The 57311-nt window shown below is 65.7% G+C and carries 53 protein-coding genes and 3 pseudogenes (2 of these 56 only partly in view); 30 read left to right on the top strand and 26 right to left on the bottom strand.

Annotated features, from left to right (window positions below; translation table 11 throughout):
• Positions 1-1249 carry the 3' end of a SwmB domain-containing protein gene (locus VEIS_RS21440; RefSeq protein WP_011812119.1) on the top strand. 7142 nt of this gene lie to the left of the window's left edge, so 1249 of the gene's 8391 nt are visible here — the last part of the coding sequence; the start codon falls outside the window, past its left edge; its stop codon occupies positions 1247-1249.
• A gap of 398 nt (positions 1250-1647) precedes the next feature.
• Here the strand turns inward: VEIS_RS21440 and VEIS_RS21435 are convergent, their stop codons facing one another.
• The 10 genes from VEIS_RS21435 to motA all read right to left on the bottom strand — a co-directional run bounded on the left by VEIS_RS21435 (position 1648) and on the right by motA (position 11899).
• Positions 1648-2922: an amidohydrolase family protein gene (locus VEIS_RS21435; protein ID WP_011812118.1), complete on the bottom strand. Its 1275-nt coding sequence runs from the start codon at positions 2920-2922 to the stop codon at positions 1648-1650.
• Positions 2923-3104: 182 nt separating this feature from the next.
• Positions 3105-4022, bottom strand: coding sequence for an ABC transporter permease (locus VEIS_RS21430; protein ID WP_011812117.1), 918 nt, complete (start codon positions 4020-4022; stop codon positions 3105-3107).
• Positions 4023-4028: 6 nt separating this feature from the next.
• Positions 4029-5108 carry an ABC transporter permease gene (locus VEIS_RS21425; protein WP_011812116.1) on the bottom strand — a complete coding sequence of 360 codons (1080 nt, stop codon included), beginning with the start codon at positions 5106-5108 and terminating at the stop codon, positions 4029-4031.
• On the bottom strand, positions 5105-6808 hold the full coding sequence (locus VEIS_RS21420) for an ABC transporter ATP-binding protein (RefSeq protein ID WP_011812115.1): 1704 nt from the start codon (positions 6806-6808) through the stop codon (positions 5105-5107). The genes VEIS_RS21425 and VEIS_RS21420 overlap by 4 nt, the downstream gene beginning before the upstream one ends.
• Positions 6805-7776, bottom strand: coding sequence for a 5'-methylthioadenosine/S-adenosylhomocysteine nucleosidase (locus VEIS_RS21415; protein WP_011812114.1), 972 nt, complete (start codon positions 7774-7776; stop codon positions 6805-6807). Before VEIS_RS21415 ends, VEIS_RS21420 begins: the two co-directional genes overlap by 4 nt.
• A 17-nt stretch (positions 7777-7793) precedes the next feature.
• Complete coding sequence (locus VEIS_RS21410) at positions 7794-8804, bottom strand: BMP family protein (protein WP_041950258.1); 1011 nt, start codon at positions 8802-8804, stop codon at positions 7794-7796.
• Positions 8805-8988: 184 nt separating this feature from the next.
• Positions 8989-9612 carry a protein phosphatase CheZ gene (locus VEIS_RS21405; protein WP_011812112.1) on the bottom strand — a complete coding sequence of 208 codons (624 nt, stop codon included), beginning with the start codon at positions 9610-9612 and terminating at the stop codon, positions 8989-8991.
• A gap of 4 nt (positions 9613-9616) precedes the next feature.
• Positions 9617-10003 carry a chemotaxis response regulator CheY gene (gene cheY / locus VEIS_RS21400; RefSeq protein WP_011812111.1) on the bottom strand — a complete coding sequence of 129 codons (387 nt, stop codon included), beginning with the start codon at positions 10001-10003 and terminating at the stop codon, positions 9617-9619.
• Between the two features lie 55 nt (positions 10004-10058).
• Positions 10059-11042: a flagellar motor protein MotB gene (gene motB / locus VEIS_RS21395; protein WP_011812110.1), complete on the bottom strand. Its 984-nt coding sequence runs from the start codon at positions 11040-11042 to the stop codon at positions 10059-10061.
• Positions 11039-11899: a flagellar motor stator protein MotA gene (motA, locus tag VEIS_RS21390; protein ID WP_011812109.1), complete on the bottom strand. Its 861-nt coding sequence runs from the start codon at positions 11897-11899 to the stop codon at positions 11039-11041. Before motA ends, motB begins: the two co-directional genes overlap by 4 nt.
• A gap of 260 nt (positions 11900-12159) precedes the next feature.
• Here motA and rfbF point away from each other — a divergent pair, with 260 nt between their 5' ends.
• The 13 genes from rfbF to VEIS_RS21325 all read left to right on the top strand — a co-directional run bounded on the left by rfbF (position 12160) and on the right by VEIS_RS21325 (position 25220).
• Entirely contained in the window at positions 12160-12930 is a 771-nt protein-coding gene (gene rfbF / locus VEIS_RS21385) for a glucose-1-phosphate cytidylyltransferase (protein ID WP_011812108.1), read from the top strand.
• A gap of 14 nt (positions 12931-12944) precedes the next feature.
• Positions 12945-14030 (top strand): CDP-glucose 4,6-dehydratase, encoded by a 1086-nt coding sequence (gene rfbG, locus VEIS_RS21380; protein WP_011812107.1) that lies wholly within the window; start codon positions 12945-12947, stop codon positions 14028-14030.
• Positions 14027-14683: a dTDP-4-dehydrorhamnose 3,5-epimerase family protein gene (locus tag VEIS_RS21375; RefSeq protein WP_011812106.1), complete on the top strand. Its 657-nt coding sequence runs from the start codon at positions 14027-14029 to the stop codon at positions 14681-14683. Before rfbG ends, VEIS_RS21375 begins: the two co-directional genes overlap by 4 nt.
• Complete coding sequence (locus VEIS_RS21370; RefSeq protein WP_011812105.1) at positions 14680-15996, top strand: class I SAM-dependent methyltransferase; 1317 nt, start codon at positions 14680-14682, stop codon at positions 15994-15996. The genes VEIS_RS21375 and VEIS_RS21370 overlap by 4 nt, the downstream gene beginning before the upstream one ends.
• Positions 15997-16494 carry an acyltransferase gene (locus VEIS_RS21365; RefSeq protein WP_041950257.1) on the top strand — a complete coding sequence of 166 codons (498 nt, stop codon included), beginning with the start codon at positions 15997-15999 and terminating at the stop codon, positions 16492-16494.
• On the top strand, positions 16491-17408 hold the full coding sequence (locus VEIS_RS21360) for an NAD-dependent epimerase/dehydratase family protein (protein ID WP_011812103.1): 918 nt from the start codon (positions 16491-16493) through the stop codon (positions 17406-17408). Before VEIS_RS21365 ends, VEIS_RS21360 begins: the two co-directional genes overlap by 4 nt.
• Positions 17409-17580: 172 nt before the next feature.
• Positions 17581-18360 carry a cephalosporin hydroxylase family protein gene (locus VEIS_RS21355; RefSeq protein WP_011812102.1) on the top strand — a complete coding sequence of 260 codons (780 nt, stop codon included), beginning with the start codon at positions 17581-17583 and terminating at the stop codon, positions 18358-18360.
• 622 nt (positions 18361-18982) lie between these two features.
• A complete protein-coding gene (locus VEIS_RS21350) occupies positions 18983-20026 on the top strand; it encodes an NAD(P)-dependent alcohol dehydrogenase (RefSeq protein ID WP_011812101.1) in 1044 nt (347 codons plus the stop codon).
• Between the two features lie 214 nt (positions 20027-20240).
• Complete coding sequence (locus VEIS_RS21345) at positions 20241-20429, top strand: hypothetical protein (protein WP_011812100.1); 189 nt, start codon at positions 20241-20243, stop codon at positions 20427-20429.
• Positions 20430-20852: 423 nt separating this feature from the next.
• Complete coding sequence (locus VEIS_RS21340) at positions 20853-22523, top strand: aromatic/alkene/methane monooxygenase hydroxylase/oxygenase subunit alpha (RefSeq protein ID WP_011812099.1); 1671 nt, start codon at positions 20853-20855, stop codon at positions 22521-22523.
• Between the two features lie 85 nt (positions 22524-22608).
• Complete coding sequence (locus VEIS_RS21335; RefSeq protein WP_157048624.1) at positions 22609-23661, top strand: NADH:ubiquinone reductase (Na(+)-transporting) subunit F; 1053 nt, start codon at positions 22609-22611, stop codon at positions 23659-23661.
• A gap of 58 nt (positions 23662-23719) precedes the next feature.
• On the top strand, positions 23720-24805 hold the full coding sequence (locus VEIS_RS21330) for a ferritin family protein (protein ID WP_011812097.1): 1086 nt from the start codon (positions 23720-23722) through the stop codon (positions 24803-24805).
• 61 nt (positions 24806-24866) lie between these two features.
• Entirely contained in the window at positions 24867-25220 is a 354-nt protein-coding gene (locus VEIS_RS21325) for an MmoB/DmpM family protein (protein WP_011812096.1), read from the top strand.
• Positions 25221-25339: 119 nt separating this feature from the next.
• On the opposite strand, the gene VEIS_RS21320 is transcribed toward VEIS_RS21325, so the two are convergent.
• Positions 25340-26290: an IS110 family transposase gene (locus tag VEIS_RS21320; RefSeq protein ID WP_011812095.1), complete on the bottom strand. Its 951-nt coding sequence runs from the start codon at positions 26288-26290 to the stop codon at positions 25340-25342.
• Positions 26291-26522: 232 nt separating this feature from the next.
• On the opposite strand from VEIS_RS21320, the gene VEIS_RS21315 reads away from it, so the two are divergent.
• The 6 genes from VEIS_RS21315 to VEIS_RS21290 all read left to right on the top strand — a co-directional run bounded on the left by VEIS_RS21315 (position 26523) and on the right by VEIS_RS21290 (position 34103).
• Positions 26523-27548 carry an amidohydrolase family protein gene (locus VEIS_RS21315; protein ID WP_011812093.1) on the top strand — a complete coding sequence of 342 codons (1026 nt, stop codon included), beginning with the start codon at positions 26523-26525 and terminating at the stop codon, positions 27546-27548.
• A gap of 17 nt (positions 27549-27565) precedes the next feature.
• Complete coding sequence (locus VEIS_RS21310) at positions 27566-28408, top strand: metal-sulfur cluster assembly factor (protein ID WP_049774104.1); 843 nt, start codon at positions 27566-27568, stop codon at positions 28406-28408.
• 41 nt (positions 28409-28449) lie between these two features.
• Positions 28450-30087: a molecular chaperone GroEL gene (groEL, locus tag VEIS_RS21305; RefSeq protein ID WP_011812091.1), complete on the top strand. Its 1638-nt coding sequence runs from the start codon at positions 28450-28452 to the stop codon at positions 30085-30087.
• 262 nt (positions 30088-30349) lie between these two features.
• Complete coding sequence (locus VEIS_RS21300; RefSeq protein WP_041950255.1) at positions 30350-30541, top strand: hypothetical protein; 192 nt, start codon at positions 30350-30352, stop codon at positions 30539-30541.
• An 87-nt stretch (positions 30542-30628) separates the two neighbouring features.
• Positions 30629-31948 (top strand): Nramp family divalent metal transporter, encoded by a 1320-nt coding sequence (locus tag VEIS_RS21295; protein WP_011812089.1) that lies wholly within the window; start codon positions 30629-30631, stop codon positions 31946-31948.
• 148 nt (positions 31949-32096) lie between these two features.
• The gene (locus VEIS_RS21290; protein ID WP_232287772.1) at positions 32097-34103 is read left to right on the top strand and encodes a sigma-54-dependent Fis family transcriptional regulator; all 2007 of its coding nucleotides are present in this window, start codon (positions 32097-32099) and stop codon (positions 34101-34103) included.
• Positions 34104-34286: 183 nt separating this feature from the next.
• On the opposite strand, the gene VEIS_RS21285 is transcribed toward VEIS_RS21290, so the two are convergent.
• The gene (locus VEIS_RS21285; protein WP_011812087.1) at positions 34287-36470 is read right to left on the bottom strand and encodes an O-linked N-acetylglucosamine transferase, SPINDLY family protein; all 2184 of its coding nucleotides are present in this window, start codon (positions 36468-36470) and stop codon (positions 34287-34289) included.
• Between the two features lie 84 nt (positions 36471-36554).
• Entirely contained in the window at positions 36555-38075 is a 1521-nt protein-coding gene (locus VEIS_RS21280) for a flagellin N-terminal helical domain-containing protein (protein WP_011812086.1), read from the bottom strand.
• Positions 38076-38335: 260 nt separating this feature from the next.
• Between VEIS_RS21280 and VEIS_RS21275 the strand changes: the two genes are divergently transcribed.
• From VEIS_RS21275 to VEIS_RS21250, 6 genes and pseudogenes are all read left to right on the top strand, one after another.
• Entirely contained in the window at positions 38336-39841 is a 1506-nt protein-coding gene (locus tag VEIS_RS21275; protein WP_011812085.1) for a flagellin N-terminal helical domain-containing protein, read from the top strand.
• Between the two features lie 105 nt (positions 39842-39946).
• Positions 39947-41395, top strand: coding sequence for a flagellar filament capping protein FliD (fliD, locus tag VEIS_RS21270; protein WP_011812084.1), 1449 nt, complete (start codon positions 39947-39949; stop codon positions 41393-41395).
• 14 nt (positions 41396-41409) lie between these two features.
• Positions 41410-41578: pseudogene (locus tag VEIS_RS31385) on the top strand (diaminopimelate epimerase); the annotation flags it as partial.
• A gap of 198 nt (positions 41579-41776) precedes the next feature.
• Positions 41777-42596, top strand: a pseudogene (locus VEIS_RS31745) (flagellin); the annotation flags it as partial.
• Between the two features lie 139 nt (positions 42597-42735).
• Positions 42736-42999, top strand: coding sequence for a DUF1640 domain-containing protein (locus VEIS_RS21255; protein WP_232287771.1), 264 nt, complete (start codon positions 42736-42738; stop codon positions 42997-42999).
• 119 nt (positions 43000-43118) lie between these two features.
• Positions 43119-43406, top strand: coding sequence for a CCDC90 family protein (locus VEIS_RS21250; protein WP_011812080.1), 288 nt, complete (start codon positions 43119-43121; stop codon positions 43404-43406).
• A gap of 293 nt (positions 43407-43699) precedes the next feature.
• Here the strand turns inward: VEIS_RS21250 and VEIS_RS21245 are convergent, their stop codons facing one another.
• The 4 genes from VEIS_RS21245 to puuE form a co-directional block, all read right to left on the bottom strand.
• Positions 43700-45496, bottom strand: coding sequence for an NAD(P)/FAD-dependent oxidoreductase (locus tag VEIS_RS21245; RefSeq protein ID WP_011812079.1), 1797 nt, complete (start codon positions 45494-45496; stop codon positions 43700-43702).
• Positions 45497-45712: 216 nt separating this feature from the next.
• Entirely contained in the window at positions 45713-46954 is a 1242-nt protein-coding gene (locus VEIS_RS21240; protein ID WP_011812078.1) for a M20 family metallopeptidase, read from the bottom strand.
• Positions 46951-48750, bottom strand: coding sequence for a 2-oxo-4-hydroxy-4-carboxy-5-ureidoimidazoline decarboxylase (gene uraD, locus VEIS_RS21235; protein WP_011812077.1), 1800 nt, complete (start codon positions 48748-48750; stop codon positions 46951-46953). Before uraD ends, VEIS_RS21240 begins: the two co-directional genes overlap by 4 nt.
• Positions 48750-49721, bottom strand: a complete 972-nt coding sequence (gene puuE / locus VEIS_RS21230) for an allantoinase PuuE (RefSeq protein WP_011812076.1) — start codon at positions 49719-49721, stop codon at positions 48750-48752. Before puuE ends, uraD begins: the two co-directional genes overlap by 1 nt.
• A 139-nt stretch (positions 49722-49860) precedes the next feature.
• Here puuE and uraH point away from each other — a divergent pair, with 139 nt between their 5' ends.
• Together uraH and VEIS_RS21220 are read left to right on the top strand one after the other, a co-directional pair.
• Positions 49861-50211: a hydroxyisourate hydrolase gene (gene uraH, locus VEIS_RS21225; protein WP_011812075.1), complete on the top strand. Its 351-nt coding sequence runs from the start codon at positions 49861-49863 to the stop codon at positions 50209-50211.
• A 25-nt stretch (positions 50212-50236) separates the two neighbouring features.
• Positions 50237-51478, top strand: coding sequence for an MFS transporter (locus VEIS_RS21220; protein ID WP_049773990.1), 1242 nt, complete (start codon positions 50237-50239; stop codon positions 51476-51478).
• 36 nt (positions 51479-51514) lie between these two features.
• Here VEIS_RS21220 and VEIS_RS29235 read toward each other — a convergent pair.
• The 3 genes and pseudogenes from VEIS_RS29235 to VEIS_RS21205 form a co-directional block, all read right to left on the bottom strand.
• Positions 51515-51757, bottom strand: a pseudogene (locus VEIS_RS29235) (HisA/HisF-related TIM barrel protein); the annotation flags it as partial.
• 37 nt (positions 51758-51794) lie between these two features.
• Positions 51795-52238: a PaaI family thioesterase gene (locus VEIS_RS29230; protein ID WP_011812072.1), complete on the bottom strand. Its 444-nt coding sequence runs from the start codon at positions 52236-52238 to the stop codon at positions 51795-51797.
• Positions 52235-52522 (bottom strand): hypothetical protein, encoded by a 288-nt coding sequence (locus tag VEIS_RS21205; RefSeq protein WP_041950254.1) that lies wholly within the window; start codon positions 52520-52522, stop codon positions 52235-52237. The genes VEIS_RS29230 and VEIS_RS21205 overlap by 4 nt, the downstream gene beginning before the upstream one ends.
• Positions 52523-52595: 73 nt before the next feature.
• Here VEIS_RS21205 and VEIS_RS27085 point away from each other — a divergent pair.
• A protein-coding gene (locus tag VEIS_RS27085; RefSeq protein WP_086014378.1) for an IS5 family transposase occupies positions 52596-53353 on the top strand; the annotation gives its coding sequence in 2 pieces (ribosomal slippage) (positions 52596-52923 and positions 52923-53353; 759 coding nt in all).
• A 99-nt stretch (positions 53354-53452) separates the two neighbouring features.
• Here VEIS_RS27085 and VEIS_RS21195 read toward each other — a convergent pair.
• Both VEIS_RS21195 and VEIS_RS21190 read right to left on the bottom strand, forming a co-directional pair.
• Positions 53453-53908 (bottom strand): PaaI family thioesterase, encoded by a 456-nt coding sequence (locus VEIS_RS21195; protein ID WP_011812069.1) that lies wholly within the window; start codon positions 53906-53908, stop codon positions 53453-53455.
• A 48-nt stretch (positions 53909-53956) separates the two neighbouring features.
• Complete coding sequence (locus VEIS_RS21190) at positions 53957-54187, bottom strand: C-terminal helicase domain-containing protein (protein ID WP_232287974.1); 231 nt, start codon at positions 54185-54187, stop codon at positions 53957-53959.
• Here VEIS_RS21190 and VEIS_RS30830 point away from each other — a divergent pair.
• Positions 54153-54314, top strand: coding sequence for a hypothetical protein (locus VEIS_RS30830; protein WP_232287770.1), 162 nt, complete (start codon positions 54153-54155; stop codon positions 54312-54314). The two genes, VEIS_RS21190 and VEIS_RS30830, sit on opposite strands and share 35 nt — an antisense overlap.
• A gap of 41 nt (positions 54315-54355) precedes the next feature.
• Here the strand turns inward: VEIS_RS30830 and hisF are convergent, their stop codons facing one another.
• The 4 genes from hisF to hisB all read right to left on the bottom strand — a co-directional run.
• Complete coding sequence (gene hisF, locus VEIS_RS21185; protein ID WP_011812067.1) at positions 54356-55156, bottom strand: imidazole glycerol phosphate synthase subunit HisF; 801 nt, start codon at positions 55154-55156, stop codon at positions 54356-54358.
• A 138-nt stretch (positions 55157-55294) separates the two neighbouring features.
• Positions 55295-56032, bottom strand: a complete 738-nt coding sequence (gene hisA, locus VEIS_RS21180; RefSeq protein ID WP_011812066.1) for a 1-(5-phosphoribosyl)-5-[(5-phosphoribosylamino)methylideneamino]imidazole-4-carboxamide isomerase — start codon at positions 56030-56032, stop codon at positions 55295-55297.
• Between the two features lie 57 nt (positions 56033-56089).
• The gene (gene hisH, locus VEIS_RS21175) at positions 56090-56758 is read right to left on the bottom strand and encodes an imidazole glycerol phosphate synthase subunit HisH (protein WP_011812065.1); all 669 of its coding nucleotides are present in this window, start codon (positions 56756-56758) and stop codon (positions 56090-56092) included.
• A gap of 71 nt (positions 56759-56829) precedes the next feature.
• Positions 56830-57311, bottom strand: partial view of an imidazoleglycerol-phosphate dehydratase HisB gene (gene hisB / locus VEIS_RS21170; RefSeq protein ID WP_011812064.1) — the 3' portion only. The gene runs 151 nt beyond the window's last position; only the last 482 of its 633 coding nucleotides appear in the window; the start codon falls outside the window, past its right edge — the gene reads right to left on this strand; the stop codon is at positions 56830-56832.

Genomic DNA, 57311 nt, shown 5'->3' with positions numbered 1-57311 from the left:
CACCGTCGACAGCGCCAGCGTGAATGCGGCAAACAAGACCATCACGCTGACCCTCAGCCGCCCGGTGGATAACGGCGAGCAGGTCAGCGTCAGTTACACCAAGCCGACCAGCGGCAATGTCGTGCAAGACGCCGCCGGCAACGACGCGGCCAGTTTCACGGGCCAAGCCGTAAACAGCGAGACGCCAGACACCACACCACCGGCATTGATCACCACCGGCGCTGCCGCCCCCCAAGTCAACGGCGACCAATTGGTGCTCAGCTTCAGTGAAGCGAACCACCTGGACGACACCCACAAGCCGGCCCCCGGGGACTTTACGGTATCGGTGGATGGGCAACCCAACGCCGTCCGCACGGTCGCCGTGGATGCAGCGGCCAAGACGGTCACGCTGACGTTGGCCACCCCCGTGGCCAATGGCCAGGCGGTGGCCGTTGCCTACGCCGCCCCGACAAGCGGCAACGCGGCCATCCAGGACGTTGCCCAGAACCACGCGCCCGGCTTTCCGGCCCGTGCGGTGGATAACCACACGCCGGCCCTCTCCGTCCCGCCGACACCCGTTGCACCGACACCCGGCGCGTCAGCGCAGGACAGCGACAAGGACGGCCAGCCCGACACCATCGAAGACCGGGTTCCCGGCCTGCCCGGCCCCGATGGCGCAGCCCCGGTGATTGGCGATGGCAATGGCGATGGCATTCAGGACCGCATGCAGTCGGCGGTGAATTCGACCCACATCGCGTTCAGCCCCACCGGCGCCAGCAATCCGGCAGACGCGCCGGCCACCTTCGTCACCCTGGTGGGCGATAGCCAGGACGGCAAGGTAAGCCCCGACAGCGATGCACGTATCACCCGCCTGGCACAAAAGGATGCCCCGGTCCTGCTGCCACAGGGGATGCAGATGCCCATCGGACTGCTGCATTTCGATGCGACGCAGACCATCGCAGACAGCAGCCAGCCCTTGAGCCTGAGCCTGTATGTCGACCCGGCGGTGCTGAGCGTCAACGGCATCTGGGTGCAGAACGGCAGCACCGGTGTCTGGACGAACCTGGCCAGCGCGCCTTACGGCGGCAAGATGGTGATGGAGGGCGACCGGCTCAGGCTGGACTTCCATCTGCCCGCTGGCGCGCATTTCGATGCGGACGGCACGCCCGATGGCGTGGTCACCGTCAAAGCCGAGGTTGCAGTGGCGCATATGTCGCTGTCCATCGTCGGGCAGGCGCCCGATGCGGGGCACGGCGGGTTCTGGTTCTGACGCCAGCGTTGGTGCCCGCCGGGGTGATTGGCTTTGCCAGGCAAGCGCGGTGCCCGCCGGGCCGGTGCCGGCCTATCTGCCCGATGGCCCGATGGCGGCCTGCTTGCTGCCCGATGGCGCCCCGATCGATGGCTGGCGGCGCAGGCATGCCATGCGCTACCGGCCCATCGGTCGGCCCCATCGGTCGATCACCATGCGCGGGGCGCTGTGGCCTGGCTTTGTTGCGGGGGCCATGCCGCTTGCCGTTGCAGTGTCGCTTGTGCTTGCAATTGGTGCTTGTAATTGGTGCTCGTGCTGGCACGCGGCGTCCCGGCGCGGTGGTGATGGCACATCGATGGCTTGTGCGCAAAACCGGTCTGCCGTGCCCGAACCTGCCGCAGGCCGGTTCCCGGGCGTTCTCAACGCGCCAGAAAATCCACCTGCCCGGGCCGTCCCGGCAGGTTCAGCGCGGCCACCGGTGCCGGGCTGCCGGCGATTTTTTTGCCGCGCCGGTAGACCGCCAGGCGCGCTGCGCGCAGGCGGATGGCTTCCGCCGGGGTGCGCGCATGCAGCAGCACCAGGTCGGCATGGCAGCCGGGCGCCAGGCCATAGTCTTGCAGGCCGAGCAGCCGGGCAGGGTGGGTGGTGATGGCGTCAAAGCATTGGCGCATCGCGCTCTGGCTGGTCATCTGGGCGATGTGCAGGCCCATGTGGGCGGCCTCCAGCATGTCGCCGCTGCCGCCGCCGTACCAGGGGTCGAGCACGCAGTCGTGGCCAAAGGCCACCGTCAGGCCGGCGGCCATCAGTTCGGGCACGCGGGTCATGCCTCGGCGCTTGGGGTAGCTGTCGTGGCGGCCTTGCAGCGTGATGTTGACCAGCGGGTTGGCGACCACGCCCAGTTGCGCCTCGGCCATCAGCGGGATCAGTTGGCTCGCGTAGTAGTTGTCCATGCTGTGCATCGAGCACAGGTGCGAGCCTGTCACCCGGCCATGCAGGCCCAGGCGCCGGGTCTCGAAGGCCAGGGTTTCGACATGGCGCGACTGCGGGTCGTCGCTCTCGTCGCAGTGCATGTCCACCCGCTTGCCTTGGGCGGCGGCCAAACCGCACAGCAGCCGGATGCTCTCGCTGCCCTGGGCGCTGGTGCGCTCGAAGTGGGGAATGCCGCCGACCACGTCCACGCCCAGCGCCAGCGCGCGCTGGAGGTTGTCCAGCCCGCCGGGGGTGCGCAGCACGCCGTCTTGCGGGAAGGCCACCAATTGCAAATCCAGATACGGCGCGACGCGCTGGCGCACCTCCAGCAGCGCGTGCACCGGCAGCAGGTCGGGGTGGCTGCAGTCGACATGCGAGCGAATCGCCAGCAGCCCGCGCGCCACGGCCCAGTCGCAGTATTGCAGCGCGCGCTGCACGATGCTTTCATGCCGGAGCCGGGGTTTGAGCTCGCCCCACAGCGCAATGCCTTCGAGCAGCGTGCCGCTCTCGTTGACCCGTGGCTGGCCGTAGGTCAGCGCGCTGTCCAGGTGGAAATGCGCATCCACGAACGGCGGGCTGACCAGCAGGCCGCCGGCGTCCAGGCGCTCATGCGCGGGGGCTTGCAGACCGGCGCTGACGGCGCTGATGCGGCCGTCCTGCACGGCGATGGAGATGTCGCTGCGCCCGTCGGGCAAGCTGGCGTGGGTGATCAGCAGGTCGAGCATGGTGGCGGCCTTTGGTATGGCTTGGGGTCTATCGGGCTTTGGCAGGGGATTTTGGCCGGCACTGGCGGGCGCTCTTCATGGCCTGCGCTGGCGCTGTGCGTGCGCCAGGGCCGCGCTGCCGGCAGGGGGCGAATGGGGCGAATGGGGGGGTGAAGGTGAAGGGGGTGAATGAAGGCGCGCCGTCATTCCTTGCGGTAAGGCTGCATCAGCGCCTGCGGATACGCCGCCTTGCGCGCCACCAGCACCAGCGCCAGGATGGACAGCAGATAGGGCAGCATCAGATACAACTGGTACGGCAGCCAGACAGCGCCGGCCTGTTGCAGCCGCAGTTGCAGCGCATCGAAAAAGGCGAACAGCAGGGCGCCCAGCAGGGCCTTGCCGGGCCGCCAGGAGGCAAACACCACCAGCGCCACGCAGATCCAGCCGCGCCCGTTGACCATATGAAAGAAGAAGGCATTGAACGCCGACAGCGTCAGAAAGGCCCCCGCCACGCCCATCAGCGCCGAGCCGGCGACGATGGCGCCGGTGCGCAGCGGCGCCACCGGGATGCCCTGGCCTTCGGCCGCCTGCGGGTTCTCGCCCACCATGCGCAGGGCCAGGCCCAGCGGCGTGCGCATCAGCACCCAGGCCAGGCCGGGCACCAGCAGCAGCGCCAGCAGCGTCAGCGGGGTTTGCGTCGAGATGATCGGGATGCCCAGCCATTGCATCGGCGCAAAAGGCTCGATGGTCGGCGGCGTCTGCACCTGGGCAAAGCCGACGCGGTAGCCGTAGTAACTCAGCGCCGTGGCCAGCAGCGTGATGCCCAGGCCCGAGACATGCTGCGCCAGCGCCAGCCCGACGGTCAGCCAGGCATGCAGCAGCCCGAACAGCGCGCCCGTCAGCGCCGCCGCCAGCACCCCCGACCACAGGCCATGGCCGGCATACACCGTGAGCCAGCCGGTATAGGCCCCGGCCACCATGATGCCTTCCACGCCCAGGTGCAGCACCCCGGCGCGCTCGCACAGCAGCACGCCCAGGGTGCCCAGGATCAGCGGCGTGGCCAGGCGCAGCGTGGCGCCCCAGAAGGACGGGTTGAGCAAGATGTCGAGCAGTTCGGTCATCGGGCGTCAGCGCCAGCGCACCCGGTACTGTGTCAGCAGCCTGGCCACCAGCACGGCCAGCAGCGCGGTGGCGACGATCACGTCGGCGATATAGGTCGGCACGCCCACGGCGCGGCCCATGCTGTCGGCGCCGACCAGCAGGCCGGCGACGAAGCAGCCGGCAGCGGCCACGCCCAGCGGGTGCAGGCCCGCCAGCATCGCAATCACGATGCCGCCGTAGCCGTAGCCGGGCGACATGTCCAGCGTCAGGTAGCCGGTGCGGCCTGCCACTTCGATGGCGCCGGCCAGCCCGGCCAGCCCGCCCGAGAGCAGCGCCACCAGCACCACGGTGCGCGTGACCGGCACGCCGGCAAAGGCGGCGGCGCGCGCGTTCGCGCCGGCGGCGCGGATGTCGAACCCCGGCACCGTGCGCCACAGCAGCGCCCACAGCAGCAGCGCCAATGCCAGCGCCCACAGCAGCCCGGTGTGCAGCCGCGTCGGGGGCAGCAGCCGGGACAGTTCCAGACGGCCTTGCAGCGCCACGCTCTGCGGCCAGCCCATGGCCAGCGGGTCTTTCATGCTGCCGTCGAGCAGGGCCGAGACCAGCAGCAGCATGACGAAGTTCAGCAGCAGCGTGGTCACCACCTCGTCCACGCCCAGGTGCGACTTCAGCAGCGCCGGGCCTAGCAGCAGCAGCGCGCCGGCCAATGCGGCCGCCAGCATCATCGCGGCAAACAGCAGCGGCGCCGGCCACGCCAGCCCCGTGCCGCCATGCAGGCCGCCCACGGCCACGGCGGCCAGCGCGCCGGCATACAACTGCCCCTCGGCGCCGATGTTCATCAGCCGCGCCTTGAAGGCCACTGCCGCCGCCAGCCCGGTCAGGATCAGCGGCGTGGCGCGCGTGAGGGTTTCGCTCAGCGCAAACACCGAGCCGGCCGCGCCTTGCAGCAGCAGCGCGTAGCTGCGCCCCACCGGCGCCCCGGCCCAGAGCACCAGCAGGCCGCTGACCAGCAGCGTGAACAGCAGCGCGCCCAGCGGCGCTGCGCTGGCCGCGATGCAGGCGGCCAGCGGGCCGGCGCCGTGGGGGTGGCGTTTTTCCAGTCTCATGGCCGCCTCTGGTGTCCGTCCTGCATCGTGGCGGCGGTACTGGTCCCGGCCCCGGCCCCGGCCATCGCCAGCCCGATCGCCTCGCGTGTCCAGTCCTGCGCCGGCCGCGCCGCGCTCAACTGCCCGTCATGCAGCACCGCCACGCGGTCGCCCAGCGCCAGCACTTCATCGAGGTCGTCGGAGATCAGCAGCACGGCCGCGCCGGCGTCGCGCGCGGCCAGCAGTTGCTGCTGCACGAACAGCACCGCGCCAATGTCCAGCCCCCAGCAGGGCTGGTGCGCGACGATCAGGCCCGGCGCCGGCGCGGCGGCGCTGCCGTCCGGCACGGGCAGCAGGGCGCGGCCCAGGATCAGCTTTTGCATGTTGCCGCCCGACAGCGACCGGGCCGGGGCGTCGGGCCCGCCGCCGCGCACGTCGAAGGTGTCGATCACGCGCCGGGCATGTGCGTGCGCTGTGCGGCGCTTGACCCAGGAGGCCAGAAACCAGGGGTGGGCGAACCAGCGGCTGCGCAGGCGTTCGGAGACGGCGTTCTCCCACACCGGCAACTCGCCCACCAGGCCGACGGCATGGCGGTCTTCGGGGATGCGCGCCACGCCCTGGCGCACGACCCAGGCCGGGCTGGCCCGCAGCGGCACGCCGCGCAGCGTCACCTGGCCGGCGCTGGCCGCGCACAGGCCGCACAGCAGATCGGCCAGCGCCCGCTGCCCGTTGCCCGAGACGCCGGCAATGGCCATGATCTCGCCGGCCAGCAGCGTCAGTGATACCTGGCGCAGGTGCCCGCGCCCGGCGGGTGCGCTGTCGCCATGCGCACTGGCGGCGCCATGGCGCCCGGCACGTCCGGCGGGGGCGGTGCTGACCTGGCGCAGCGTGCAGACCGGCGCGCCCACCCGCAGGGCCGGGCGGCGGCGCGCGCTGGCATCGACGGTATCTGCAAGGTCGGCAAGATGGGCCAGATCGGCGCCAGCGCCGGCATGGCCGACCATCGACTGCGCCAACTGGCCCGGCGTCGCGCCCTGTGCCGGCATTTGGGCGACCAGCCGGCCCTGGCGCAGCACGGCCACGCGGTGCGAGACGCGCAGCACTTCGGCGAGCTTGTGGCTGATGAAGATGATGGCCAGGCCCTGCGCCACCATCTGCGCCAGCGTGTCGAACAGCGCCTGGCTTTCTTGCGGTGTGAGCATGGCCGTGGGCTCGTCCAGGATCAGGATGCGCGCGCCCCGGTACAGCGCCTTGAGGATCTCGACCCGCTGGCGCTCGCCCACCGACAGGCTGCCCACGCGCGCATCGGGCTGCACCGGCAGGCCAAACTGCCGCGCCACGGCCAGCAGCTTGGCACGCCCCCGGCTGTGGCGCGAGAACGGCTGCCACAGCGGCTCGCTGCCCAGCATCAGGTTGTCCAGCACCGTCAGGTTGTCGGCCAGCGTGCAGTGCTGGTGCACCATGCCGATGCCCGCCGCCAGCGCCGCGCGCGGCTGGCCCGGCGGCAGGCGCCGGCCAAAGACCTCGATATGGCCTGCGTCGGCCCGGTAATGCCCGAACAAAATCGCCATCAGCGTCGATTTGCCCGCGCCGTTTTCGCCCAGCAGCGCCAGCACCTGGCCGCGCTGCAAGTCCAGGCTGATGTCGTCATTGGCCAGCAGCGGGCCAAAGCGCTTGCTGATGCCGCACAGGCGCAGCACGGGAGCGCCCGGCGCCGTCATTGCCAGGCGGCGAGAAAGGCCAGCAGCACCTTGGCCGAATTGGCTGCGGCCAACTGCATGAAGGTCGCCATCTCGTTGTCGCCCGCGCCGCCGCCGGCCAGATCGCTGAGCGAGCGGAAGGCGATGAAAGGCACGCCGTTGCCATGCGCGACCATCGCGGTGGCGGCGGTTTCCATGTCCAGCACCTGGGCCTCGAAGGTGTTGAACGTGTATTCGCGAAACGCCTTGTTGTCCACGAAGGCCGGGCCGGATACGCCGTTGCCGCCCACCACCACGCGCGGGCGCCGTTGCAGGCATTGGCCGGCGTGGCAATGCGCCAGATCGATGTCTTGCAGGCTGCGCGCCAGCGCCAGCATCCGGGCATCGGCGGCAAACCAGAACTGTTGGCTGATCTGCGGGCTGGCGGCCGAGCGCACTTGCACCGAACGCGGGTGCATCATGCCGAAGGCCGGCAGGGGCAGCAGTTCGCTTTTCATCCATTCCGGCACGCTGTACTGGCCGGGCGGGCCTTCGCGGGCCATCAGCCATTCCATGTACTGGCCCCACTGCGCCGGCACGCTGACATCGCCGATATGCAGGCCGGGGTTCACGCCGCCGGCGATGCCGCTGAACATGATGTGGCTGATGTCGAAGCGGTCCAGCACCCGCTGCGTGTTCATCGCCGCATTGGTCATGCTTATGCCCGACAGGAACAGCACCACCGGCTTGCCGGCCAACAGGCCGGTGCTGAACTCCACGCCGCCGATGCGGTGCGACACCGGCTGCTGCAACTGCGCCAGCAGCAGCGCGAGTTCGGGCGCAAAGGCCGAGATCACGGCGATGCGCGGCTGGTCATCGAGCCGCAGCGCCTGCTTGTCGGGCGGCACCGACGCGCAGCCGGTGACGAGCATGGCCAGCGCCCACAGGCCCAGCCGGCGGATGCTGCGTTGGATCAGGCCAGGGCGTGGCGCGTGCGCGGTGTGGTGCATGGCCGGGTTCCTTGCTTTTATTTGGCGGCTGTCGCGGCCGTGGATTGGGGTTGGCTGTCGTCGATCTTCACGGTAAACCGGCCGGCCAGGATATCCGCCTGCCTGGCCCGGACCTTGGCGCTCAGGTCGGCGGGCACCTTGTTCGCGAAAGTGCCCAGCGGGGCAAGCTCCGAGCCTTTGTGCCGCATCATCGAATACGGGCCGTAGTCCTCGGCGCTGAAGCGGCCTTCGCGCAGCAGTTTCAAGGCCCGGTCGATGCTCGGCTCCATATGCCACAGGGCCGAGGTCACCACGGTGTCGGGGTATTGCGGCTGCGTGTCGAGCACATTGCCGATGGCCAGTTTGCCTTTTTCCCGGGCGGCGTCGCTCACGCCGAAGCGCTCGGCATAGAGTATGTCGGCGCCCTTGTCGATCAGCGCCAGGCTGGCCTCCTTGGCCTTGGGCGGGTCAAACCAACTGTTGATGAAAGTCACGGTGAACTCGACCTTGGGGTTGGTCTCGCGGGCGCCGGCCATGAAAGCCTGCATCAGGCGGTTCACCTCGGGGATCGGAAAGCCGCCCACCATGCCGATCTTGTTCGATCGGGTCATGCCCCCGGCGACCATGCCCGACAGATAGGCCGGCTCCTGGATGTAGTTGTCGAACACGCTGAAGTTGGGCGCCTGCGGCTTGCCCGAGGAGCCGAACAGAAACGCCGTTTTGGGGAAATCCCTGGCCACCCTGCGCGCCGCAGCCTCCACCGCAAAGACCTCGCCGACGATGAGCTGGTTGCCGCCGGTGGCGTACTCGCGCAGCACGCGCTCGTAATCGGCGTTGGCGACATTCTCGCTGGCCCGGTAGTCGATCTCGCCGCGCGCCTGCGCCGCTTTCAGCGCCTTGTGGATGCGGCTGGCCCACTGCTGCTCGAAAGGCACCGTGTAGATCGCCGCCACCCGCAGCTTGGGCTGCGCCGTGGCCGGCCCGGCGGCGATCGACAAGGCCAGCGCAGTGCACAGCAGGCTGGCGCTCAAGAGGCGGCGAGTGGTCATGGTGGTGTGGCGTCGTCGATGGAGGGGGAAAAAAACGGTTCCGGGAAGGTCCGCCGCGCAGGAGTATGCAATAAGCATGCGCGCCAGCCTGCTGCTGTCCTGCGGTCGTCCTGCGGTGTCCTGCTGCCGACCCGCTGCCGCCCTGGGCGGAGCCGCTTCGGCGCCCGGCCGGCGCGCCGGGTTTTCAAAACCCCAGGCTGGCCAGCAGGTCGTCGACCTGCGATTGGTCGGTGACCACGTCGGTGCGGTGGCCCGGGTCTACCACCGGGCCTTGCAGGCGGGCCGGGGGCGGCAGCGCCGTGGCGGGCGCTTGCGCACCCGGCGGGGCAGTTTGTATCAGCAACTGCACCAATTGGGCTTCCAGCGTGGCGGCCAGGTGCACCACGCGGGCGATGACCTGGCCGGTCAGGTCATGGAAGTCCTGCGCCATCATGATTTCGGTCAGGTGGATGTCCGCTTCCTGGGTCACGCGCTCGACATCGGACAGGAAGTTCATGATGTCGCCCCGGGCCACGGCGGCGACCGGGTCGTGCACCAGGGCGGTCACCACGCGGCGCGTTTCGGTGGCGATGTAGCCGTGCTGCGCCTTGGCCTGCTCGACGCGGCTGAGCACCTTTTCGGCCGCTGCGCCGGTCAGGCGGGCGATGTAGGACAGCCGGCTCTGGGCATCGGGCAGTTCGTGCATCGAGTCGCGCAGTTTGTCGGCATAGCCCAACTCGTTGAGCGCGTCGTGCAGTTGGCGCGTCAGCAGGCCGATTTTCTGGTGCACGTCGGCCGGCGGCAGGTCGTCGTCCGGGAGGTCGTTCATGGTGTCATAACCCCACTTTCTTGAGGATCAGGCTCACTTTTTCTTCGAGCGTGGCCTTGGTGAAGGGTTTGACGATGTAGCCGGCGGCCCCGGCCTGGGCTGCGGCCACGATGTCTTCCTTGCGGGCTTCGGCGGTGACCATCAGCACCGGCAGGTGCTTGAGCTTGCCGTCTTTCTTGATCTCGGCCAGCAGTTGAAAGCCGTTCATGTTCGGCATGTTGATGTCGGCCACCACGAAGTCGAACTTGCCGGCGCGCAGCTTGTGCAGCGCCACCACGCCGTCTTCGGCCTCGTCGGCGTCGGTGAACCCGCTTTCCTTGAGCAGATTGCGCACGATGCGGCGCATGGTGGAAAAGTCGTCGACGATCAGAAAACGAAGGTCAGTGGTCACAGGGTCGCCTTTCGGTCGGAGATGGCTGCATGCAAGGCTTGTCGATTCGTAACGGCTACCGGCTCGGGGCGGGGCGGGGCGGCTCGGGGTGCAGGGCCGGCCTGGCCTGGGCGTCATGCAGCAGTTGCGTCGCCGTGATCGCGGGCAGTTCCCGGGCCATCAGCCGCTCTTCGGCCTCGTGGGTCAGCACCGTGATGGAGATGCGCCGGTTGGCCGGCGCGAGCGGGTCGTCAGGCGCCAGCGGATCGCTGGCCGCCAGGCCCACCACGCGGCCGAGTTGGTCGTCCGGCATCCCGGCCGAGACCAGTTCGCGGCGCGAGGCATTGGCGCGGTCGGCCGATAGTTCCCAGTTGCTGTAGCCCGGCTCGTCGTGCGGGCCGTATTTGCCATAGGGCACGGCGTCGGTATGGCCGGCCAGGCTGATGCGGTTTTTCACGCCGCCGAGCGCTGCGCCGATGGCGTGCAGTATGTCGCGCATATGCGGCAGCACGCGCGCGCTGCCGCTGTCGAACATCGGGCGGTTTTGTTCGTCGATGATCTGTATCTGCAGGCCGTCGGGCGTGATGCGGATGCGGATTTGCGAGCGGTATTCGTTCAGCCGCGGGTTGCTGGCCATCAGCGCATCGAACTTGGCCCGCAGGGCCTCGATGCGCTGGCGGTCCTGGCGCGCGTACTCGGCGTCCAGGCCGATGCGCCGCTGCCCGGATGCCTGCGCGCCCGAGCGCCGGCTCTGGCCGAGCGCCTTCGTCAGGTCTTCGCCCCCTGCGGGAATCACGCTGGAACTGCGGCCCGCGCCGTCCGTGCCGACCATCGACGCGCCCAGCGGCGCGGCGAAGTAGGCGGCAATCTCTTGCAGATCGCCCTTGGCGGTCGAGCCCAGCAGCCACAGCAGCAGAAAGAACGCCATCATGGCCGTGACGAAATCGGCATAGGCGATTTTCCAGGTGCCCATATGCCCGGCAGGCGCGGCCCTGTGCACGCGCCGGACGATGATGGGCTGGAGTTTCTTTTCTGCCGTGACGGCAACCGGCGCAGTCATTTGCGCTCCTTCACATGCTTTTCCAGTTCCAGAAAGCCCGGGCGCACGCTGCTGAAAAGCACCTTGCGGCCGAACTCTATGGCCGTGGCCGGGTTGTAGCCCTGCATGCTGGCCAGCAGCGTGGACTTGATGCATTGCAGCTCTTTGCCGGCATCGTCGGCCCTTTGCTCGAGCAGACCGCCAAACGGCTCGACCACGCCATAGGCGAGCAAGATGCCCAGGAAGGTGCCGAGCAGCGCCGAGCCGATCATCGCGCCGAGCACCGCCGGCGGCTGGCCCATGGCGCTCATGGTGTTGACCACGCCGAGCACGGCGGCGACGATGCCGAACGCGGGCAAGGCGCCGGCCAGCCGGGCCAGCGCCGCCACCGGGGCATGGGATTCCTGGTGGTAGGTGTCGATTTCGCTGTCCATCAGGGCCTCGATTTCGTGCGCGTTCAGGTTGCCCGAGACCATCATGCGCAGGTAGTCGGTCATGAACTCGATCACACGCGGGTCGCGGCCCACCGTGGGGTATTTGCTGAAGATCGGCGATCCCTGGGGATCGTCGACATCCTTTTCGATCTTCAGCAGCCCCTCCCGGCGGATTTTTTGCAGCAACTCATGGAGCATTGCCATCAGTTCCATGTAGCGCTCCTTGGTGTATCTGGACGCAGGGAACGCACTCGGTATCGCCCGCAGCGTGGCCTTGATCACCTTGCCCTGGTTGTTCACCACGAAGGCGCCCAGGGCGCCGCCGCCAATGATGACGAGCTCGTATGGCAAGGCCTTCAGGATCACGCCGATATTGCCGCCATGCAAGATGTACGCGCCGAAGATGCAGCCCAGGCAGAGGAGGTAGCCGATGCAGACGTACATGTGGGGCAGGCAGCAAAAACGAAGGAGGGCAGGCCAGTGGTCAATGCGCTCGACCTTGAAATGACTGTATCGGGATCGCCAGGCGCCCAAGGCCGCGACAAGGGCGTCAAAACGGGGCTTATCCGGTAAATGCTGCTAACCGCCCGGCGCCCGCCCAGGCGCCGGGATGCCGGTCGCCGGTCGCCGATTGCCGGATTTGGCCCCTGTTTGCCCCATGACAGCGCCTTTGGGCGCGCGCCGGCGGCGCTTATGCTGCGGGCATGAAAGCCGTACTGCTCGCGGGCGGGCTGGGAACCCGCATCGCGCCAGAGTCGCACCTGACCCCCAAGCCGATGATCGAGATCGGAGGCCGGCCGATCCTTTGGCACATCATGAAGCTCTACGCCGCCCATGGCGTGAACGACTTCATCATCTGCCTGGGCCACCGGGGCTATCTGATCAAGGAGTACTTTGCCAACTACTTCCTGCACATGTCCGACGTGAGCTTCGATCTGGCCCACAACCGCATGCAAGTGCACCAGCGCCACGCCGAGCCTTGGTGCGTGACGCTGGTGGACACCGGCGAGCACACGCTGACCGGCGGGCGCCTGCGCCGCGTGCAGCAATACCTGCCGGCGGACGAGCCCTTTTGCTTTACCTATGGCGACGGCCTGGCCGACCTGGACATGGGCGCCCAGCTCGCCTTTCACCGCGCCCATGGGCGCCAGGCCACGGTGACTGCGGTGCAGCCGCCGGGCCGGTTCGGCGCGCTGCGGCGCGCAGGCGCGGCCGTGACCGGGTTTGAAGAAAAACCGCGCGGCGACGGCGGCTGGATCAATGGCGGCTTCTTCGTGCTCCAGCCCGAGGTGATCGCCCGGATCGACGGTGACGCCAGCAGTTGGGAGCAAGAGCCGATGGCCCGGCTGGCCGGCAGCGACCAACTGCGCGCGTTCGAGCACCGGGGCTTTTGGCAGCCGATGGACACGCTGCGCGAGAAGAATCTGCTCGAACAGCTGTGGCGCTCGGGCCGGGCGCCATGGAAATGCTGGTAGAGGGCCGGCCGGACATGCGCCCCGACCCCGGCTTCTGGCGCGGCAAGCGCGTGCTGCTGACCGGCCACACCGGCTTCAAGGGCGCCTGGCTGGCGCTGTGGCTGCAACGCCTCGGCGCCCGGGTCAGCGCCATTGCGCTGCCGCCTGCGGGCGCGCCCAACCTGTTTCACCTGGCCCGGGTCGGGTCGGGCCTGGACAGCCATTTTTGCGACCTGCGCAACGCCCCGGCCCTGGCACGGCGCGTGCGCGCCGCGCGGCCCGAACTGGTGCTGCACCTGGCCGCCCAGGCCCTGGTGCGGGCCGGCCACGCAGCGCCGCTGCAAACCTTTGCCACCAACGTCATGGGCACGGTCCATCTGCTCGACGCGCTGCGCGGCCAGGCCGATCTGCGCGTGGCCGTGGTGGTGACCACCGACAAGGTCTACCGCCACCGTGCCTGGGCCTACCCGTACCGGGAAGACGACGCGCTGGGCGCGAGCGACCCCTATGGCGCGAGCAAGGCCGCCGCCGAACTGGCGACCGCCAGCTACCGCGACTCGTTCCTGGCCGCGCAGGGCGTGGCCGTGGCCACGGCCCGGGCCGGCAATGTGATCGGCGGTGGCGACTGGGCGCAAGACCGGCTGCTGCCCGACGCGATGCGCGCCTGGAGCCAGGGGCAGCCCCTGCGCATCCGCCGCCGGCAGGCCACCCGCCCCTGGCAGCATGTGCTCGAAGCGCTGGCGGCCTATCTGCGCCTGGCACAGCGCCTGTGGGAGCAGCCGGCGCTGGCCGGGGCCTACAACTTCGGCCCGCTGCCGCAGGCGGCGGTCAGTGTCGGCAATCTGATCGAATCGGCCGCCGGCGATGGCCCTGCATGCGCCATCGACTATGGAAATGAGGCTGACCCGGGGCCCGAGGTGGATGCCCTGGCGCTGGAGACCGCCCATGCCCGCCAGGCGCTGGGCGTGAGCGCGCACTGGGCCTTGGCCGAGGCTTTGCAGCGCACCCTGCACTGGTACCGCCAGCAGCAAGGCGGCGCCGATGCACGCGCGCTGTGCCTGGCCGACATCGACGCCTGGGAGGCCGGGCAGGCCGCGCCAGCAGGGCAGACGCCGCGATGAGCCGCCTGCGCCTGAGCACGCTGCCACTGGCCGGTCTGCTGCGCGTGCAGCGCCAGCCGCTGGTGGACGAGCGCGGAGCCTTCGCGCGCCTGTTTTGCGCGCAGGAACTGCGCGACGGGATGCTCGACGGGATGCCCGACGGGGCTGCTGGAGTGGCTGGCGCGGCGCCCGGCGCGGCGGGCAATGGGCCGCCCCATGGACCGACCGCCTGGCTGGCGCCCCCGGCGCAGATCGCACAGATCAACCACAGCCACACCGCGCTGCGCGGCACGCTGCGTGGCCTGCACTACCAGCGCCCGCCACATGCCGAAGGCAAACTGGTCAGTTGCCTGCGCGGCGCGGTCTGGGATGTGGCGCTGGACCTGCGCCAAGGCTCGCCGACCTTTTTGCACTGGCACGCCGAATGCCTGTCGGCCGACAACGGCTGCGCGCTGCTGATCCCGCCGGGCTTTGCCCATGGCTTTCAGGCACTGACCGATGACGCCGAACTGCTGTACTGCCACTGGTGCGCCCATGCGCCGGCGGCGCAGGCCGGGCTGCACCCGCTGGAGCCTCGGCTGGCGATTGGCTGGCCGCTGCCTGCGGGCCGCATCTCGCCGCGTGACGCGGGCCAGGCCTGGCTGACACCAGACTTTCAGGGGCTGTGCCTGTGAGCGCCGCCCGGCCGCCCGAAGGCGCGCACACCGTCGCCGCAGGCGAAGGTGCTCCAGCGAGCGCCGCCCGGCCCCGATGCCGCCACTGCGGCAGCCCGCTGCAACTGCCGTTTCTCGACCTGGGCAGCGCCCCGCCGTCCAACGCCTTCCTGAGCCAGGACGGGCTGCGCCTGCCGCAAGCCTGGTTCCCGCTGCGCCTGCTGGTGTGCGAGTGCTGCTGGCTGGTGCAGACGCAAGACCCGGTCGGGCGCGAAGCCCTGTTCACCGGGGACTACGCCTACTTCAGCGCGTTTTCCACCTCCTGGCTGGGCCACGCGCAGCGCCTGGTGCAAACGCTGCGCGAGCGCCTGGGGCTGACGGCGCACAGTTGCGTGGTCGAGGTCGGCGCCAACGACGGCTACCTGCTGCAATACGTGCAGGCGGCGGGCATCCCCTGCTACGGCGTGGAGCCGACGGCCAGCACGGCGGCGGCGGCGCGCTCGCGCGGCCTGACCGTGGTCGAGCGCTTTTTTGGCCTGGCGCTGGCGCAAGAACTGGCCGCCGCCGGCCGGCAGGCCGACCTGCTGGTGGCCAACAACGTGCTCGCGCATGTGCCCGACATCGATGACTTCGTTGCCGGCTGCGCCTGGCTGCTCAAGCCGCAGGGCCTGGCCAGCTTCGAGTTTGCGCACCTGCTGCGCATGGTGCAGGGCTGCCAGTTCGACACCGCGTACCACGAGCATTACTCCTATCTTTCGCTGACCGCCGCAGCGCGCATCCTGGCCGCCAATGGCCTGGCGCTGCTCGACGTGCAGGAACTGCCCACGCATGGCGGCAGTCTGCGGCTGTTGGCGGCGCGCGCCGATGCCGTCGGCCACCCCCAGGCCAGCGCGCAGGGCGCCGAGCGCGTGGCCCGGCTGCTGGCCGGCGAGCGGCAGGCGGGGCTGTGCGGGCCGGATTTTTACCGCGCCTTCCAGGCGCAGGCGGTGCGGGTCAAAAGCGAGCTGTTGGGCTTTTTGCTGCACTGCCAGGCCGCCGGCATCAGCGTTGGCGCCTATGGCGCGGCGGCCAAGGGCAATACGCTGCTCAACTATGCCGGCGTGCGCCCGGACCTGCTGCCCTATGTGGCCGACGGCAACCCGGCCAAGCAGGGGCGCTTTCTGCCCGGCAGCCGCATCCCGGTGGTCGATCCGGCGCACCTGCAAGCCCGGCGCCCGCAGCGGGTGCTGCTCCTGCCCTGGAACCTGCGCGAGGAACTGGCGCGCCAACTCGCTGGTGTGCGCCGCTGGGGCGGGCAGTTCGTGGTGGCCGTGCCCCGGCTGGAGCGGTTTTGAGTGATCAGCATCCACGCCACGGCCCGGGTTTCGCCGCTGGCCGACATCGAAGATTCGGTGCGCGGCAGCCGCATCGTGGTCGGCGCGCATTCGGTGATCGACAGCTTCGTCAAGGTCAAGCCCGCAGGCGGCAGCGGCGATTTGCTGCTGGGCGAGCATGTGGTCATCAACGCCGGCTGCGTGCTGTACACCGGCCATGGCATCCGCATCGGCAACCATGTCGCGCTGGCGGCCCAGTGCACGCTGGCGCCGGTCAACCACGCCTATGCCGAGCGCGGGCGGCTGATCCGCGCGCAAGGCTTTGCGCCCAGCCGGGGCGGCATCGTGATCGAGGACGATGTGTGGATCGGCGCCCACTGCGTGCTGCTCGACGGCGCCGTGCTGCGCCAGGGCTGCGTGCTCGGGGCCGGCGCCATCGTGCACGGCGAACTGCGCGCCTACACCGTGTACGCCGCCCAGTCGGCCACCGCGCTGCGCGTGCTGGGGCAGCGGCGGTGAGCGGCTTTACCGTGCTGGGCGCATCGGGCTATATCGGCAGCCATCTGGTGCCGCATCTGCGCGCGCTCGGGCACAGCGTGTGGGCGCCGGCGCGCGGCGCGGCCGAGGTGCTGACCCGGCCGCTCGGCCATGTGCTGTACTGCGTGGGCCTGACGGGCGACTTCCGCACGCGCCCGTTCGACACCGTGGCGGCCCATGTCGGGCTGCTGGCCGAACTGCTGCGGCGCGCTCGGTTCGACTCGCTGCTGTACCTGTCCTCGACGCGGGTCTACCAGGGGGCCGGGCGCACCGACGAGGACGCGCCGCTGGCGTTGCTGCCGGGCCAGCCGTGTGGCCTGTACAACCTGTCCAAGCTCTGCGGCGAAGCACTGTGCCACGCCAGCGGGCGGGCCGGCGTGCGCGTGGCGCGGCTATCGAACGTGGTCGGGCCGGGCATGGACGCGGCATCGGGCAACCTGCTGGCCAGCCTGGTGCAGCAGGCGCGCCAAGGCCATGTGCAGTTGCGCAGCGACCCGCGCTCGGTCAAGGACTACCTGCATCTGGCCGACCTGCTCGACTGGTTGCCGCAGATCGCGCTGACGGGCCGCGCCACGGTCTACAACGTCGCCAGCGGCTTGCAGACCAGCCATGCCCAGTGGCTGGCCTGGCTGCAACAGCGCACCGGCTGCACGGTGCACTGGCCCGAGGACGCCCCGTTGCAGCAGTTCGCGCCGATTGCGGTGCACCGGCTGCGCGCCGAATGGGGTTGGCGGCCACGCCCGGTGTTCAGTGACGATTTGTTCGTGGCCGCGCCTGCGCCCGCCGCGCCCCTGGCGCCATCCATGCCCGCCGCGCCCTCTGTGCCCTCTGTGCCCTCTGTGCCGGCTGTGCCGGCTGCCGCTTTCGTCGGCGCCGCAAAGGCAGGTTCCCGATGACGGGCCGACGCATCGGTGGCCGATGCAGGTGCCTCGGCCGGCGGCGGGCAAGGGGGCGCGGATCGCGGCGCTGCTGCACCAGCCCCCGCAGCGCCGGCCCTGGATGCGACCCTTGCGGCCCGGGCTGCGCCCGTTGCCCGCGTGATGAAAAACAGTGCAGGAGCACACCGCAATGAGCCACCCCGACCCCTTGGCCCAGGAACGCCGCGAGCGCCTGGCCGGCTATGCGCTGGACACCCCATTCCAGGCCCTGTCGCGCCACTGGGTGCGCGCCTCGATGCAGCGCCGGTATGTCTACAACTTCGACTGGCTCGGGCGCCCCATCATCCAGTACCCGCAGGACATGGTGGCGCTGCAAGCGCTGGTCTGGCGCCTGCGGCCGGACCTGATCATCGAGACCGGCATCGCCCATGGTGGCTCGCTGGTGCTCAGCGCCTCGCTACTGGCCTTGCTGGACCTGAGCGATGCCATCGAGGCCGGCGACATGCTCGATCCACGCGCCTCCCGGCGCAAGGTGCTGGGTGTCGACATCGACATCCGCGCCCACAACCGCGCCGCCATCGAGGCCCACCCGATGGCCAGCCGCATTGCGATGATCGAAGGCTCGTCGCTGGCGCCCGAGGTGGTGCAGCAGGTGCGCGCCTTTGCCCAGGGCTACCGGCGCGTGCTGCTGTGCCTGGACTCCATGCACACGCACGAGCATGTGCTCGGCGAACTGAACGCCTATGCGCCGCTGGTCACGCCCGGCAGCTACTGCGTGGTGTTCGACACCTTCATCGAGGACCTGCCGCCCCGGTTCTTTCCCGACCGCCCCTGGGACCGGGGCAACAACCCGAAGACCGCCGTTCGGCAATGGCTGGCCGGGCAGACCGACTTCGAGATCGACGCCGAAATGGAGCAGCGCCTGCAACTGACCGCCGCACCGCAGGGATTCCTGCGCCGCATGGGGTGATAAAAATGCCGGCGGGCGCATTATCTGCTTGCGCTGAAAGCGACTGAATTCAGTAGCGCCCCGGCACCCGCCGGCAGGCCGGCGGCCCTGATTGCCTTTATGCCTTTATGCCTTTATCCGGGGTTTTTCATTGGCCCCCATTTCCTGATGGAAGACGGCAATTCGGCCAGCAATGCCCCCAGCGTTTGGGCCAATCAAAGCCACGCCGGGTGATCAGAATGTATCGATATACCCGGCCGCGGCTCACCCCAAGGGCAAGACACCCAAGACACCCATCAGCAGGCCCGTGCAAGACGGTCGTCGCGCCGGGACCAGCCCGCCCCGATGCGGGCATGCAGGCACATGCAGGCAAAAGCGATATGTCCCATTTTGAAACAAACCCGGTGACCTGCGCTCGATGATATGTCCGATTTTGCGACAGCACGGGCCATGCGCGGCCGGCGTTATCGTATCGGTCGCTCCTTGTCCATCACGCAGACCGCGTCCACGCCTGGTGATTTCAGGGCCATTGGCACAAGGCTTGCTCGGACGGAAATATGGCAGGGCCGCAAACGTTCGGGGTGAATCTTGCCGTGACCCGCGCTCACCCGGAACACGACATGAATGATCGAGGAGACCCAACGTGAAAGCTGCAGTGCTGCATCAGTACGACGAATCATTGACCCGTGACGAGTTCGTGCGCTACGAAGATTTCGCAGACCCGAAAATCGAGCGGCCTACCGACGTGATCGTCCGTATTGGCGGCGCCGGCGTCTGCCGCACCGATCTCCACGTCGTCGAAGGCATATGGCGCAGCAAGGTCGATGTCGCTTTGCCCTACGTCATGGGCCATGAAAATGCCGGCTGGGTCGAGGCCGTCGGGCGCGGCGTCGAAAGCGTGAAAGTCGGCGATCCGGTGATTTGCCATCCGCTGGTGACGAGCGGCCATTGTCTTGCGTGCCGTCGCGGTGACGATATGCATGCGAGCGACAGCCGATTTCCCGGCATCAACGCCAATGGCGGCTATGCCCAGTATCTGTCGACCGGCGAACGCTCGCTGATTCGACTGCCGAAGTCGCTCGCGCCCAAGGATGTCGCGCCTTATACCGATGCCGGACTCACAGCCTATCGCGCTGCAAAAAAAGCGTCGCGCCATCTGCTTCCCGGCCAGTTTGCGGTCGTGATCGGTGCCGGCGGCTTGGGTCACATCGGCATCCAGGTCTTGAACGCATTGTGCGCGGCGGAAATCATCGTCGTCGATCGCTCCGAGACCGCGCTGCAGCTTGCAAAGGAATGCGGCGCGCACCACACCGTCGAGGGCGATGGAAATGAAGTCGAGAGCGTGCTTGGGTTGACTGGAGGCAGCGGCGCGGAGGCGGTCATCGATTTCGTCGGCGAAGGCGATGCAGTCGCCAAGGGCCTGGCCATGACGCGCAATGGCGGGTTTTATTACATCGTCGGTTATGGCGGGAAGATCGAATTGCCGACCATGGACATGATTACCAGCGAAAAGACGATCGTCGGCAATCTGGTGGGCACCTATCCCGAACTGGTCGAATTGATGGCACTGGCCGATCGCGGACTGGTTCATCTGGCAACCCGGGAATATCGCTTGAGTGAGGCGAACCAGGCGCTCAAGGACCTGCACCACGGCAAGATCAAGGGCCGCGCAGTGCTGATTCCGTAGCCGATCGGCTGGGAATCAATGGCTGCTTGACGGTTGCCTCTGCTGCCAGGTGCGCAGAGAGTCGATTTGCGTGGTGCCGCTGCCCCAATGGGGGACGGCGCACCCCGGGCGCCATCTCTTTTTGCATTGGCTGGATCCGTTGTTTCGTTTCAGAAATTCGGAAAGTTCGGAATGAGTGCGCAACGAGCCATCATGCGCGCGGAAGGAGACGATGATGAACCAGCAATACCCGTCCAAAGAGCAGTTCTTCGAGCGCTTGGGCGCGCTGACAGATGCGATGATCGCGGCCTATGGCAAGGACTTCGCCATGGGTGCGATGATTCTCGCCGTGCGCTTTGTCGCCGAGGGCAAGCCGTTGGGCGATCACTTTCCCGGTGTGATCCCTGAAAAGGTCGGCGCCTGAGGTTCTCGCCGCTGCCGTCATCCACGAACCCATGAGCGCGGTCAGCGTATTCGGCAGCGGATGCGTCCCAATATCGGACAGTTCCATAGGGCAGGCATGTCGCATAACACAACAGAATACGCACAGCGATGGTTGCGAAAAAGACGGTTTGCACAGCCCGGCCTCATCCATCCTGAATCAGCAGTTGCCTGGCACGTTTATCGCTCTATCACAAAGCGTTGCAGTCCCGAAACGCAAAACGAAAATGGCAGGAGACACACCCATGGGCAGCCGGTCTGGACACAGGCCCTCTGAATTGCTCCCGCCACTTTCAGGTTGGCGTGGCGCGGCCATATCCGCGTCGTTCCGCGCCGTTGCGTCGCAGACCCATCGGTCGCTGCAAGACAGATGTCGTGAAATGGAAAATGGAACAAGGAGAGACCAATGTCTGATGGATTGACACTCAACAAGATCACCTCCCAGCGAGGGATCAGTATTGGCGAAGCGGCCCGCCGCATCGCCGACCTCGGCTGGACACCCAGTTACGTTCAGGAGGCCATGACCTTCCCGACCGACTACAAAATCAGCAAGGCGCCGCGCGATCCGATGAAGCAGGTGCTGCGCTCGTATTTTCCGATGCAGGAGGAAAAGGACAACCGCGTCTATGGCGCGCTGGATGCGGCGCTGCGCGGCGATATGTTCCGCAATGTCGAGCCGCGCTGGATCGAGTGGATGAAGCTGTTTCTCGCGATCATCCCGTTCCCCGAAATCTCGGCAGCACGTTCGATGGCGATGCTCGGACGGCTCGCGCCCGGCGAAGAACTGCGGACCGGCTTCACGATGCAGATGGTCGATGAGTTCCGGCACTCGACGATTCAGATGAATCTGAAGAAGTGGTACATGGAAAACTATATCGACCCGGCCGGGTTCGATATTACCGAGGCGGCATTTGGCAAATGCTACGCCACCACCATTGGGCGCCAGTTCGCCGAAGGGTTTCTCACCGGCGATGCGGTGACCGCAGCCAACGTGTTTCTGCAGGTGGTCGCCGAAACGGCATTCACCAATACGCTGTTTGTCGCGATGCCGTCGGAAGCGGCACGCAATGGCGACTATGCGTTGCCGACGGTATTTTTATCGGTGCAGTCCGACGAAAGCCGGCACATCGGCAATGGCCATTCGCTCGTGATGTCGATCATCAACGACCCGGACAATCACCTGCTGCTCGAGCGCGACCTGCGCTACGCCTTCTGGCAAAACCACGCGATCGTCGATGCGGCCATCGGCACCTTCATCGAATACGGCACCGTGGATCGTGACAAGAACAAGGAATCGTATGCCGAACTGTGGCACCGGTGGATTTATGAGGATTACTACCGCACTTACATGCTGCCGCTGGAAAAGTACGGCATCAAGATTCACCATGACGATATCGTCGCCGCGTGGGATCGCATCGTCAAACAGAACTATGTCCACAAGGTCGCGCAGTTCTTTGCCGTGGGCTGGCCGGTCAACTTCTGGCGCATCGAGGCGCAGACCGAAAAAGACTTCGAATGGTTCGAGCACAAATATCCGGGCTGGTACGCCGAATTCGGCGACTTCTGGAAGTGGTATGCGAAAAAGAGCGTTCCGGGCCAGACGAACATGCTGTTCGACCAGGAATGCGGTTACGTGTACCCGCATCGCTGCTGGAGCTGTCTGGTGCCATGCCTGATCCGTGAAGATTTCGTGGTCGACGAGGTCGACGGCCAGATTTACACCTACTGCTCGGAGATGTGCCACTGGACCCACAAGGTGGCGTTCGCCTCGGAATATGAAGGGCGGCCGACGCCGGCCATGGGGCGCTTCAGCGGACGCCGCGAATGGGAAGAGTGCTACCACGGCTGGGATTTGGCCGATTGCATCAAGGACCTCGGCTTCGTGCGCAGCGATGGCAAGACGCTGGTGCCGCAGCCACATTTGCGGTTCGACGACAGGAACATGTGGACGCTTGATCATGTTCGCGGGCACATGATCCAGAGTCCCATCGTTTTGCTGCGCAACATGACGCCGCAACAGCGTGAGAAGCATATCGCCGAGTACCGCGCCGGTTTCAAAATCAATCCGGTGAACTGACGCGGCGATGTCGTCCGGGGAGCGCGCGGCAGGCGACATGGGTATGGGTATGGGTGTGAGTGACTTGCAAGAAAGGAAGGCCGGCATGCCGGATGCAAAAGAGGGTCGGATGCTGCATACCGTGCGATTCGAACCGGTCGGTGTGGAAATGACGGTCGCGGAAGGCGAAACCGTGCTCGATGCCGCTTTTCGCCAGGGTATTGCGGTAATGCATGGCTGCAAAGAGGGGCAATGCAGCAGTTGCAAGTCATTGCTGATCGATGGCGATGTCGAAATGAAAAAATATTCGACCTTCGCCTTGCCTGACTACGAGCGCGAGAGCCATCACATTTTGCTGTGCCGGACGCTCGCCTTCAGCGATTTGACGGTCGAATTGCTGAACTACGACGAAGACCTCATGCGCCGCTCGATGGCAGTGAGTGAATACGACGCAACGCTGACGAAGATCAGCGCGCTGACACATGACATCAGGCTGCTGGAAGTGGAGTTGTCCCGGCCGCTGAGCTTTTGGGCGGGGCAGTATGTGGAGCTGACGATTCCGGGTTCGGGCATCACGCGGTCGTTTTCGATGGCGAGCACGCCGAACGGTCAGAGGAAGCTCGAATTCGTCATCAAGAAATATCCGAACGGCGCGTTCTCGTCGCAACTCGATGGCGCTCTGAAGCCTGGCGCCAGGCTGGTGGCGAAAGGGCCATACGGCACTTGTTTCCGGCGCGAAGAGCAGCCGGGGCCGATGGTGCTGGTAGGCGGAGGGTCGGGAATGTCTCCGCTGTGGGCGATTCTCAACGACCATGTGCAAAGCGGCGAAGAACGGCCGATTCGTTTTTTCTATGGTGCCCGCAGTCGTCGCGATCTGTTTTATCTCGACGATTTTGCGGAATTGGAGGATAAGCTGCCTGATTTCCGCTTCATTCCGGCGCTTTCGAATGCCGAGCCGGGCGATGACTGGAGCGGCGCGACCGGCCTCATCCATGAAGTGCTGGGCCGCGCACTGCGTGAGCAAGCGCTGGCCGGCGAGATCGATGCGTACACATGTGGTCCAACGCCGATGATCGACGCGGTGATACCGGTTCTGCAAATGGCCGGCGTCGCGCCCGAGCGTCTCTATTTTGACAAATTTACCCAGGCTGTCCGTTGATGCACACCAACGCATCGCGCCAGATCGAAAGTCCGATAACCGTAAAGAGGAAAGCAACATGAGCACAACGCGACAGGAAGCAGCACCGCTGAAGTCAGGCGCGGCCGGCGCAGCCCGGTTTGCGGGTTCGGATAGCCGCAAGTACAACTACTTCGAACCCAAGGGGCGCAAGGCGACCCATTACGAGGACATGACCGTCGATGTCCAGCCGGACCCGAAGCGCTATCTGCTCCAGGACTGGATTCTCTCGTTCGCGGACGGTACGCCGACCTATTCGGAAACATGGACCGCAGCCAAAAGCACCGACTGGCATAAATTCCGCGCAGTCGACGAAGAGTGGGAACGCACGCATTACCAGCGCCAGTCGACGATCGTCGGCATGATCTCCGGCGCGGTCGACAACGCCCGGCGATCGGGTGCGGTGAAGCGCTTCGATAAAACCTGGATCAAGGTGCTGGAGCAGCATCTCGGCGCGTACAAACATGCGGAGTTTGGTCTTGGCACTGCCACCATGCACGCGCAGCGCTATGGCTACACGCAGATGATCAATAGCGCAATTTTGACCAATTCTTCCTACAAGCTGCGCTTCGCCCAGGATTTGACGCTCTATTTGGCGGAGATCGCGCTGGATCTGCCGAATATGAACCTCGACGCCGGCAAGGAGCATTGGCTGAACGATCCCGTCTGGCAGGCAACACGCCAGGCGATCGAAGCGATTGGCGGCGCGACGGATTTTCTCGAAAAGTACTTTGCGGTCAATATCGTGTTCGAGCCGATGGTGGCGGAGCTGTTTCGCAGCGGTTTCATCATGCGGGTCGCCGCTGCGCAGAACGACTTTCCGACGCCGACGGTCGTGTCCGCTGCGGAAGGGGACTACGAGCGCAATCTGGCCAATGCAGTGGAGTTGTTTCACATGCTGGCCAACGATCCCGGGCACGGCCAGGCCAATCGGAAACTGTTCGGCCAATGGCTGGACAAGCACGGTGCGCTTGCCGCTGCTGCGGCCAGGCAGTTGCAGCCGATCTGGTCGATTCCACATGTGAAGACGGCGCAATTCAATGACTGCCTGAAAAGTTCGATCGAGCGGGCAGAAATGATTGCCAGAGAGATTGGCATCGGCTTTCCGTCGGCACTCCAGGCCTGACGGTTTTCTGGCTCGGTGGATTTGACCAACCTCGCGATTCAAGCGCGAACAGGAGTACGCAATGTCAGTGCATAACGACAATATCTTCAAGTCGATGAAAGATGTCCGCTTCGAGCAGACCATTTCCAACCAGTGCGGTGTCACGATGAACGACAGCGTGGAGGCCCGCGTGATTGCCGAATTGATGGCCCGCAAGAGCGGCATCACGGTGACCTATCTGCCCGCCATGATCAGGATCGATGGGCAGGGCAAGATCGAATTCAAAATGGGCGAGATCAGCGAAGCGCTGGGCCGGGAGATGACCCCGCATCTGTTCGAGATATCCACATCGACCCACTATGGGCGAATGGTGATGGTCGATGACGAGACCGTCGTATTGTTCGGCAATATGGAGGACGCGATGGCCTACGAGTAAGCGTGCAGCCCGGCCATCAGACCCCACCAGACCCCATCGGACCACAAGCCGATCAGCCGCCTTGGCGGGAGGCTGATCGCCCGCAATGAATAACCCAGCAACCATCTTGAATGACTAAGTCAAACCGCTTCAGCAAGTTCGTTGCGCCAAGGCGACTTGGTGCGAGCGATGGCGTTCAAAATGACCAACAGCTTGTGCATGCAAGCGACCAGAGCGACCTTTTTGGGCTTGCCGGCGGCCAGCAGCCTTGCATAGAAGGCTTTGAGCACGGGATTGAAGCGCGTGCCTACCAAGGCGGCCACGAACAGCACGCGGCGCACGTCGGCGCGACCGCCGAAGATGTGGCGCTGCCCACGCAGCGTGCCCGAGTCCCGATTGATGGGGGCCAAGCCCACCAGCGAGGTGATCTGCTTGCGATTGAGCTGGCCCAACTCGGGCAGTTGCGCCAGCAGCGTGCTGGCCGTGGTGGGACCCACGCCCTTGACCGAGGTCAGCAAGGCCGCCAGATCGGCGTGGTGTGCCAGGACATGCTCCTTGAGCTGCCCGTCCAAGTCGTTGAGTTGCTCGGCAATGGTAGCCATGATCCGCAAGATGCTGGGCTTGGCCTTGGGATGTGCCAGGGCCAGTCGCTGGCGTTCGGCCACCAGCATGGCTACGAGTTGGCGGCGGCGCACCACCAGGGCGGTCAACTCGCGCTGCTGCTCGTCGGCCAGCATGCGCGGCTCGTGACCCTGGGCGTCCAGCAAGGCGGCAAAGCCGCGCAGCGCCTGCGCATCGATGCGATCGGTCTTGGCCAGTTTGCCCATGCAGCGGGCAAAGTCACGCGCCTGGCGCGGATTGATCACCGACACACGCAAGCCTGCCGCGGACAAGGCAAGCGCCAGGTCCTGCTCGTAGCCGCCGGTGGCCTCCAGCAGCACCAGGCGCGGCGACAGCGGCGCCAGCAGTTGGCACAGCCGGGCATGCCCGGCCTCATCGTTGCCAAGACTCGAGGTCTGTGCTTGACCAGTGGTGGCCACCTCGAAGGTGCGCTTGGCCACGTCGATACCTACATAAACGGGTTCACTCATACAAGTCCTGTGGCTCCCAGCCTTATGAATACGAAATGTGTTCGGTCAACCATTCGGGATGCGGCAGAACAAACAGACCACCACCGTGCGCCCTGGGCTGAGATTCGAGCTCGGGCTCGCAGGAGACACAGGCTGCACGGTGGTGAGTCAACCAGTTCAGCAATCAAGGCTGGCAACCACGCCTTGACCACTGAAGTTTGAATGATCTGAAAGATATAAGGAGACACATACCATGTATCGAACCAAGAGCGGTGAAGACATTTTCATCATCGATGGACATGTCCATCTGTGGGACGGCAGCAAGGCCAATCTGAAGAACGTGCATGGTCAGCAGTTCATCGATTGCTTTTATGCGTACCACTCGAACCTGAGTCCCAAGGAGTATCTGTGGCCGAAGGAGAAGTTCGACAACTACGGCCCGGAAGTCATGTATGACGACCTGTTCGTCAAGGGCTACGACGACATGGCGATCTGCCAGCCGACTTACCTGACGGACTTTTACAAGAACGGCTTCAACACGACCGAGAGAAATTATGAGATGAAGAAAAGGCATCCGGATCGTTTCATCGTCAACGGCGCCTTCGATCCGCGCGACGGCGAAGCCGGACTCGACTATCTGGACGAGTTGTCCGAGACATATGGCATCAAGGGCGTCAAGCTCTATACGGCAGAATGGCGCGGTGACAGCAAGGGCTACAAACTGTCGGACCCGGGTGCGCAAAAGTATCTCGAACGTTGCGGGAAACTGGGCATCAAGAACATCCATGTGCACAAGGGCCCGACGATTTTGCCGCTGAACCTCGATGCTTTCGACGTTGCCGATATCGACGACGCGGCGACCAACTTTCAGAATCTGAACTTTATCGTCGAGCACTGTGGTCTGCCGCGTCTGGACGATTTTTGCTGGATCGCTACCCAGGAGACGAACGTCTATGGCGGCCTGGCGGTCGTGCTGCCATTCATTCACTCGCGTCCGGAATACTTCGCGCATGTGATCTCGGAGTTGCTGTTCTGGATCGGCGAGGACAAGATACTCTACGGCAGCGATTACGGCATCTGGTCGCCCAAGTGGTTGATCGAGAAATTCATGGCCTTCGAATTGCCGGAATCCGTCAGCAAGGAAACCGGCGTGCAACTGTCGCTGACGGCGAAGAAAAAAATCCTCGGGCTCAACGCGGCACGGTTGTACGGCATCGATGTCGAGGCGCAGAAGAAGTTGCTGGGAGGTGTTCGGAAAGCGGCTGCGGTCGGGGCATGAAGACCCCCAAGACCCCCATGACCACCGCAAACGCAACGGCCGCCGTCGATCGCCCATCGACCCGAATCGCCGAGGTATGGGACCGGCTCGCGTCGGTCACCGATCCCGAACTCGACGAATCGGTGACCGGGTTGGGCTTCGTTACCCATGTGGAGGTGGACGCAGCCGGCGCTGTGCAGATCGGGTTCCGGTTGCCGACCTACTGGTGCGCCGCCAACTTCGCCTTCCTGATGGCCGACGACATGCGCGTTGCCGTCGCCGGCCTGCCGTGGGTGACGAACGTGGCCATCGAACTTGCCGACCATATGTATGCCGGCGAGATCAATCGCGGCGTGGCGGCCGGGCGCTCATTTCAGGACAGCTTTGGCGCGCAGGCCAGCGGCGAGCTCGATGGCATCCGCCGGACTTTCATGGTCAAGGCCTTTCAGCGGCGGCAGGAAGCGCTTCTGACCTCTCTGCTCGAACACGGCCATGAACCTGCGCGGCTGGTGCGCATGAGCGTGGCGGAACTCGCCGGCTTGCCGGGCGATTGCGCCAGCCGGCGGCTCGTGGAGCGCTACCTGGAGCGGCGCACCGTCGTCGCCAGCGGCGCCAATGCTGCGGCGCAGGCCAACGAAACCGCTTTCGTCGACGCTCGAGGGGCGTTGCTCGATGCGGACGGGCTTGGCGCTTACCTGCGTGCCTTGCGGCGGGTCGGCGTGAATGCGCAATTCAACAGTGCGCTGTGCCGCGGCTTGCTGGCGGCACGGTACGGCGACGCAGCCGCGCCGCAGGCCGGGATCGAGCCCGTGCACTTCGTGTCGGCGGGCGACTGGAAAGAGACCGTCGAGGCTACGCGATCGGGCAACGCATCGGCTTGAATCGTGGCAATCCATGATGTTCAAACCCAAGGAAGTGAACCATGCCGAATATCATGCTGCACGACGACGAGGCCCGCATGGCCCTCGGTCGCGGGGTCGCCAAACTGGCCAAAGCGGTGCGCGGCACGCTCGGCCCGCGCGGAATGAATGCGATCATCGACCGCCCGATTGGCACGCCGATCATCTCGCGCGATGGCGTCAGCATCGCCAACGAGATCGAGCTGGAAGACCCGTTCGAAAACATCGGCGCGCAGGTGCTGCGCGAAGTCTCGAAGCAGACCAATGAAGTCGCCGGCGACGGCACTACCACGGCCACCGTGCTGGCCGATGCGCTGGTCCAGGACGGCCTTGCCAGTCTCGTGGCCGGCGCCAACCCCGTCGAGCTGGTTCAGGGCCTGGAGATCGCGGTGCAAGAGGTGATCGCCGCGCTCAGGCGCGCAGCGACACCGCTGCGCGGGGGCAAAGAGGTGCGCGCGGTGGCCGTGGTCGCCGCCAATGACGAGGTCACCGGCGCGATAGTGGCCGAAGCGCTCGAGCGGGTGGGGCCCGATGGCATCGTCGATGTCGAATTCGGCACGACGGTCGAAACCCGTCTCGAAGTGGTCGACGGGATGGCGTTCGATCGCGGCTACCTCTCGCACCATATGGTCACGGACATCGAGAGAATGCAGGTGGTGCTGGACAACCCGCTGATCCTGATGACCGACCAGCGGCTGCAGTCGCCGGAAGAGGTGGCGGCGCTTCAGGCGCTGGCCGTGCACGGCAAACGCCCGCTGCTGATCATTGCGGAGGAGGTTGCCCCGGCCTGTGTCATGACCCTGCTTGCGTGGCGGGACAAGGGCGGGATGCCGGTGGCGGCGATTCATCCGCCGGAATACGGGCATTGGCGCAAGGCCATGCTCGAAGACATCGCCATCGTCACCGGCGGCCGGGTGATCGCCCGCGATCTGGGCGGCAAGCTCGAAGCCACGGAACTGCGCGATCTCGGCAGCGCGCGGCAAGTGCGTATCTCGTCGAACCAGACCATCATTACCGCTGGCGGCGGCGACCCGGCCGCCGTTGCCGCGCGCCGTCAGCAGGTCGCGCGCCAGTATGAGATGGCCCCGGAAAATGTCGAACGCGACAAATTTCAGGTGCGTATCGCCAAGTTGTCCGGCGGCACCGCGATGATCTTCGCCGGCGGCGCCACGCCAGTCGAACAAAAGCGCCGGCTGCACTTGATCGAGGATGCGATCAATGCGGCACGCGCGGCGATTGCCGAGGGTGTCGTGCCAGGTGGCGGAATGGCGCTGCTGCGCGTGTCGGACGAACTCGAAAGCGTGATTGCGCGGACCCAGGGCAGTGTCCAGCAGGGGGTCAGGCTGCTGCAGCGCGTGCTGACGAAACCGCTTTATCACATCGCGACCAATTGCGGTCTCGACGGCGCGGCGATCGTGTCCAGGGCGGTGCGCGCGAAACCGGGCCACGGTCTGGACGCGCGCACGGGCCAGTTCGTCAACCTGATGGAGGCGGGCATCATCGATCCGGTCAAGGTCAGTTACAGCGCAGTGCGCAACGCGGCTTCGGTTGCCGGCTTGATCCTGACCACCCAGACGCTGATTGCCAAAAAGCCGGAAACGATCGACCCGACCGCTGGCCCGGCGCTTGGCGCCGGCGCCGAATTGCTCGGGCGGAAATAGTGATGGCACAGCCGCCACAGCCATCACAGCCGCCACGATCGCCACGACCGATTTTGGAGTCCGGGGCCTGCTGAAAAAAAAGCCGCTTCCGGCGTTTTGCGGGCGGCCATCGATGCAAAGGGGGCCGTGGGCCAGCCCGCGCAGGGCAGGTTTCACGGTCAATGGCAACGAACGTATGGAAAGGATTGGCGCGCTGTCCAAAGGTTGCGAAGGTTCCATTCAGATCGGTCTTCGCAAACGGGATGCGCCCATATAAACGACGATGAGTATCGACGCAGCTCTCGCGGCGACGGTCCGGCACCTCGGTGCAATGTCCTTGATTCGCCTGCTCAAATTCGCATCGGGGTGGACAATCACACTCTCCGGTGTATTCATCATGATGATCGATGCGGGTGCGCTGACCGTTCAGTGGCTGCGCCGTGTCTTCAGTGCAATCAGCGGTGCAATGCCGTGAATGCCGTGAATATCATGAATATCGTGAATGCCAGGCCCGCCGGTAAACCGGGCACCACGGTCATTTTCATCGGCAGGGAGCGACAGCTTGGATGACTGCGTTCACAAGACGGTCGGATCGGCAGCGCGAACCGAGCGCACGGCGCTTGCGGTGAGGGCGGTGCTGGAAGGTCGCCGCCGTGGCGCGTCGATGCTATTGCCATTTGCCGGGCCTGCCGTGGTCGTCTCCGTTGCCTATATGGATCCGGGCAATCTCGCGACGAATATCCAGGCGGGCGCCCGGTACGGATATGCCTTGCTGTGGGTGGTGCTGTTGGCCAATGTCGTGGCGATGCTGTTTCAGTCGCTCTCGGCCAAGCTCGGCATCGTCACCGGGCGAAACCTCGCCGAGCTGTGCCGTGAACGGTTTTCCAGACCTGTCGCGCTGGCCATGTGGGTCGTCAGCGAAATCGCCGCGATGGCAACCGATCTGGCCGCATTTCTCGGCGGCGCCATCGGACTGTCGCTGCTGTTTCGCATGCCCTTGCTCGGCGGCATGGTGGTCACGGCGATCGTGACATATGGCCTGCTGTTGCTTGAGGACGCCGGTTTCCGCCCCCTTGAGCTGGCGATCGGGGCGCTCGTCGGCATCATTGGCTTGTCCTACCTTGCCGAGTTGTTCATTACGCCGATTGCCTGGTCGAGTGTTCTGGCCCATACGGTTTCCCCCCGATTTCCCGATGCAAATGCACTCCTGATTGCTGTCGGCATCGTCGGTGCGACGGTGATGCCGCATGCACTTTTTCTGCATTCGGGCTTGACGCAGCGGCGCACGCCCGCAAGAACCGAGCGCGAGCGGGCGGTATTGCTGAAATTCTCGAACATCGAGGTCGTCGTCGCGCTGGCCATCGCCGGTCTCATCAATATGGCGATGGTCATCATGGCCGCAGGTGCATTTCATCACGGGCATCCCGAGGTGGCGGAGATAGAAACCGCCTATCACACATTGGCGCCGTTATTGGGCATTGGGGCGGCAGGGGTTTTTCTGTTGTCGCTGATCGCTTCGGGCATATCGAGTTCCGTGGTCGGCACGATGGCCGGTCAAATAATCATGCAAGGGTTCGTGGAATTTCGCATTCCGTTATGGTTGCGCCGGGCCGTGACGATGGCGCCGAGTTTCGCCGTGGTGGCGCTCGGGGTCAATGTGACCCAGGCGCTCGTCCTCAGCCAGGTGGTATTGAGCCTCGCGCTGCCGCTGCCGATGGCCGCGCTGTTATGGTTTACCTGCAGCAGGGAGGTGATGGGAGCATACAAAAATCGCGTATTCATCGCCGTGATCGCCACGCTGGCGGCATGCGCCGTTCTGGCGTTCAATGCCGTGCTGATTCTGCAAACGTTCGGCGTCGATATTCCTGGCTTGCCAGGCTGAATGGGGCGATGCAGGCCTATATCGATCGGTAATCGCGCTGCCGGGTTCGGCCGGCGATCGGGCAAAAAACCGGAGCGCGACATACACATGCAGGTCACGCCGCAGCCGGCAGCAGCGCCGGTTCCGGGCTGGCCCGAGGAGAATGATGATGAGACAGCGGTTCGATGCCATGTCGGGTCTTGGCAATCAGACCATCATGGGCCGTATCGTGGCCAGGGCGCGGCGCGCGAACGCCTGTCATTCCGACCGGGCCACGATGCGCGCATGGGAGCGTTTTCTCTCGGGCGAGCCGCTGACGTCCACGCCTTCGGCCCTGATCGACTCCTGGCAACGCAGTCTGCAATCCGGCGTCAGTCCCACGGCGGAATCGGCACCGGTCGCGGTCCAAGGCGACGCGGTCGCGGCGCTGTGCTGGCGGCATCGGGAATTGCTGACGGCATCCGATCGCCTTTTCTCCGTGACCGCAGATCTGTTTGCGGATTCGCGGTCGATCCTGCTGCTGACCAACCAGGACGGCGTGATTCTCAAGGCGGCGGGGGACTTGCGCACGCTGGCGGCGGGCGAAAAAATTCATTTGACATCCGGCGGCGACTGGCGTGAAAACCGGGCCGGCACCAACGGCATCGGCACCACGCTGGCCACCGGCCAGCCCACCTATATCCACGGCGCGGAGCATTTCTGCGAAGGAATCAAATCGTGGAGTTGCGCCGCAGCGCCGATTTTCGAGCCCGGCACCGGCAAGATTCTCGGCGTGCTCGACATTTCCGGGCCGCCTTCCACCTATCAAATCAACAACCTCACCTTGGCGGTCACCGCCGCGCACCAGATTCAAATGGTGCTGGCCGAGCAGGCCACGCGTGAGCATGTGCGCCTGCTCAGCTTCTGCCTGCAGCGCCTGTCGTCGTCCGATGCCACCGGGATGGTGCTGATCGACCGGGCCGGGCGGCTCGTGCACACCACGAGCCGGGTGCCATTGCCGGTCGGCATTGGCGAGCGCTTGCCCGGCATGGATGAGGGCACCGCTGTCGAGGACTGGGCGCAACGCCTGCCCAAAGGCCTGCATGCCGATTGGTTCAGCCCGGTCGTGGTCGATGGCAGCACGATCGGCGCCATGCTGGTCGTCCCCATGCGCTCACGACCCATCAACGCCCGCCTCGCCGAGCGCAGCGACGAGGCCGATCCGCAGCGCAGCGGCTTCGCGCAGATACAGGGGCAAAGTGCGGCGATACTGGCCGCGATCAACCGGGGCCGGCAGCTTGCGCGCAAGCGCGTGCCGGTTCTGATCGAGGGCGAAACCGGGGTCGGCAAAGAGCTGTTCGCGCGCGCCATACATGGCGAGGAAGGGGGCGGCGGGCCGTTCGTCGCATACAACTGCGGGGCCGCGTCGAAAGAACTGATCGCCAGCGAATTGTTCGGCCATGTGCGCGGCGCGTTTACCGGGGCGACGGCCGAGGGCCGTCCAGGCCGCTTCGAACTGGCGCACGGCGGCACGCTGTGTCTGGACGAAATCGGTGAAATGCCGCTCGAACTACAGCCGGTGCTGCTGCGCGCACTGGAGGAGGGCATCGTTTACCGGCTGGGGGACACTCAGCCGCGGCGCGTCGATGTGCGCTTGCTGGCGATGACCAACCGCAATCTGCGCGAAGATGTCGGCTCGGGCCATTTCCGGCGCGATCTCTATTACCGCATCAGCGTGACGCGCATGCGGATTCCGCCGCTGCGCGAACGGGACATCGACATCGATCTCCTCGTCGCGTTTTTCAACCGGCGGCTGGCCCAGCGCCACGCGGTTCCCGAGCGACGGCTGAGCGCCGAGATCATGGCGGTGCTGCGCGCTTATTCCTGGCCCGGCAATGTCAGGGAGATACGCAACGTGATCGAAAATCTGCTGCTGACATCCAGCGCAGAGCTGGTCACGCTCGATGAACTGCCGGCCGAACTGCTCACGGGCACGGCCGCAGCCGTTGCGCCGCCGGTGCAGGAGCCATCGGGCCGGCTGGAGGAAACGGAACGTTTGGCCATCGTCCGGGCAGTGCAGGGCGCCCACGGCAATCTCGCCCAGGCCGCCCGTTCATTGGGGGTCTCGCGCAGCACGCTGTATCGCAAGCTGGAACTCTATCAACCGGGGGTCATCGCCAAACCGACGGGCGAATGAGGCCGGGACGGGCGGTTTTCCGGCCAGTGCTTGCGGCAAGAGCTTTCGGTCAGTGCTTTCGGTCAGAGCTTGCGGCCAGTGCTCCGTGACGGCTTCGCTGACGCGCATGACCGCGCCCCATCCCCGAGGGGCGGGCGCCCGGCCTGTGTGCCGACGATCCCGGGCGGCCCTCGATACCGCGATTCACGATCCCATCGCCTGCGTCGCATGCCACAGGTAGGTCACGGCAAATTCGCTGTGACCATGGGCGTGCTCCACCTCGGCCAGGCAGGCCAGCGCCACGGGGTCATTCGGCACCGCGTTCAGCACGGTTTCGGCCAGCAGGGTCAGCGCCTTCCAGTGGCGGCCGGTGATGGTGGCGCCTGCGGGCATGGCCGCCGTGCTGGCCCGGGCTTTGGCCACCAGCGCCTGCAAGCGCTGGTGCGCCTGCGCCAGGCTGATGCGCTGGCCCGGCCCCAGCCCCACCCCCGGCGCGGGGGGCTGGCGCCAGGCGTCGGGCAAGCCGGGCAGCCAATCGTCCAGGGCCTGCGCCTGGGCCTGGGCGTCATCCGGGTGCTTGGCCCGGGCCAGCCACAGCAGCCACATCGCGCGCAGGCCCTCGCCGAAATGGTGGTTGAAGAGGTCCTCGCGCATCAGCACCGAGCGCTCGACCTCGGCGCGCAATCCCAGGCGCAGGCGGTTCAGCGCCTGCCTGTCGGCGGCCAGCGCGCAGGCAATGCGCAGATAGTCGGCGGGCGTTGCGGCCAGCCATTCGGTGCGCCCCAGATAGCTCAGCAGGCCCAGGCCCATGCGGCTCTTGAAGCTCTGGCCGACCATCGAGACCACGGGCAGGCCCATCCACAGCGCGTCGAACGTGGTCGTGCCGCCGACCAGCGGAAAGGGGTCGAGCGCGATATCGATGCGGTGGTAGGTCAGGTACTGGTTGTCGCCCTGCTGCGCCACCAGTTCCAGCCGCTCGGGGTCCAGCCCCAGGCCCTGGCAGCGCTGGCGGTAGGCGCCGGCGAAGTCCGGGCCATCGAGGTTCTTGCCCTCGATCAGCAGGCGCGCGTCCGGCAGCGCTTGCAGCAACTGGCCCCACAGCGCCAGCACTTCGTCGCCGAGCTTGCCCAGGTTGTTGCAGCAGCCAAAGGTGATGTGGCCCTTGTCCAGCGCCGGCGTGGGCTGCACCTGGTAGCGCGGCTGGTAGCGCCAAAGGGGGTGTCGGCTCATCGGGCGGTAGCAGGCAAACAGCGTCGGCAGGCGGTACAACTGCTCGGTGTAATGCGCCTGGGCCTCGGGCGGGTCGGTGATCTCGTCGCTGAGCTTGTAATCCACGGCCTGCAGCCCGGTCGTCGCCGGAAACCCGAGCCACGACACCTGCACCGGAGCCGCCTTGTGGGCCATGGCCTGCAAGCCGTTGTAGCCGGTGTGCCCGGCCAGGTCGATCAGGATGTCGATGCGCTGCGCCCGAATCGCCTGCGCCTGCTGCTCGGCGCCCAGCCCCGCCAGGCGCACGAAGCGATCGGCATGGCGCCGCACCCGTTCGGTCACCGGGTCGTCGCGCGGGAACAGATAAAAGGCAAAGACCTCGAACTGGCGCCGGTCCAACTGCGCCAGCAAGCCCTCGACGAAGTACATCACCGAGTGCGTGCGGAAATCAGGCGACAAAAACCCGACGCGCAGCCGGCGCCATGGCGCGCCTTGGTGCTCGGCAAAGCCGGGCCAGTGCGGTTTCAGCGGCGGCTCGACGACCGCCGCATAGTCGCGCGCGGCCTGCGCCAGGCTGGCGGCGTCGGCCTGCGGGTCGGCCAGCATGAACAGCAGCCGGTTGGTGTGGTTCGACAGATCCCCGGGCGTCAGCGCAATGGCTTGCAGACAGTCCTGCACCGCCTGCCGGACCTGCCCCAGCTCGCGGCCATGGATTGCTTTCTGGGTCAGCGCGGCCGATTTTTCGCCCGGCTCCGTGGCCAGCGCAGCGGCTCGTTCGGCCGCTTGCAAACCCCTTTCGTGCAGCGTCAGCAAATAGCAGCATTGCGACAGTTGGAGCCAGCACACCGCCTTGTCAGGCCGCAGCGCGCAGACCTGCTCCAGAACCGGCAGCGCCTGCGCAGTGTGCGCATGCTTGAGCAACATGCTGGCGTAGTTGATCAGCAGCTCGGCATCGTTGGGCCACAGCAGCGCGCCGCGGCGGTAGACCTGCCCGCACGCGGCAGTCTTGCCCAGGCGTTCCAGCGCATGGCCGAGCAGCCGCGTGGCCGGCAGGTCACGCGGGTTTTTGCGCAACGCCCGCTGGCACAGGCGCGCCAGCAAGGGCCAATCGGCGCTTTGCAGCGCGTGCTGGAACCGGCCATCGACCGTGGCGCCGGGGGCCGGGTGGCTGTCTTGCACGCTGCGTCCTTGGCCGGGCCGCCGTTCGGGGCGTTGTACGGGGCGTTGTACGGGGTACTGTGCGGGGCACGGCTCGGGGCACGGCTACTGCAACAGCTTGAGCACGCCTTGCGGAATCTGGTTCGCCTGGGCCACCATCGCGGTGCCGGCCTGTTGCAGGATTTGGGCGCGCGACAGGTTCGCCGTCTCGGTGGCGAAGTCGGCGTCGAGGATGCGCGAGCGCGATGCCGACAGGTTTTCCGAGGTGATGTTCAGCGAGGCGATGGTGCTCTCGAAGCGCGACTGCAACGCGCCGAGCTTGGCGCGCTCGCCATTGATGAACGACAGCGCAGAGTCCACGGTCTTGAGGGCCTCGGTCGCATTTTTGAATGTCGTCACATCCAGGCCGGCCACTTCTTGCAGCGAGGAGGCGGAGTCGGCGGGAGCCGTGGTGTTGAAAGCGTTCGTGGTGGTGACGGTCGTGGAAAAGGGCTTGTTCGCATCGAGCACCACATACCCGCTGACGGTGGCATTGCCAACGCCGGCGGCGGCCGCCAAGGCGCCCGCGCTGCCTGCGGGCAGGCCATCGGCGTTTTGCTTTTGGACAGTGATCGTGCCCGCATTGCCGCTGTCACTGGCGCTTTTGTACAGGCCGATGTCCTGCCCCGTGGTGTTGGTCAGCACGATGCCGGTGGCGCCCGGGTTCAGCGCGGCGGTGACCCCGGTCTTGGCCGATTGCTCATTGATCGCGGCAATCGCGTTCGACAAGCCGTCGATCGTACCGGTCGCCGTCACATGGAACGCCATCGGCTGCCCGAGCGCGGGCGGGTTCGGGCGGTTTTCGCTGCGCAACTGGAAGGTGTAAGCGCCGGGCGCAGAAAAGGACAACTGCACCTCGGTGCGCGCCGAGGCCGTGACGCCGGTATCGGCGGTTTTCAGGTTGATGGCGTCGGCCATGGCCTTGGCCGTGTGGTTCGCCTCGATGCCGATGCTGGCCGAGCCGAGCGCGCCGCTGATGGCCAATGCCCCGGTGCCGACACCGTTGCTCCCCCAGGCGGCATCGGCGCCCATGTTGGCATCGGCGCCGGCGCCATTGGCCGCCGTGTTTTGGTTGTTGCCATACACGCCGGTGCGCAGATTGGCCGTGGCCGCGACGATGGTCTGGTTGGCATTGGCGCCCACCTGGAACTGCTGCGTGCCAAAGCTGCCGTCGAGCAATTTGGCGCCGTTGAATTCAGTGGTTTGCGCAATGCGATCGAGCTCGCTGACCAACTGGCCCACTTCCTGGTTCAGCGCCTGGCGGTCGCCGGGGCTGTTGGACGCATTGGCCGACTGCACCGCCAACTCGCGCACCCGCTGCAAGATGTCGCTGGCCGACTTCATCGCCCCTTCGGTGACCTGGGCCAGCGAGATGCCGTCATTGGCGTTGCGCGCCGCCTGGTCCAGGCCGCGAATCTGGCTCGTAAAGCGCTCGGAAATCGCCAGCCCCGCCGCATCGTCCTTGGCGCTGTTGATGCGCAGGCCCGAGGACAGGCGCTGTATCGAGGTGTTCAGCGACGACTGGCTCAGGCCCAGATTGCGCTGTGCGGTCAGCGACGCAATATTGGTGTTGATCGTGGCAGCCATGGCAGATGCTCCTTGAGCCGGACAGGGGTGACGGGCATTGTCGGCAGTGCCGCCTGGCTGCGTTGGCGCAATGAACCGCACCAAGACCGCGCTGTTTGCGGCTTGCCGCCGGGCGGCTACGCTACTGCGCCGCAGCGCCGCAGCGCCGGCCATCGGTCCCGAAGTCCCTCAAGTTTCCCGGGCCGGGGTCGAAAACATCGGCAACGGAAGGCGCAGGCCATCCGCCATCCGACAGGCCGCTTTTTTGCAGGAGATTCGCCATGGCATCGATCATCAACACCAACATTGCATCGCTGACCGCACAGCGCAACCTGGGCCTGAGCCAGTCGTCGCTGAACACCTCGATACAGCGGCTGTCCTCGGGCCTGCGCATCAACAGCGCCAAGGACGATGCGGCGGGGCTGGCGATTTCCGAGCGCTTCAGCAGCCAGATTCGCGGCCTGAACCAGGCGGTGCGCAACGCCAACGACGGCATCTCGCTGGCGCAAACCACCGAAGGCGCGCTCAAGTCCTCGGGGGACATCCTGCAACGGGTGCGCGAACTGGCCGTGCAGTCGGCCAACGCAACCAACAGCTCGAGCGACCGCCAGGCGCTGCAAGCCGAGGTCAGCCAACTGGTCAGCGAGCTCGATCGCATTGCGCAAACCACCGAATTCAATGGCGCCAAGCTGATCGATGGCAGCTTTGGCACACAGCCGTTCCAGGTGGGCGCCAATGCCAACCAGACCATTGTCGCGGCCACGGCCAATCTGCGCACCAGCAGGTATGGCAACAACCAAAATACGTCGTCCAATGGTGCCGGAGTTTCTGCGGCCACTGCCGCTTGGGGGACCAATGGCGTGACCACTGGCACATTGGCCATCAACGGCGCACTGGGTTCGGCCAACATCGTCGTCACTGACAACGCCACGGCCAAGGCCACCACCGACATGATCAATCTGCAGACCGCCAATACCGGCGTCACGGCCTCGGCGCGCACCGAGGTGGAACTGGGGTTCGGAGCGGTCGGGGCCTACACCCTTCAACTGCGCTCGGACAATACCCCGTCGGGGGCAGCGCTGGGGCAGGCCATTTCTTTCTCGGTGGCGAATACCGCGACCGCCGACGGCTTGTCGAATGCGGTGTCGGCGATCAATGAGCAGACCTCGAAAACCGGGGTCACCGCCGCGCTGAATGCGTCCAACAATCGAGTGGTCTTGACCAATGCCACAGGACAGGACATTGGTCTGTATAGAGCCGAGACTGACGCAACCAATGTAGGCGTGATCACTGTCCAGAAACTGCAAGCCGATGGATCGGCCGTTGGCGCCGCAGCAACCATAACCACCGACACTGCGGCCCAAAGTGCGACCGTCAGTGGTTACGTGGTGCTCGATTCCGACAAGTCCTTCTCCACTACCGCCACCACCACGAACGCTTTCAACACGACTGCCGCCCCGGCCTCCTCTCTGCGAGAAGTTGCCGGTCTGGATGTGACGACTTTCAAAAAAGCGACCGAGGCCCTGAAAACCGTGGATGCCGGGCTGGCTTTCATCAACAGCCAGCGGGCCAAGCTCGGCGCGTTGCAGTCGCGCTTTGAAACCTCGATCGACAACCTGCAGGTGACCTCGGAAAACCTGTCGGCATCGCGCTCGCGCATCCTCGACGCCGACTTCGCCGCCGAAACCGCCAACCTGTCGCGCGCCCAAATCCTGCAACAGGCCGGCACCGCGATGGTGGCCCAGGCGAACCAGTTGCCCCAAAGCGTTCTGGCCCTGCTGCGCTGAATCCCGGGGCCGGCAAAGCCCGATGAGACGGGTTTTCCGGCCTGCCGGCGCCGTTTGCTCAGCGCCATCGGACGCCACAATGCCCGTCGAACCTGGAGGTTGGGTATGGCCACCATTTCATCGCCCGGCATCGGCAGCAGCGGCCTGGATGTCAAGAACATCATCTCCCAGTTGGTGGCGCTGGAAAGAAAGCCGCTGGATGCGCTCAAGCAGCAAGCGACCACGGTCAATACCAAAATCTCTGCGTTTGGCCAGCTCAAATCGCTGGTCGCCACGCTCGACGACAGCACCCGCGCATTGGCCAGCGTCACGGGCTGGAACAGCGTCAGCACCGCATCGTCGGACAGCAAATATGTCTCGGCCACGGCGCCGGGCGGCACCTTGCCGACCCGCTTCGACGTCGAGGTGCAAAGCCTGGCCAAGGCGCAGGCCACGGCCTCCGGGACGCTGCTGCCGGTCGGCGCTGCGCTGCGCGCCGGCACATTGCGCCTGGAACTGGGCCAATGGAGCGTGGCCCCCCATTCCTTCATCCCGGCCAGCGGCCAGCCCGTGGACATCCGCATCAGCGCCGGCGACAAGCTCGTCGATGTCGCCAGCAAGATCAATGGCGCCGGCGCCGCAGTGAGCGCCGCCGTTTTGTCCGACCCCTCGGGCGAGCGCCTGCTGCTGCGCAGCCAGAACACCGGCCAGGCAGCGGGCTTTCGCCTGAGCGTGCTGCCGCAGGGCGCGGCCTCCGGCGGCGCCGACGGCGCTGCGGCCGATACGGCGGCGCTCGACCTGTCGAGCCTGGCGACGGACAGCAGCACGGTGACACAGGCGGCGGCCGATGCGCAGGCCACGGTCAACGGCATTGCGGTGACATCGGCGAGCAATACCTTTGCCAGCACCGTCTCCGGCGTGGGCTTTCAGGCCCTGCAAGTGACCCAGGCCCCGGTGGAAATCTCCGTCAGCAAGGACGATTCGGCCACCGTGGCGCGTATCGGCGACTTCGTCAAAGCCTACAACGCGATCAACGATCTGCTGCAAGACGCCACCAAGTACGACGCCAAGACCCGGACGGCCGGCTTGCTGCAGGGCGATGCGACGGCGCTGGCGCTGCAAAACTCGCTGCTCCGTGTGCTGCGATCGGTCAGCACCAGCGGCGGCGCGTTCCAGCGCCTGGCCGATGTCGGCATCACGCAGCAGCTCGGCGGCGGCCTGAGCGTCGATACCGGCCGGCTGAACCGGGCGCTGGCCGAAAGACCGGGCGATGTGAAAAACCTGCTGAGCAGCACCGGCGGCGGTTCGGCCAACGGCATTGCCGTGCAGATGAAGGCGCTGACCAGCGCGCTGCTGTCGGGCACCGGCTTCTTCCAGTCCAAGTACGACACGCTACAGCAAAGCCTGGCGCGCAACAGCCGGGACCAGGCGCAGGTGAACGCGGCGGCGGACGCCTTCGAGCAACGGATCACGCAGCGCTACAACGCGCTCGACACCCAACTGAGCAGCCTGAATGGCTTGAACGCCTATATCTCGCAACAGGTTGCCATCTGGAACAAGCCGCCGCCCCGTTGAGGCCGGCCGGCGCACTGCTAGTGCCGCGTCACCGATCAGATGTCGTAGGCTGCGCGCAGCCATCGGAGCGCAGCGCAAGGCGCATCGCGCAGCCCATACCGAGCTGTATTGGCAAGCGATGCAACGCCGCGATGCGCTTCGATGGCCAGCGCAGACCGACAGATGATCGGTGACGCGACGCTAGGCAGCGCTGGCGCGATCGACGGTGCCAAGACAGGTCACGGTTCGGGCGAGTGGGCAAACAAATAGCGCGAGAGAGGGACTGGGACAGAGCAATGGCGCAAGAGCAGGAGAGTGGGACAGCGGGATGGCCCGCGAACCCACCGAACCCCCCCATCGTTGCCCAACGGCCGTGTTTTTCAGTGCGCGGCCTGGGGGGGCATGTATGGCAACTATCAAAATACTGCGGCCAATGGTTCCGGCGCTGCGGCGAACGCTGCCGGCTGGGGGAGCAATGGCGTGACCGCTGGCATATCGACTGTCAACGGCGCACTGGGCACGGGCAATTTCACCATCGGCCGCGGGAGCACGGCCCATGCGATGGCCGACCTGATCCATCGGGAAAGCGCCAATACCGGCGTCACGGCCTCGGCGCGCACCGAAGTGCAACTGCAGTTCACAGTGGCCGGGGCCTACACCTTTCAACTGCGCTCGGACAATGCTCCATCGGGGGCAGCGCTGGGGTAGGCCATTCTGCAAGCCGATGGCCCGTTCGTTGGCAACGCAGCCGTTTTGACCATTATTTCTGGCGTCAGCATCGATGCTGTCGGCAATGCGAGCGTCAGTGGTTGCGTGGTGCTCGATGCCGACAAGTCCTTCTCCACTGTCGTCACCACCACGAACGCTTCCGACGCCACGGCTTCCGCCGACTCAGCCTCCTCCCTGCAAGAAGTTGCCGGTCTGGAGGTAACGACTTTCAAAAAAGCGACCGAGGCACTGAAAACCGTGGATGCCGGGCTGGCCTTTATCAACAACCAGCGGGCCACGCTCGGCGCGTTGCAGTCGCGCTTTGAAAACTTTGATCGACAACTTGCAGGTGATCTCGGAAAACCTGTCGGCATCGCGCTCGCGCATCCTCGATACCGACTTTGCCGCCGAAACTGCGAATCTGGCGCGCAGCCAAATCCTGCAACAGGCCGGCGCCGCGATGGTGGCCCAGGCGAACCAGTTGCACCAAGGCGTTCTGGCCCTGCTGCGCTGAATCGTCAGGCCGCAAAGCCCGATCGGGCGGGCCATGACAACGCGCTCGATATCCCCATGGAGCCGTTTCAGCCTTCATACCGGGTGCTAAGATGGCTCCAGCAGGAGGATTGGACATGGCAAGTATCCCATTCGATACCTTGAAATTCGTCAAAACCCTGGAGGCTGCCGGCGTTCCTGCGCCACAGGCCGAGGCTTTCTCGGCGGCCGTGCGCGATTCGCATGAATTCTCAGACGTGGCAACCAAGCGCGATATCGATGATTTGCGCAAGGAAATGGAAGCCAGGTTTGAAAAAATGGCAGCCAGATTTGAAGAAATGGAGCTGCGCCTGACCATCAAACTGGGCACCATCGTCGTAGTCGCCTTGGGTGCATTCACGGCGCTATCGAAATTCCATTTTTGAATCATTCGTGAAAGCGAAGGCGGAACGCAGACAGTACATGACAACGCGCTCGATATCCCCACGGAGCCGTTTCAGCCTTCATACCGGGTGCTGAAATGGCGCCAGCAGGAGAATAGGATATGGCAAATATCCCATTCGACACCTTGAAATTCGTCAAAACCCTGGAAGTTGCCGGCGTTCCTGCGCCACAGGCCGAGGCTTTCTCGGCGGCCGTGCGCGATGCGCATGAATTCGTAGACGTGGCAACCAAGCGCGACATCGATGACTTGCGCAAGGAAATGGAAACCAGGTTTGAAAAAATGACAGCCAGATTTGAAGAAATGGAGCTGCGCCTGAGCATCAAACTGGGCACCATCGTCGTCGTCGCCTTGGGCGCATTCATGGCGCTATCGAAATGGGCAGCCTGAGCTTTTTCTGGCAATGATTCCATTCCTGAACCATCCGTGCCCTTTGTCGGCGTCGCTTGCCGTGCATCGGTACTGCCTGCGCTCCGCCTTCGCGTTCCCGAACGATTGGGAAATGGAATGAGAAGAATGAGGCCGCAGGCTATGTCTAACGAGACGCGCCGAGCCGCACCAACCAATGGCGGCAAACTGCGCTTGGCGCGCATTGCCGCCGATGCCGGCGGCCTCGTTTGGCCACTTCATGTGGAACCAACCGCCCGGGGGGCGCGCACTCCGGGCGGTTGGCGGGCGCTGGCTCAAGCGGTCTGCGGCACCGGACTCATGCCATAGACCGGCGTCGGCAGGTTTTCCATGCGGGCCTTGAGCTGCAACGCCAGGAATTGTGAATAGTGGCGCGACAGGTGCAGGTTGCCGCCATGCAGCCACAGGCCGGGTTGCCGGGTCGGCTTCCACATGTTGCGCAGTTCGCCTTCCCAGGGGCCGGGGTCTTTGGTGGTGCCCGAGCCCAGGCCCCAGCACAGTCCGACCTTGTCGGCCACTTGCTGCGAGATCAACTGGGCGATCCAGCCATCCATCGAGCCGTAGCCCGTGGCATAGACGATCAGATCGGCCGGCAACTCGGTGCCGTCGCTAAAGAGCACCGAATGCTCCTTGATTTCTTTGACGGTGACGCCGCTTTTCAATTTGATCTTGCCTGTGGCGACCAACTCCGAGGCGCCGACATCGATGTAGTAGCCGCCGCCACGGCGCACGGCTTTCATGAACACGCCGGAGTCGTCCTCGCCGAAGTCGAGCTTGAAGCCGACCTTTTTCAGCCGTTCGTACAGGTCGGCATCGCGCCGCGCCATCTCCTGATAGACCGGCACTTGCAGGGCCGGCAGGACTTTGTAGGGCAGCGAGGCAAAAATCAGGTCGGCCTTGTCGGTGCTGATGCCGTTGCTGAGCGCGCGCTCGGAGTACAGGTCGCCCAGGCCCAGTTCCATCAGTGTTTCGGATTTGGCGACCAGGGTCGAGGAGCGCTGCACCATGGTGACGTTGGCGCCATGCTCCCACAGGTCGGCGCTGATGTCATGGGCCGAGTTGTTGGAGCCGATGACGATGCAGTCCTTGCCGGCATAGCCATCGCCGCCGGGATGGCGGCTGGAGTGGTGCTGCACGCCCTTGAAGCGCTCGGCGCCCGGGAAGCGGACCAGGTTCGGAAACGAGGCGATGCCGGTGGCCAGCACCAGTTGCGTGGGCCGCAGCGTGACCGGCTGGCCTGCGCGTTCGACGTTGACGGTCCATTGCCCTGCGGCCTCGTCGTACTGCGCGCTTTTGCATTCGGTCGAGGCCCAGTAATTGATCTCCATGACCTTGGTGTACATCTCCAGCCAGTCGCCGATCTTGTCCTTGGGCGCAAACACCGGCCAGTCGTCGGGGAAGGGCAGGTAGGGCAGATGGTCGTACCAGACCGGGTCATGCAGGCACAGCGACTTGTAGCGGTTGCGCCAGGAATCGCCGGCGCGGGCCTGCCTTTCGATGACGATGGTCGGGACATCGAGGCGGCGCAACCGGGCGGCCAGCGCAATGCCGCATTGGCCGCCGCCGATGATCAGGCAGTAGGGCTGCCGGCTGTAGCCCAGGGTGGCTTCTTCCTCGGTTTTGTGGTCGAGCCAGTTTTTGCGCCCGCGCACGACGCCATGGACGGTGCCCAGCGCCCGCGCCGGCCCTTTGCGCTCCGGGAAGTCTTTGAGCTCGGCCATGGTGGTCAGCAGGGTCCAGCATTTGTCGCCCTTGAGCCGCAACTGGCCCAGGCCCCGGGCGGTGGCGGTCTCGAAAGTGAACCAGGCTTCGGTCAGGCCATTGGCCTGGCTGGCTTCGCCCTCCAGGCGCCAGTTCGACGGCTGCACGCCGGCGAGCACGGTGCCGAGCATGTCGGCGATGGCGGCCTGGCCTTCGCAGGTCTTGATGTTCCAGGTGAATGCGACCAGATCGCGCCAGTAGCTGTCGGCGTCGAACATGGCGGCGGCTTGGGCGACATCGCCTTTTGCCAGCGCCTGCTCAAAGGCTGTGAGCCAGTGGCTCACTTGCTGTGTCGGTGACAGATCGATCATGGGTATGCCTCTTCAATGGGGGGTGGATCGTGATGGCCCGACACAGCGGTGGACATGGGTTCATGTCCGCTGACCGGAACTCTTTTTGTATCACGATGAAGCGGGCAGGCACCCGCGTGCTTTCCCGCACCAGAGACCCGCAAAAAAGAGGGTCTTTGCGTCCCGCGCACCTCCCCCCCGGGCCGGCACCCACATCAGCCAGGTCACATCAGCAAGTCACATCAGCAAGTCATGCAAGCTGCGGGCAATCACCTGGGTGGCGCGGCGCAGGTCTTGCAGTTCCAGGCGCTCATCGGCGCGCTTGGCGTGCGATTCGAGCACGGTGCGCGGGCCGGCGCCATAGATCACGCCCGGAATGCCGCGCTCTGCGTACAGGCGCGCATCGGTATACAGCGGTGTGCCCCGGGTGGCGATGGGCACGCCAAGCACCGCCTGGCCGTGCTTCTGGATGGCCTCGACCAGCGGCTGGTTGCCCGCCAGCGGCATCATCGCGCGGGCCAGCAGCAGGCGTTGGATGTCGACCGAGATGCCTGCCTGCGCGCTGGCGGCCTGTTCGATCACGCTGCGCAGTTGGGCTTCGACCTCGACCGGGTTTTCTTCGGGGATCATGCGGCGGTCGAGTTTGAAGCTGATTTTGCCGGGCACCACATTGGTGTTGATGCCGCCTTCGATGCGCCCCACGTTCAGATACGGGTGCGTGATGCCCGGCACCCGGGAGCAGATCTGCTGGTACTGCCGGTTCTGTGCGTACAGCGCGTTCAGTATCTGCACCGCGCCTTGCAGCGCATCGACGCCGGTGTGCGCCACCGCCGCATGCGCCATCTTGCCGTGCACCGTCACCTCCAGTTGCAGACAGCCGTTGTGGGCGGTGATCAGTTCGTAAGAAAAGCCGGCGGCGATGACCAGGTCGGGGCGGGTCAGGCCGTTGTCGAGCAGCCAGCCCGGGCCGAGTTCGCCGCCGAACTCTTCGTCGTAGGTGAAATGCAATTCCACCGCGCCGCGCCGGGGTCGGGCCACGGCTTCGAGCGCGCGCACGGCGAAGGTGAAGCTGGCGAAATCGCTTTTGCTGACGGCCGTGGCGCGGCCGTACATCCGGCCCTGCACGATGTCGGCGCCATAGGGGTCATGGGTCCAGCCTTCGCCGGGCGGCACCACATCGCCATGGGCGTTCAGCGCGATGGTGCGCCCCGAGCCGGCCGGGCCGTAGTGGCGGCGCACGATCAGGTTGGTGATCGATGCCATGCCGCAAGCGCGCACCAGGTCGGCGGGCACGGCATGCTTTTCGGCGCCGTAGCCAAAGTCCTGCAATAGTTCGGCCGTGCGCTCGGCATGGGGCGCGTTGTCGCCGGGGGGGGTGTCGGTGGGCACGCGCACCAGCGCTTGCAAGAAGCGCACTTGTTCGTCGAAATGCTGCTCGATCCAGGCATCGAGCGCGGTGTAGGGGCAGGCGGGCGTCATACGGCTTTTCCGGTGTGTTCTTCGGCCTGCTCTTCGGCCAGTTGGTGCAGCAATTCGGTGAACGCCTCTGCGGCCAGTTGCATGTCGTCGCTGGTGGTCGATTCGAGCGGGTTGTGGCTGATGCCGGCGTTTTCGCCGCGCACGAACAGCATCGCCTGCGGCATGATGGCGTGCAATTGCATTGCGTCATGGCCGGCGCCACTGGGCATGCGCCATACCGGCAGGCCGAGCCGGGCCACGGCGCGTTCCCAACGGCGCTGCCAAGCGGGCGCGCAGGGGGCGGCGGCGACGCGCATCGTTTCTGCCAACTGGTAGCGCAGCCCGCGCCTGGCGGCAATCCGCTCCAGTTGCGCGAGCACGTCCCGCGCCAGCGCGTCGCGCTGTGCATCGACCGGCGCGCGCAGGTCCAGACTGAACCGGCAACGCCCCGGCACCACATTCACCGAGCCGCCCGGCACTTCCAGCAGGCCGATGGTGCCCACCGAGTCGCCGTCCTGCGCGGCGCGCTGCTCGACGTACAGCGCCAGTTCGGCCACCGCCAGCGCGGCGTCGCGGCGGCGTCCCATCGGGGTGGTGCCGGCGTGGCTGGCCAGGCCCTGTATTTCGCCGCTCAAGCGCAGGCCGCCATTGATCGAACTGACCACGCCCAGCGGCAGGTCGAGCGCGCCCAGCACCGGGCCTTGCTCGATATGCACTTCGACAAAGCCCAGGTAGCGGGCCGGGTCGCGCTGCAAGCGGGCGATGTCGGCGACGCACAGGCCCGCCTGCTGCATGGCGCTGCGCAGCGTGATGCCGTCGGCGTCCTGCTGCGCCAGCCATGCCGGATCGAACTGCCCGATCAGCGCGCCCGAGCCGAGAAAGGCGGTCTGGTAGCGCTGGCCCTCCTCTTCGGCGAACGCCACCACTTCGATGCCGAAGGGCAGGCGCCGGCCGGCGCGCTGCAATTCGCGCACACAGACCATCGGCACCAGGATGCCCAGGCGGCCGTCGTACTTGCCGCCATTGCGCACGGTGTCGTAGTGGCTGCCGGTCAGCAAGGCCCGGGCGTGCGGGTCGCTGGCGTGGTAGCGGCCGACCACGTTGCCCACGGCATCGATGTGCACCTCGTCGAAGCCGCAGGCGCGCATCCAGCCGCTCAGCGTTCGGGCGCAGGCGCGGTGCGCGTCCGTCAGGTAGGTGACGGTGAGCTGGCCCTGCTCGGCAAAGCCGGGATCGGAATGCGCGGCCAACCGTTCGTGCCAGTCCCACAGGTCATTGCCCAGCCGGGGCTGGGCGCCGAACCTGTCGTTCAGGCGCAGTTCGGCGATGCGGTGGATCTGGCGCAGGGCCTCGGCATGCTCGAAGTCCGGGGGGTTGTCCAGGCGCCGCGCAAAGCAGGCCAGGATTTGCTGCCGGGTCAGGCCGCTGCCGCGCGGGCCGCGCAGCGCCAGGATGAACGGAAAACCGAAGCGGGCCTGGTAGTCGGCATCGAGCTGCCTCAGCCGGGCCAGTTCCTCGGCGCTGCACTGCGCCAGGCCGGCCTGCGTTTGCTCGCGGGCCGATGCGGCGCTCAGGCTGTGCGCCAGCATGGCCGGGCCGGCCAGTTCGGGGTGGGCGCGGATCAGGCCCCGTTGCGCATCGGCGCCGGCCCTGCGCACCACCTGCGCCAGCGCGTGGCGCAGGTGCGCCAGCGACAGAAACGGGCGCTCGGACAGTGCCTGCCCGAGCACCCAGGGCGAATGCTCGTACAGGCCGTCGAGCCACTGCAGGGCCTGCTCGGGGGTGGCGCGGTTCAATTGCTCCAGGGTCAATGCCATCATTTCAGGCCCTTGTCTTGGGCAGGGTCGGGGCAGGGGTGCAGCGCTTGCCAGTGGCGCGCGATGTCGATGCGCCGGGCCACCCAGACCTTGTCGTGCTGCTGTAGGTGGTCGAGAAAGCGCTGCAAGGCGGTGATGCGCCCGGGCCGGCCGAGCAGGCGGCAGTGCATGCCTACGCTCATCATCTTGGGGGCGTTGGCGCCGGCCGGGTCGCCTTCGGCGTACAGCGTGTCGAAGCTGTCTTTCAGGTACTGGAAGAACGGGTCGGCATACGCATAGCCCTGGGGCAGCGCAAAGCGCATGTCGTTGCAGTCCAGGGTGTACGGCACGATGAGCTGGTGCACGGCGCTGCCGTCGGTGCGCCTGAGCTTCATCCAGAACGGCAGGTCATCGCCGTAGTAGTCGCTGTCGTAGGCAAAGCCGCCATAGTCGGCCACCAGGCGGTGGGTGTTGGGGCTGTCGCGCCCGGTGTACCAGCCCAGCGCGCGCGTGCCGGTCAGGCGCTTGATGATGGCCATGGCCTGGGCCATGTGCGCGCGCTCGACCTCTGGCGGGATATCCTGGTAGTGGATCCACTTGAGGCCGTGGCAGGCGATCTCGTGACCGAGTTCGACCATGGCCCGGGCCAGTTCCGGGTGGCGCTGCAATGCGCTGGCCACGCCAAACACGGTCAGCGGCAGGGCGCGTTTTTCAAACTCGCGCAGGATGCGCCAAACGCCCGCGCGCGCGCCGTATTCATAGATGCCTTCCATGCTCATATGCCGCCCGGCGTAGCTGGCCGGGTTGAACATCTCCGACAGGAACTGCTCGGAGCCTGCATCGCCATGCAGCACGGCGTTTTCGCCGCCTTCCTCGTAGTTGAGCACGAACTGCACGGCAATGCGGGCGCCGCCCGGCCATTGGGCCGGCGGCGGGTGCGGGCCATAACCGATCAGATCGCGGGGGTAGGCTTGGGTGCAGTCGTAGATCATGGCAAGCGGTGGGCGCAGGCCGGCGCAGGTTGGCGGCGCGCAGGTCAGGGGCAGGGGGGCGCGAAAGTGTATACAATTTTCCGCTGCATATGACGATCCGCACGGCCCCCACGACCCGGCGCTTTCTGCCCCGACCCTCATGGGACTGAGCACCCATGTTCTGGACACCATGCATGGCTGCCCTGCCGCCGGCATGGCGCTGGCCCTGTATGCCACCGATGGCGCTGCGGCCACGCTGCTCAAGCGCCTGGTGCTGAACCGGGACGGCCGCACCGACGCGCCCCTGTTCGACGACGCCAGCCTGCGCACCGGCACCTTCCGGCTGTGCTTCGATGTGGCGGGCTACTTCAAGGCCCGGGGCCTGGCACTGCCCGAGCCGCAGTTTCTGAACCAGGTGAACCTGGACTTCGGCATTGCCGATGCCGCCCAGCACTACCATGTGCCGCTGCTGGTCAGCCCCTGGAGCTATTGCACCTACCGGGGGTCTTGATGGGCGCAGAGCACCCCGGCTTTCGATGAGCGCCCGCGTGCCGGCACCGCCGCCTTGCGCCGCGTTGTCCGCGCGCAGCGCCTGGGGCATGTTGCTGGCCTTGTCTTGCGGCTTTGCGCTGAGCCAGGCGTTTCGCAGCACCACGGCCATCATGGCCACCGGCCTGCGGGCCGACTTTGCGCTGTCGGCGCAGGCGCTGGGGGTGCTTGCCGGGGCCTTCGCCTTTGCCTTCGGCGCGATGCAGCTTTTCATCGGCATCGCCATCGACCTGTATGGCCTGCGGCGCACGCTGCTGGCGGTGTCTCCGCTGACGCTGGCCGGGGCGCTGCTGTCGGCGCTGGCGCCGGGCTACGGCGTGGTGCTGTTCGGGCAGGTGCTGATCGGGGTCGGCTGTGCGCCGGCCTTTCTGGTGTGCACCGTGTTCATTGCGCGCCATTTCGAGCCGGCGCGATTTGCCGCGATCTCCGGCGTGGTCATGGGCATCAGCGGGCTGGGTCTGCTGCTGACCGGCACACCGCTGGCCTGGCTGGTGCAGCAGTCCTCGTGGCGCCTGGGCTTTGGCCTGCTGGCCGCGTTGGCGGCGCTGGCCTGGCTGCTGGTGTGGCGCCAGGTGCACGAGGCGGCGCAGCCCCCGCCCGCGGCCGCAGCGCGCGCACCGGTGCGGGACGCGGTGCGCGGCTTGGGCGCCTTGTTTTTGCTGCCGCACACCGCCGGCATCATGCTGCTGGCGCTGACCACCTATGCCTCGTTCCTGAGCTTGCGCGGGCTGTGGCTGGGGCCGCTGTTGATCGAGCGGCATGGCTACTCGCTGCTGGCCAGCGGCCATGTGGCGCTGTTCGCATCGCTGATCTCCCTGTTCAGCCCGGCCTGCTTTGGCCGGCTCGATCCGGGGCCGGCAACGCGCAGGCGCTGGCTGGTCGGCTGCACGCTGCTGCTGGCCGCATTGTTTGCCGCCATCGGCCTGTTGCAACGGGAATGGCTGGACGTGGGCGGCCCGATGGCGGTGGCGCTGCTGTCGGGCTACATGGTGCTGCAATATGCGGACGTGCGCTCGGCCTACCCGGCGGCACTGACCGGGCGCGCGATGGCGGCGTTCACGATGGCGCTGTTCCTGGGTGTGGCGCTGATGCAGTGGGTGACGGGCATGGCCGCCTCGCTGGCCACCGCCCGGGGGGTCGAGCCTTATGCGGCGGTGATGCTGACCATTGCGCTGATGCTGGTCTTGGGGGCGCTGGCATTCAAATGCCTGCCGGCGCCGGCCCATTGACCCCGGGCGCCAGCCCGGGGCGGCCATTGCGCCGCATCAGCGCCGCACCGCAATGCCGCGTCCGGCCAGATGCTGCTTGGCCTGGCCCACCGTGTATTCACCGTAATGGAAGATGCTGGCGGCCAGCACGGCGTCGGCGCCGCCGGTCTGTATGCCATCGGCCAGATGATCGAGTGTGCCCACGCCGCCCGAGGCGATCACCGGCAGGCCCACGGCGTCGTTGACGGCGCGTGTCAGCTCCAGATCAAAGCCGATTCTGGTGCCGTCGCGGTCCATGCCTCCGTCCATCACCAGCGGTGCCGCACGGGGCAGCACCTTATTTGTTGAAGCGTGCGATGGTGGCCAACGCTACTGCGACTAGGGTGGACTTGCCCTGGTTCACGGCGTACACATTGGCCATGCACACCAAGTTGCGACCAGCCGCTTTCAGCACCCGACCTTCGGCACGCAACTGCTCGCCGATTCCGGGAGCAATTAGGTTGAGCTTGTATTCCGAGGTAACCACGTTGCCGACCGTAGACGCTGCGGCCCACGCACAGGCACTGTCAGCCAGGAACCCAACCACCGCGCCATGCGCGAAGCCCATGTGCATGGTCAGATCAGGCCGCAACGCCACCGAGAGGTTGGCGACGCCATCGCCATACTCCTCCAGCTTCGCGCCCAGCAATAGCGCAAATGGTGTCTTCTGAATCACGGCCTCGAGGTCCGCGCGCGCAAGCGGTATCACCGCGTTCGCGTTGTTCTCTGGTGTAGTACTCATGATGCCTCCGTTGTTACTGTCTGATTGTGCGCCGTGGCGCTGACTTCCTCAAGCGCATCCGCGACAAAGCGGTGCTGTGTCTCCTTGCGTCGGATTTTGCCGCTGGACGTAACCGGCACACTGCCTGGCGCAACAAAGCGCACTGCGTGCAGCGATACTTCAAATTCTTGCATCACAGTCTTCCGCACTGCCTCAGTCGCCGGCAGCAGGTCGAATCTTCTGCGGGAATGCCGGCCCACTTCGACCACGAGGCCGACCCGGTCTTCGTCCAGCGAAAACGCCACCACAGTGCCTAGGGCGTGTTAACAATCAATGGGTTATGTCTATACTTGATCTTTGAATGAATAGGGGTCCAAAATGCAAGAAGTCAGAAAACTACTATGTGATGAACAATGGGAGAAATTATCTCCGTTATTACCGGGTAAGCCGAGCGATCCTGGGGCGACCGCCCAGGACAATCGGCTATTTTTGGAAGCGGTGTTGTGGATCATGCGCACGGGTTCACCATGGCGAGACTTGCCTGCAGAATTGGGCAACTGGCACACGACATACACGCGGTTCAAACGCTGGGGCGAGTCGGGCGTATGGCAGCGGGTCTGCGAAATTGTCAGTGGCGACAGAGATTTGAAAATGCTGATGATCGATAGTACGGTGGTGCGTGCACATCAACACGCTGCTGGTGCCAAAAAAAAGAGGGGCCACAGGCAATAGGCCGTTCGCGTGGTGGATGGACGAGCAAGATTCACGTCGTTGTCGATGCGCTCGGTAGCCCAGTGCGTTGGCTGCTCACTGGTGGCGAGGTAGCCGATATTACACAAGCCAAGTCGCTGTTGGAAGGCTTGAAAGCCGATGCGGTACTGGCTGACAAGGGCTACGATGCCGATGCCCTGATTGACAGCATTCAGGTCGCTGGTGCGACGGCGGTCATTCCACCCAGGCGCAATCGTGTGGTGCAGCGAAGTTATGATCGACATCTGTATGAGGAGCGCAATTTGGTCGAGCGTTTTTTTAATCGGATCAAGCAATTCCGAAGAATCGCAACTCGTTATGAAAAGCTGGCGCGTAACTACCTGTCGTTTCTCAATCTGGTTTGTACTTATATCTGGATTATTTGATTGTTAACACACCCTTGCCTGGCACTAGACCTGCCCAGCGTCTCGCGCGTATAGACGGACTGGAATTCGGATTCGAAGCTCATGTTGTCACTCCCTGTGCTACTTGGCACCGACAGTCTGCGGTGCATCGGAGATGGCGAACAGCGCGCGCGCTCTTGCCACGGGACGGGCGTCGGCGAAGATCGCCGCGTCCGCGAACGCCAAATGTCGCCCGATCTTGCCGATGGACACTTGCGATTCGACCCAACTGCCTAAGGGTGCTGCGCCAAAGTAGTCGATCGTCAAACTGGCAGTGGACATGCGCAACGCCGGCTCGCGAGAGGAGGCGGTCACATAGCCGAGAGAGACGTCAGCCAGCGTGGCAAGCAGGCCACCGTGTGCGGTGCCGCCGCTGTTGACGTGTTGCGCGAGCACGCGCATACCGATACAGAAGGACTCGCCTTCGGGACGGTAGAAGAGTGGGCCAACCAGATCTAGGAAGGCACTACTGCGAAAAAGCGGCAGATAGCCTTCAGGCGGCAGTGCACCGCCGTTTCCGTTCGAATCGGAATTCAATTTACTCTCCCTCAGATTTCGCTGCGCATAGTGCGTAACGGCATCTGTTCAGTAGCCAAGTACACAAACTAGCACATCAATGCACCCGACGCAAATGCCGACGCCGGCGGCCGACGTGGTGCCGATGAACACCGTCACGGCCGGGTCGTTCTGGAATGCATCAATGGCCTGCTGGCGCCGCTTGGCCGAGTCCGATCCCACCAGGGTCACCCACTGGATGCCGGCGGCGCTGAAGGCGGTTTTCATGGCCTGCACAGTAGCCATGTACTCGCAGAAGATGATGATCTTGTCGCCTTCGGACAGGCTCTCGACTGTCTCGATCAGGAACTGGGTCTTCAGGGCCTATTGGCTGCGCGCTGCGCCTTGCGCTGCGCTCGGATGGCTGCGCGCAGCCTACGACATCTGATCCGTGACGCGACACTAGCCCGGGGCGGCCATTGCGCCGCATCAGCGCCGCACCGCAATGCCGCGTCCGGCCAGATGCTGCTTGGCCTGGCCCACCGTGTATTCACCGTAATGGAAGATGCTGGCGGCCAGCACGGCGTCGGCGCCGCCGGTCTGTATGCCGTCGGCCAGATGATCGAGTGTGCCCACGCCACCCGAGGCGATCACCGGCAGGCCCACGGCGTCGCTGACGGCGCGTGTCAGCTCCAGATCAAAGCCGATTCTGGTGCCGTCGCGGTCCATGCTGGTGAGCAGGATCTCGCCGGCGCCACGCCGCTGCATCTCGACGGCCCAGGCCAGCGCGTCGAGCCCGGTGTTCCTGCGCCCGCCATGGCTGTAGACATCCCAGCCCGGGCCGATGGCCCGGCCCCCGGCGGTGATGCGCCGGGACTCCTCGGCCGAGCGGCGCCGCGCGTCGATGGCGACCACGATGCACTGCGCGCCGTACTTGGCGGATGCGGTATCGATCACCTGCGGGTCGGCAATCGCGGCCGAGTTGAAGCTGACCTTGTCCGCGCCCGCGTTGAGCAGGCGGCGCACATCCGCCTGCGTGCGCACACCGCCGCCGACGGTCAGCGGGATGAACACCTGGCTGGCCACGGCCTCGATGATGGGCAGGATCAGGTCGCGCTCGTCGCTGGTGGCGGTGATGTCCAAAAAGGCAAGCTCGTCGGCCCCCTGGGCGTTGTAGCGCGCAGCGACCGCGACCGGATCCCCGGCGTCGCGCAGTCCGACGAAGTTGACGCCCTTGACCACACGGCCACCGGTCACGTCCAGACAGGCAATGATGCGTTTGGTCAGCAAGCCAGGTCACCGGTTGGATCGATGCAGCCGCAGGCGGCATCGGGGCAGGGGGTCTGCCTGCGGCAGATTTCGACGCGAGGGCAGCCTGCGGCAGCCGCTCCGGCAGGAGGGCAGCCTGCGGCGGCTTGGCAAGGACAGTCAACCCATTTCATCGGCGCGCGCCTGTGCTGCGGCAAAGTCCAGGTCGCCGCTGTAGATCGCGCGGCCGCAGATCACGCCTTCTATGCCCTCGTCCTGCACGGCGCACAGTTGCTCGATGTCGGCCATGCCCGACAGGCCGCCCGAGGCGATCACGGGGATGCTCAGCGCCTGCGCGAGCGCGACCGTGGCGTCGATGTTGATGCCCGAGAGCATGCCGTCGCGGCCGATGTCGGTGTAGATGATGGACTCTACGCCCCAGTCCTCGAACTTTCGGGCCAGGTCGACCACTCCGTGGCCGGTGAGCTTGCTCCAGCCGTCCGTGGCCACCTTGCCGTCCCGGGCGTCGAGCCCGACGATGATGTGGCCGCCAAAGGCGCTGCAGGCGTCTTTCAGAAAGCCGGGATTCTTCACCGCAGCAGTGCCGATGATGACGTAGCGCAGGCCGCCATCGATGTATTTTTCGATGGTGTCCAGGTCGCGGATGCCGCCGCCGAGCTGCACCGGAATGTCGTCGCCCACCTCCTTGAGGATGGATTTGATGGCGCCGTAGTTCTTGGGCATGCCGGCCAAGGCGCCGTTCAGGTCCACCAGGTGCAGGCGCCGGGCGCCGGCGTCGATCCATTGGCGCGCCATCGCAGCGGGGTTTTCCCCAAAGGTGGTGGATTGGTCCATATCGCCTTGCCTGAGGCGCACGCAATGACCGTCCTTGAGATCGATGGCGGGGATGAGCAGCATGGTGGGTTCGGGTGGAAAAGGGCGAGACGGAACTCGGCCCGAACGAGGTTGAAAGGGTCAGGGGTTCCAGTGCAGAAAATTGCGGTACAGAGTCAGGCCGTGCTCGGCACTCTTTTCCGGGTGAAATTGCGTGGCAAAAATATTATCGCGTGCAATCGCGGCGGCAAACCAGCCGCCATAGTCGGCCTGCCCGGCGCAATGGGCCGCAGATTGCGGGATGGCATACAAGCTGTGCACGAAGTAGAAATGGCTGTCGTCGGGCACCGCCGCCCACAAGGGGTGGACGGCGCCGCCGTGCGCCATCTGGCGCACCTGGTTCCAACCCATCTGGGGCACCTTGTAGCGGCTGCCGTCAGGCTGGGTTTGGCCGCTCAGATCGAATCGGCGCACCACGCCGCGGATCAACCCGAGGCCGGGCGTGTCGCCCTCGGCACTGTGCTCGAGCAGCATCTGCATGCCCACGCAGATGCCGAACAGGGGCTTGCTGGCGGCGGCTTCGAGCACCGCCGGTTGCAGGCCCGAGGCACGCAATTCATGCATGCAGTCGGGCATGGCGCCCTGGCCGGGCAGCACGACGCGCTGCGCGGCGCGCACGACCTCCGGGCGCTGCGTGACCACGACGGTCCAGCCCGTGCCCTGGGCGGCGGCCTGCACGGCCTGCGCGACCGAGCGCAGGTTGCCCATGCCGTAGTCCACCACGGCGACGGTTTTTGCTTGCGTATTCATGGCAGCCAGCGTGTGTCGAAAGCGCTCAGTGCCCGGATTCAATCACGGAAATCAACACGGTTCACAGCACTTTACAAAGAGCCTTTGGTCGAGGCGATGCGGCCCGCCGAGCGGGGGTCGCGTTCGAGCGCCGCGCGCAGCGCGCGGGCAAAGGCCTTGAACACGGACTCGCACTGGTGGTGCGCGTTGACGCCCTTGAGGTTGTCGATGTGCAGCGTGATGCCCGCGTGGTTCACGAAGCCCTGGAAGAATTCGTGGGTCAGTTGGGTGTCGAAGTCGCCAATGCGGCCGGCGCTGAACGGGATATGCAGGTGCAGCCCCGGGCGGCCCGAGATATCGACCACCACGCGCGAGAGCGCCTCGTCCAGCGGCACATAGGCATGGGCGTAGCGGCAGATGCCTTTTTTGTCGCCCATGGCCCGCGCCAGCGCCTGGCCCAGCGTGATGCCCACGTCCTCGACCGTGTGGTGGCCGTCGATGTGCAGGTCGCCGGCGCAGTCGACATCCAGGTCGATCAGCCCGTGGCGGGCGGTTTGATCGAGCATATGGTCAA

Origin of the sequence: Verminephrobacter eiseniae EF01-2 (assembly GCF_000015565.1) — a bacterium.
In the GTDB taxonomy this organism is placed as follows: domain Bacteria; phylum Pseudomonadota; class Gammaproteobacteria; order Burkholderiales; family Burkholderiaceae_C; genus Acidovorax; species Acidovorax eiseniae.
Note: the sequence above shows the minus strand (reverse complement) of the source record. Positions and strands in the feature narration are given on the sequence as shown.

Coding starts and splice junctions, on each gene's coding strand:
- VEIS_RS21435 (WP_011812118.1), bottom strand. CDS start 2,922: ATGCTCGACCTGCTGATCACCCACGCCAGCTTGCCCGACGGGCGCAGC.
- VEIS_RS21430 (WP_011812117.1), bottom strand. CDS start 4,022: ATGACCGAACTGCTCGACATCTTGCTCAACCCGTCCTTCTGGGGCGCC.
- VEIS_RS21425 (WP_011812116.1), bottom strand. CDS start 5,108: ATGAGACTGGAAAAACGCCACCCCCACGGCGCCGGCCCGCTGGCCGCC.
- VEIS_RS21420 (WP_011812115.1), bottom strand. CDS start 6,808: ATGACGGCGCCGGGCGCTCCCGTGCTGCGCCTGTGCGGCATCAGCAAG.
- VEIS_RS21415 (WP_011812114.1), bottom strand. CDS start 7,776: ATGCACCACACCGCGCACGCGCCACGCCCTGGCCTGATCCAACGCAGC.
- VEIS_RS21410 (WP_041950258.1), bottom strand. CDS start 8,804: ATGACCACTCGCCGCCTCTTGAGCGCCAGCCTGCTGTGCACTGCGCTG.
- VEIS_RS21405 (WP_011812112.1), bottom strand. CDS start 9,612: ATGAACGACCTCCCGGACGACGACCTGCCGCCGGCCGACGTGCACCAG.
- motB (WP_011812110.1), bottom strand. CDS start 11,042: ATGACTGCGCCGGTTGCCGTCACGGCAGAAAAGAAACTCCAGCCCATC.
- motA (WP_011812109.1), bottom strand. CDS start 11,899: ATGTACGTCTGCATCGGCTACCTCCTCTGCCTGGGCTGCATCTTCGGC.
- rfbF (WP_011812108.1), top strand. CDS start 12,160: ATGAAAGCCGTACTGCTCGCGGGCGGGCTGGGAACCCGCATCGCGCCA.
- rfbG (WP_011812107.1), top strand. CDS start 12,945: ATGCGCCCCGACCCCGGCTTCTGGCGCGGCAAGCGCGTGCTGCTGACC.
- VEIS_RS21375 (WP_011812106.1), top strand. CDS start 14,027: ATGAGCCGCCTGCGCCTGAGCACGCTGCCACTGGCCGGTCTGCTGCGC.
- VEIS_RS21355 (WP_011812102.1), top strand. CDS start 17,581: ATGAGCCACCCCGACCCCTTGGCCCAGGAACGCCGCGAGCGCCTGGCC.
- VEIS_RS21345 (WP_011812100.1), top strand. CDS start 20,241: ATGAACCAGCAATACCCGTCCAAAGAGCAGTTCTTCGAGCGCTTGGGC.
- VEIS_RS21340 (WP_011812099.1), top strand. CDS start 20,853: ATGTCTGATGGATTGACACTCAACAAGATCACCTCCCAGCGAGGGATC.
- VEIS_RS21335 (WP_157048624.1), top strand. CDS start 22,609: ATGCCGGATGCAAAAGAGGGTCGGATGCTGCATACCGTGCGATTCGAA.
- VEIS_RS21330 (WP_011812097.1), top strand. CDS start 23,720: ATGAGCACAACGCGACAGGAAGCAGCACCGCTGAAGTCAGGCGCGGCC.
- VEIS_RS21325 (WP_011812096.1), top strand. CDS start 24,867: ATGTCAGTGCATAACGACAATATCTTCAAGTCGATGAAAGATGTCCGC.
- VEIS_RS21320 (WP_011812095.1), bottom strand. CDS start 26,290: ATGAGTGAACCCGTTTATGTAGGTATCGACGTGGCCAAGCGCACCTTC.
- VEIS_RS21315 (WP_011812093.1), top strand. CDS start 26,523: ATGTATCGAACCAAGAGCGGTGAAGACATTTTCATCATCGATGGACAT.
- VEIS_RS21310 (WP_049774104.1), top strand. CDS start 27,566: ATGACCACCGCAAACGCAACGGCCGCCGTCGATCGCCCATCGACCCGA.
- groEL (WP_011812091.1), top strand. CDS start 28,450: ATGCCGAATATCATGCTGCACGACGACGAGGCCCGCATGGCCCTCGGT.
- VEIS_RS21300 (WP_041950255.1), top strand. CDS start 30,350: ATGAGTATCGACGCAGCTCTCGCGGCGACGGTCCGGCACCTCGGTGCA.
- VEIS_RS21290 (WP_232287772.1), top strand. CDS start 32,097: ATGAGACAGCGGTTCGATGCCATGTCGGGTCTTGGCAATCAGACCATC.
- VEIS_RS21280 (WP_011812086.1), bottom strand. CDS start 38,075: ATGGCTGCCACGATCAACACCAATATTGCGTCGCTGACCGCACAGCGC.
- VEIS_RS21275 (WP_011812085.1), top strand. CDS start 38,336: ATGGCATCGATCATCAACACCAACATTGCATCGCTGACCGCACAGCGC.
- fliD (WP_011812084.1), top strand. CDS start 39,947: ATGGCCACCATTTCATCGCCCGGCATCGGCAGCAGCGGCCTGGATGTC.
- VEIS_RS21250 (WP_011812080.1), top strand. CDS start 43,119: ATGGCAAATATCCCATTCGACACCTTGAAATTCGTCAAAACCCTGGAA.
- VEIS_RS21245 (WP_011812079.1), bottom strand. CDS start 45,496: ATGATCGATCTGTCACCGACACAGCAAGTGAGCCACTGGCTCACAGCC.
- VEIS_RS21240 (WP_011812078.1), bottom strand. CDS start 46,954: ATGACGCCCGCCTGCCCCTACACCGCGCTCGATGCCTGGATCGAGCAG.
- uraD (WP_011812077.1), bottom strand. CDS start 48,750: ATGGCATTGACCCTGGAGCAATTGAACCGCGCCACCCCCGAGCAGGCC.
- puuE (WP_011812076.1), bottom strand. CDS start 49,721: ATGATCTACGACTGCACCCAAGCCTACCCCCGCGATCTGATCGGTTAT.
- uraH (WP_011812075.1), top strand. CDS start 49,861: ATGGGACTGAGCACCCATGTTCTGGACACCATGCATGGCTGCCCTGCC.
- VEIS_RS21220 (WP_049773990.1), top strand. CDS start 50,237: ATGAGCGCCCGCGTGCCGGCACCGCCGCCTTGCGCCGCGTTGTCCGCG.
- VEIS_RS29230 (WP_011812072.1), bottom strand. CDS start 52,238: ATGAGTACTACACCAGAGAACAACGCGAACGCGGTGATACCGCTTGCG.
- VEIS_RS30830 (WP_232287770.1), top strand. CDS start 54,153: ATGGCCTGCACAGTAGCCATGTACTCGCAGAAGATGATGATCTTGTCG.
- hisA (WP_011812066.1), bottom strand. CDS start 56,032: ATGCTGCTCATCCCCGCCATCGATCTCAAGGACGGTCATTGCGTGCGC.
- hisH (WP_011812065.1), bottom strand. CDS start 56,758: ATGAATACGCAAGCAAAAACCGTCGCCGTGGTGGACTACGGCATGGGC.